This window comes from Micromonospora sp. NPDC047465 (genome assembly GCF_040643125.1).
Classification (GTDB): Bacteria; Actinomycetota; Actinomycetes; order Mycobacteriales; family Micromonosporaceae; genus Micromonospora.
In genome coordinates this window covers 100,894-158,111 of the sequence record NZ_JBEYTP010000003.1, presented here as the reverse complement: position 1 = coordinate 158,111, position 57,218 = coordinate 100,894, and the positions used below count along the sequence as shown (strand labels likewise).

General features: G+C 72.9%; 51 protein-coding genes and 1 riboswitch (2 of these 52 only partly in view). Of the genes, 21 read left to right on the top strand and 30 right to left on the bottom strand.

Annotation, left to right across the window (positions count from 1 at the left end; genetic code table 11):
* The 4 genes from ABZ793_RS04735 to ABZ793_RS04720 all read right to left on the bottom strand — a co-directional run.
* Positions 1-1,188, bottom strand: partial view of an oligosaccharide flippase family protein gene (locus ABZ793_RS04735; RefSeq protein WP_357451907.1) — the 5' portion only. 213 nt of this gene lie to the left of the window's left edge; 1,188 of the gene's 1,401 nt are visible here — the first part of the coding sequence; its start codon is at positions 1,186-1,188; its stop codon lies beyond the left edge, outside the window.
* 8 nt (positions 1,189-1,196) lie between these two features.
* On the bottom strand, positions 1,197-2,129 hold the full coding sequence (locus ABZ793_RS04730; RefSeq protein WP_357451904.1) for an NAD-dependent epimerase/dehydratase family protein: 933 nt from the start codon (positions 2,127-2,129) through the stop codon (positions 1,197-1,199).
* A 134-nt stretch (positions 2,130-2,263) separates the two neighbouring features.
* Complete coding sequence (locus ABZ793_RS04725) at positions 2,264-3,523, bottom strand: glycosyltransferase (protein ID WP_357451901.1); 1,260 nt, start codon at positions 3,521-3,523, stop codon at positions 2,264-2,266.
* Positions 3,520-4,665 (bottom strand): glycosyltransferase, encoded by a 1,146-nt coding sequence (locus ABZ793_RS04720; protein ID WP_357451898.1) that lies wholly within the window; start codon positions 4,663-4,665, stop codon positions 3,520-3,522. The genes ABZ793_RS04725 and ABZ793_RS04720 overlap by 4 nt, the downstream gene beginning before the upstream one ends.
* A 113-nt stretch (positions 4,666-4,778) precedes the next feature.
* On the opposite strand from ABZ793_RS04720, the gene ABZ793_RS04715 reads away from it, so the two are divergent.
* Positions 4,779-6,059 carry a glycosyltransferase gene (locus tag ABZ793_RS04715; RefSeq protein ID WP_357451895.1) on the top strand — a complete coding sequence of 427 codons (1,281 nt, stop codon included), beginning with the start codon at positions 4,779-4,781 and terminating at the stop codon, positions 6,057-6,059.
* Here the strand turns inward: ABZ793_RS04715 and ABZ793_RS04710 are convergent.
* A complete protein-coding gene (locus ABZ793_RS04710) occupies positions 5,951-6,502 on the bottom strand; it encodes an acyltransferase (protein WP_357451892.1) in 552 nt (183 codons plus the stop codon). The genes ABZ793_RS04715 and ABZ793_RS04710 overlap by 109 nt on opposite strands.
* Before the next feature lie 580 nt (positions 6,503-7,082).
* Between ABZ793_RS04710 and ABZ793_RS04705 the strand changes: the two genes are divergently transcribed.
* The gene (locus ABZ793_RS04705) at positions 7,083-8,027 is read left to right on the top strand and encodes a hypothetical protein (RefSeq protein WP_357451889.1); all 945 of its coding nucleotides are present in this window, start codon (positions 7,083-7,085) and stop codon (positions 8,025-8,027) included.
* A gap of 36 nt (positions 8,028-8,063) precedes the next feature.
* On the top strand, positions 8,064-8,993 hold the full coding sequence (locus ABZ793_RS04700; protein WP_357451886.1) for an NAD(+)/NADH kinase: 930 nt from the start codon (positions 8,064-8,066) through the stop codon (positions 8,991-8,993).
* A gap of 142 nt (positions 8,994-9,135) precedes the next feature.
* Here ABZ793_RS04700 and pgm read toward each other — a convergent pair whose 3' ends face one another.
* Both pgm and glgC read right to left on the bottom strand, forming a co-directional pair.
* Positions 9,136-10,782 (bottom strand): phosphoglucomutase (alpha-D-glucose-1,6-bisphosphate-dependent), encoded by a 1,647-nt coding sequence (pgm, locus tag ABZ793_RS04695; RefSeq protein ID WP_357451883.1) that lies wholly within the window; start codon positions 10,780-10,782, stop codon positions 9,136-9,138.
* Positions 10,779-12,011, bottom strand: a complete 1,233-nt coding sequence (gene glgC, locus ABZ793_RS04690) for a glucose-1-phosphate adenylyltransferase (protein WP_350706479.1) — start codon at positions 12,009-12,011, stop codon at positions 10,779-10,781. The genes pgm and glgC overlap by 4 nt, the downstream gene beginning before the upstream one ends.
* Positions 12,012-12,081: 70 nt before the next feature.
* Here glgC and glgA point away from each other — a divergent pair, with 70 nt between their 5' ends.
* From glgA to glgB, 3 genes are read left to right on the top strand one after another with little or no spacing between them, the layout of a single operon-like run.
* Positions 12,082-13,290, top strand: coding sequence for a glycogen synthase (gene glgA, locus ABZ793_RS04685; protein WP_357451879.1), 1,209 nt, complete (start codon positions 12,082-12,084; stop codon positions 13,288-13,290).
* A 38-nt stretch (positions 13,291-13,328) separates the two neighbouring features.
* Positions 13,329-15,425 (top strand): maltotransferase domain-containing protein, encoded by a 2,097-nt coding sequence (locus ABZ793_RS04680; protein ID WP_357451876.1) that lies wholly within the window; start codon positions 13,329-13,331, stop codon positions 15,423-15,425.
* Positions 15,413-17,515 (top strand): 1,4-alpha-glucan branching protein GlgB, encoded by a 2,103-nt coding sequence (gene glgB, locus ABZ793_RS04675; protein ID WP_357451873.1) that lies wholly within the window; start codon positions 15,413-15,415, stop codon positions 17,513-17,515. The genes ABZ793_RS04680 and glgB overlap by 13 nt, the downstream gene beginning before the upstream one ends.
* A gap of 26 nt (positions 17,516-17,541) precedes the next feature.
* On the opposite strand, the gene ABZ793_RS04670 is transcribed toward glgB, so the two are convergent.
* A complete protein-coding gene (locus ABZ793_RS04670) occupies positions 17,542-18,024 on the bottom strand; it encodes a hypothetical protein (RefSeq protein ID WP_357451870.1) in 483 nt (160 codons plus the stop codon).
* A gap of 220 nt (positions 18,025-18,244) precedes the next feature.
* Entirely contained in the window at positions 18,245-18,475 is a 231-nt protein-coding gene (locus ABZ793_RS04665; protein ID WP_357451867.1) for a winged helix-turn-helix domain-containing protein, read from the bottom strand.
* Positions 18,476-18,699: 224 nt separating this feature from the next.
* On the opposite strand from ABZ793_RS04665, the gene ABZ793_RS04660 reads away from it, so the two are divergent.
* The gene (locus tag ABZ793_RS04660; RefSeq protein ID WP_357451864.1) at positions 18,700-18,903 is read left to right on the top strand and encodes a hypothetical protein; all 204 of its coding nucleotides are present in this window, start codon (positions 18,700-18,702) and stop codon (positions 18,901-18,903) included.
* 65 nt (positions 18,904-18,968) lie between these two features.
* Here the strand turns inward: ABZ793_RS04660 and ABZ793_RS04655 are convergent, their stop codons facing one another.
* The 3 genes from ABZ793_RS04655 to ABZ793_RS04645 form a co-directional block, all read right to left on the bottom strand.
* Positions 18,969-20,993, bottom strand: a complete 2,025-nt coding sequence (locus ABZ793_RS04655; protein ID WP_357451861.1) for a family 10 glycosylhydrolase — start codon at positions 20,991-20,993, stop codon at positions 18,969-18,971.
* A 177-nt stretch (positions 20,994-21,170) separates the two neighbouring features.
* On the bottom strand, positions 21,171-21,380 hold the full coding sequence (locus ABZ793_RS04650) for a hypothetical protein (RefSeq protein ID WP_357451858.1): 210 nt from the start codon (positions 21,378-21,380) through the stop codon (positions 21,171-21,173).
* A 2-nt stretch (positions 21,381-21,382) separates the two neighbouring features.
* Positions 21,383-22,423: a phosphatase domain-containing protein gene (locus ABZ793_RS04645; protein ID WP_357451855.1), complete on the bottom strand. Its 1,041-nt coding sequence runs from the start codon at positions 22,421-22,423 to the stop codon at positions 21,383-21,385.
* Positions 22,424-22,559: 136 nt separating this feature from the next.
* Between ABZ793_RS04645 and ABZ793_RS04640 the strand changes: the two genes are divergently transcribed.
* From ABZ793_RS04640 to ABZ793_RS04620, 5 genes are all read left to right on the top strand, one after another.
* Complete coding sequence (locus ABZ793_RS04640; RefSeq protein ID WP_357451852.1) at positions 22,560-24,179, top strand: hypothetical protein; 1,620 nt, start codon at positions 22,560-22,562, stop codon at positions 24,177-24,179.
* A 61-nt stretch (positions 24,180-24,240) separates the two neighbouring features.
* Positions 24,241-25,038: a peroxide stress protein YaaA gene (yaaA, locus tag ABZ793_RS04635; protein WP_357451849.1), complete on the top strand. Its 798-nt coding sequence runs from the start codon at positions 24,241-24,243 to the stop codon at positions 25,036-25,038.
* A gap of 101 nt (positions 25,039-25,139) precedes the next feature.
* Positions 25,140-25,814 (top strand): hypothetical protein, encoded by a 675-nt coding sequence (locus tag ABZ793_RS04630; protein ID WP_357451847.1) that lies wholly within the window; start codon positions 25,140-25,142, stop codon positions 25,812-25,814.
* Positions 25,815-25,821: 7 nt separating this feature from the next.
* Positions 25,822-26,124, top strand: a complete 303-nt coding sequence (locus ABZ793_RS04625; protein WP_357451844.1) for a cold shock domain-containing protein — start codon at positions 25,822-25,824, stop codon at positions 26,122-26,124.
* A gap of 140 nt (positions 26,125-26,264) precedes the next feature.
* A complete protein-coding gene (locus ABZ793_RS04620; RefSeq protein WP_357451841.1) occupies positions 26,265-27,182 on the top strand; it encodes a TAXI family TRAP transporter solute-binding subunit in 918 nt (305 codons plus the stop codon).
* A gap of 96 nt (positions 27,183-27,278) precedes the next feature.
* Here the strand turns inward: ABZ793_RS04620 and ABZ793_RS04615 are convergent, their stop codons facing one another.
* Positions 27,279-28,772, bottom strand: a complete 1,494-nt coding sequence (locus ABZ793_RS04615) for an ATP-binding protein (RefSeq protein WP_357451838.1) — start codon at positions 28,770-28,772, stop codon at positions 27,279-27,281.
* 6 nt (positions 28,773-28,778) lie between these two features.
* Positions 28,779-29,435 carry a response regulator transcription factor gene (locus ABZ793_RS04610; RefSeq protein ID WP_357451835.1) on the bottom strand — a complete coding sequence of 219 codons (657 nt, stop codon included), beginning with the start codon at positions 29,433-29,435 and terminating at the stop codon, positions 28,779-28,781.
* A 228-nt stretch (positions 29,436-29,663) separates the two neighbouring features.
* Here ABZ793_RS04610 and ABZ793_RS04605 point away from each other — a divergent pair, with 228 nt between their 5' ends.
* Both ABZ793_RS04605 and ABZ793_RS04600 read left to right on the top strand, forming a co-directional pair.
* Positions 29,664-30,002 (top strand): DUF952 domain-containing protein, encoded by a 339-nt coding sequence (locus tag ABZ793_RS04605; protein ID WP_357451832.1) that lies wholly within the window; start codon positions 29,664-29,666, stop codon positions 30,000-30,002.
* Positions 30,003-30,167: 165 nt separating this feature from the next.
* Entirely contained in the window at positions 30,168-30,713 is a 546-nt protein-coding gene (locus ABZ793_RS04600) for an acyltransferase (protein WP_357451829.1), read from the top strand.
* Between the two features lie 64 nt (positions 30,714-30,777).
* Here ABZ793_RS04600 and ABZ793_RS04595 read toward each other — a convergent pair whose 3' ends face one another.
* Entirely contained in the window at positions 30,778-32,535 is a 1,758-nt protein-coding gene (locus ABZ793_RS04595; protein ID WP_357451826.1) for a CDP-glycerol glycerophosphotransferase family protein, read from the bottom strand.
* A gap of 440 nt (positions 32,536-32,975) precedes the next feature.
* On the opposite strand from ABZ793_RS04595, the gene ABZ793_RS04590 reads away from it, so the two are divergent.
* A complete protein-coding gene (locus ABZ793_RS04590; RefSeq protein WP_357451823.1) occupies positions 32,976-35,078 on the top strand; it encodes a DUF6541 family protein in 2,103 nt (700 codons plus the stop codon).
* Positions 35,079-35,190: 112 nt separating this feature from the next.
* On the opposite strand, the gene ABZ793_RS04585 is transcribed toward ABZ793_RS04590, so the two are convergent.
* Both ABZ793_RS04585 and ABZ793_RS04580 read right to left on the bottom strand, forming a co-directional pair.
* Positions 35,191-36,156, bottom strand: coding sequence for a Gfo/Idh/MocA family oxidoreductase (locus ABZ793_RS04585; protein ID WP_357451820.1), 966 nt, complete (start codon positions 36,154-36,156; stop codon positions 35,191-35,193).
* A complete protein-coding gene (locus tag ABZ793_RS04580) occupies positions 36,153-37,253 on the bottom strand; it encodes a DegT/DnrJ/EryC1/StrS family aminotransferase (protein ID WP_357451817.1) in 1,101 nt (366 codons plus the stop codon). The genes ABZ793_RS04585 and ABZ793_RS04580 overlap by 4 nt, the downstream gene beginning before the upstream one ends.
* A gap of 281 nt (positions 37,254-37,534) precedes the next feature.
* On the opposite strand from ABZ793_RS04580, the gene ABZ793_RS04575 reads away from it, so the two are divergent.
* Complete coding sequence (locus ABZ793_RS04575; RefSeq protein WP_357451814.1) at positions 37,535-38,536, top strand: lysylphosphatidylglycerol synthase domain-containing protein; 1,002 nt, start codon at positions 37,535-37,537, stop codon at positions 38,534-38,536.
* Between the two features lie 63 nt (positions 38,537-38,599).
* Here the strand turns inward: ABZ793_RS04575 and ABZ793_RS04570 are convergent, their stop codons facing one another.
* From ABZ793_RS04570 to ABZ793_RS04530, 9 genes are all read right to left on the bottom strand, one after another.
* Positions 38,600-39,835: an acyl-CoA reductase gene (locus ABZ793_RS04570; protein ID WP_357451811.1), complete on the bottom strand. Its 1,236-nt coding sequence runs from the start codon at positions 39,833-39,835 to the stop codon at positions 38,600-38,602.
* Entirely contained in the window at positions 39,832-40,878 is a 1,047-nt protein-coding gene (locus ABZ793_RS04565) for an acyl-protein synthetase (RefSeq protein WP_357451808.1), read from the bottom strand. Before ABZ793_RS04565 ends, ABZ793_RS04570 begins: the two co-directional genes overlap by 4 nt.
* Complete coding sequence (locus ABZ793_RS04560) at positions 40,875-42,296, bottom strand: AMP-binding protein (protein ID WP_357451805.1); 1,422 nt, start codon at positions 42,294-42,296, stop codon at positions 40,875-40,877. The genes ABZ793_RS04565 and ABZ793_RS04560 overlap by 4 nt, the downstream gene beginning before the upstream one ends.
* Positions 42,293-43,048 (bottom strand): SDR family oxidoreductase, encoded by a 756-nt coding sequence (locus ABZ793_RS04555; protein ID WP_357451802.1) that lies wholly within the window; start codon positions 43,046-43,048, stop codon positions 42,293-42,295. Before ABZ793_RS04555 ends, ABZ793_RS04560 begins: the two co-directional genes overlap by 4 nt.
* Positions 43,041-43,280: an acyl carrier protein gene (locus tag ABZ793_RS04550; protein ID WP_357451799.1), complete on the bottom strand. Its 240-nt coding sequence runs from the start codon at positions 43,278-43,280 to the stop codon at positions 43,041-43,043. Before ABZ793_RS04550 ends, ABZ793_RS04555 begins: the two co-directional genes overlap by 8 nt.
* A gap of 25 nt (positions 43,281-43,305) precedes the next feature.
* Complete coding sequence (locus ABZ793_RS04545) at positions 43,306-43,941, bottom strand: acyltransferase (RefSeq protein ID WP_357452323.1); 636 nt, start codon at positions 43,939-43,941, stop codon at positions 43,306-43,308.
* A 2-nt stretch (positions 43,942-43,943) separates the two neighbouring features.
* Entirely contained in the window at positions 43,944-45,134 is a 1,191-nt protein-coding gene (locus ABZ793_RS04540; protein ID WP_357451796.1) for a glycosyltransferase family 4 protein, read from the bottom strand.
* Between the two features lie 112 nt (positions 45,135-45,246).
* Positions 45,247-46,179 (bottom strand): NAD-dependent epimerase/dehydratase family protein, encoded by a 933-nt coding sequence (locus ABZ793_RS04535; RefSeq protein WP_357451794.1) that lies wholly within the window; start codon positions 46,177-46,179, stop codon positions 45,247-45,249.
* A gap of 26 nt (positions 46,180-46,205) precedes the next feature.
* The gene (locus tag ABZ793_RS04530; protein WP_357451792.1) at positions 46,206-47,345 is read right to left on the bottom strand and encodes a DegT/DnrJ/EryC1/StrS family aminotransferase; all 1,140 of its coding nucleotides are present in this window, start codon (positions 47,343-47,345) and stop codon (positions 46,206-46,208) included.
* Between the two features lie 117 nt (positions 47,346-47,462).
* Between ABZ793_RS04530 and lhgO the strand changes: the two genes are divergently transcribed.
* Positions 47,463-48,659, top strand: coding sequence for an L-2-hydroxyglutarate oxidase (lhgO, locus tag ABZ793_RS04525; protein WP_350706515.1), 1,197 nt, complete (start codon positions 47,463-47,465; stop codon positions 48,657-48,659).
* 159 nt (positions 48,660-48,818) lie between these two features.
* On the opposite strand, the gene ABZ793_RS04520 is transcribed toward lhgO, so the two are convergent.
* Positions 48,819-49,466, bottom strand: a complete 648-nt coding sequence (locus ABZ793_RS04520) for a TetR/AcrR family transcriptional regulator (protein ID WP_357451789.1) — start codon at positions 49,464-49,466, stop codon at positions 48,819-48,821.
* Positions 49,467-49,632: 166 nt separating this feature from the next.
* Between ABZ793_RS04520 and ABZ793_RS04515 the strand changes: the two genes are divergently transcribed.
* The 4 genes from ABZ793_RS04515 to ABZ793_RS04500 all read left to right on the top strand — a co-directional run bounded on the left by ABZ793_RS04515 (position 49,633) and on the right by ABZ793_RS04500 (position 54,746).
* Positions 49,633-50,529: an ABC transporter permease gene (locus ABZ793_RS04515; protein ID WP_357451786.1), complete on the top strand. Its 897-nt coding sequence runs from the start codon at positions 49,633-49,635 to the stop codon at positions 50,527-50,529.
* Positions 50,522-51,340 carry an ABC transporter ATP-binding protein gene (locus ABZ793_RS04510; RefSeq protein ID WP_350706519.1) on the top strand — a complete coding sequence of 273 codons (819 nt, stop codon included), beginning with the start codon at positions 50,522-50,524 and terminating at the stop codon, positions 51,338-51,340. Before ABZ793_RS04515 ends, ABZ793_RS04510 begins: the two co-directional genes overlap by 8 nt.
* Before the next feature lie 139 nt (positions 51,341-51,479).
* Positions 51,480-52,982: a bifunctional cytidylyltransferase/SDR family oxidoreductase gene (locus tag ABZ793_RS04505; protein WP_357451782.1), complete on the top strand. Its 1,503-nt coding sequence runs from the start codon at positions 51,480-51,482 to the stop codon at positions 52,980-52,982.
* Positions 52,983-53,018: 36 nt separating this feature from the next.
* Positions 53,019-54,746, top strand: coding sequence for a CDP-glycerol glycerophosphotransferase family protein (locus tag ABZ793_RS04500; protein WP_357451779.1), 1,728 nt, complete (start codon positions 53,019-53,021; stop codon positions 54,744-54,746).
* A 19-nt stretch (positions 54,747-54,765) separates the two neighbouring features.
* Here ABZ793_RS04500 and ABZ793_RS04495 read toward each other — a convergent pair whose 3' ends face one another.
* The 3 genes from ABZ793_RS04495 to ABZ793_RS04485 all read right to left on the bottom strand — a co-directional run.
* Positions 54,766-55,509 carry an alpha/beta hydrolase gene (locus tag ABZ793_RS04495; RefSeq protein WP_357451776.1) on the bottom strand — a complete coding sequence of 248 codons (744 nt, stop codon included), beginning with the start codon at positions 55,507-55,509 and terminating at the stop codon, positions 54,766-54,768.
* Positions 55,510-55,617: 108 nt separating this feature from the next.
* On the bottom strand, positions 55,618-56,463 hold the full coding sequence (locus ABZ793_RS04490; RefSeq protein ID WP_350706526.1) for a C39 family peptidase: 846 nt from the start codon (positions 56,461-56,463) through the stop codon (positions 55,618-55,620).
* A gap of 220 nt (positions 56,464-56,683) precedes the next feature.
* Positions 56,684-56,825, bottom strand: a riboswitch (cyclic di-AMP (ydaO/yuaA leader).
* Between the two features lie 345 nt (positions 56,826-57,170).
* A protein-coding gene (locus tag ABZ793_RS04485) for a hypothetical protein (RefSeq protein ID WP_357451772.1) crosses the window boundary here: on the bottom strand, positions 57,171-57,218 show its 3' end. It continues 711 nt past the right edge of the window; 48 of the gene's 759 nt are visible here — the last part of the coding sequence; the start codon falls outside the window, past its right edge; it ends in the stop codon at positions 57,171-57,173.

The following is a 57,218-nucleotide window of genomic DNA, read 5'->3' as shown; positions in this document are numbered from 1 at the left end:
CGGAACGACCACACCAGCCGCGTTCTGCACCATGAAGCGCGGCGAGAGCGCCGCCTGTAGCACCCACCACACCGCCAGTCCGGCCAACAGCCATCGGTCTCCTCCGATTGACACCGGGAGCCACGCGGCGAAGAGCCAGTCCCCGAAAGACACCAGCACTACCGACGGGACCGCGGCGGCGAGCACGGACAGGACGGTCATCCGGCGGGTGGTGTGCCGCACCCAGGAAAGCTGCCCCTGGGCGAGGGCGTCACCGTTGGCCGGCCAGAGCGGCACGTTGACCAGGACGACGAGTTGCCCGAGCTGGGCCAGCAGCTTCGCCGGAATCACGAAGCCGGCGACGGCGGACAGCCCGAGCGCGTGCGCGATGACGAGGGTGTCGGCGTTGGTGGCCAGTGACATGACCACCGTCAACACGAAGAACAGCCCGCTCAACCGGGTCAGTTCCCACGCCGTGCGGGCGTCGACGGCGCCCAGCCGGGGCCGGATCCGGCGATGACCCCGGCGGAAGAACCAGATCGTGTTGACGAGGTTGACCAACGGCGGCACGGCGACCGACGTCGCGATCACGAGCATCGGGGACAGGCCGGCGGCCACGACGGCGAGCACCAGGACCAGCCCGGTGAGACTGGCGGCGGCCTGCCAGATGTTGCTGCGTCCCACCTGCTGATAGGCGTACTGCACCCGAGTGATCAGGGAGAGCGGCACGTTCACCAGGAACGCGGTGAGGCACATGAGCGCGATGAGCCGGGTCTGGCCGGACGTGACTTCGCCACTGACGTTGAAGAGCGACGTCCACGGGATGCCGCCTGCGAACAGCCACAGCAGGGTGATCATGGCAGCGGCCAGTAGTGACAACGTCAGATAGGCGCTGGAGATGTAGCCTCTGGCACGGTCGTCGTCCCCGTGGGCATGGCACGGGGCCAGCTTGGTCATCAGCCCGCTACCCAGTCCGAGATCGGCGAACGACGCCATGCCGACCAGCGCGGCGACCGCCATCCACAGCCCGTACAGATCGGTGCCGAAGTACGGCAGCGTCACCGGGACGAGCACGATCGGCGCGACGAAACCCGCCGCCCGGCTGACCAGCGCGGTGGCCACGCCGGACAGCAGCCGGCGCGTGCGGTCATGCGGGCGGCGGTGGGCCGCCCGCGCGTGCCCGGCCCGCTCGGCGACCCTCCAGGACACGCGTGCCCCTAGTGGCCGGCGAACACGTGACCGGCCATCCAGGACACCGTTTCCCGAAGGCCCTCACGCAACGAAATCGGGCGCACCGCCGGAAAGAGTTCGTGCAGCCGGCTGGAATCAGCTTGGGAGTCCCGGACGTCCCCGGGGCGTGGCGGCTCGTGGAACCGCTCCAAGGGACGGCCGAGCAACTGCTCCAGCTCACCGATCACCTCGAGCAGCGAGATTCGCGCGCCGAAGGCGAGGTTGACCACGTCCGGTGCGGACACCCGGCGGACGACCGCGTCGACGATCACCGAGGTGACGCTGCCGACGTAGGTGAAGTCGCGGGTCTGCCGCCCGTCGCCGTGGACCCGCAGCGGCTGCCCGGCCAGGGCCGCGGTGACGAACCGGGGCACCACTGCCGCGTAGGCGTGGTGGGCCGCCTGCCGGGGGCCGAAGACGTTGAAGAAGCGGAAGGGCAGCACCGGCAAGCCGTAGCAACTCGCGTAGGCGACGGTGTACGCCTCGGCGGCGAGCTTGGAGACGGCGTACGGGCTGACCGGCATCGGGCGCAGTCCTTCCTGCCGGGGCAACACGGGGTTCGCGCCGTAGACGGAGGAGGACGAGGCCATGATCACCTGCCCGACGTCGTGCCGGCGCGCCGCCTCGAGCACCATCAGGGTGCCGGTGGCGTTCGCGTGGTGGCTCGGCAGCGGGCGGTCGATGGACCGGGGCACCGAGCCCAGTGCGCCGAGGTGCACCACGCTGGCGGCGCCGGCGAACGCCTCGTCCAGCAGGTCGGGGTCGAGAACGGTGCCGCGGAGGAGCGGCACCGGCAGGCCGTCCAGGTTTTCCAGGAGACCGGTGGAGAGGTCGTCCACCGCGACGACCGAGGCGACCTCCGGCGTGTCCAGCAGCGCCCGGACCAGGTTGGCCCCGATGAAGCCGGCACCGCCCGTCACCACTACCTTCACGGTCGTCCCCCGTTTCCCGGTGCCCCGCGGCCCGACGCCGACGCGATCACCAACGGGACAACGAGCACGACAGGTGATAAGTCACGCAAACAAGGACGTACGTCCGGCGCTCATCCATGAGGTCAGCGTCCGGACGCGGCGGGCGCCACGGCCGAGCGGCCCGTCGGGGAGGCGTCCGGCGACGCGGCCAGGGAGGCCAGGAAGTCGTGCACCCGCCGCCCCTGAGCCACGGGGCTGCGGGTCAGGCGGAGGAACTCCCGGCCGGCCGCCCCACGCCGGGTCACCTCCCCGGGCGGAAGCGCCAACGCGCGGATCAGCGCCTCACGGAGACCGTCGACCGTGTCCAGCTCGGCGAGAACGAGGTGCGGCAGGTAGTCGGCGGGAATGCCGGGCAGCCGGGTACTGACCACCGGCACCCCGGCCGACAGGTACTCGATGGTCTTGGACGGGAACGAGTAGCTCACGAAACCCTGCGCGACCGGACGGGGGTTGACCAGCACCGCCGCCCGCGCGAGGCGGCCGGCCAGCACGTCCCGGTCGAGCAGGTCCGGAGGCGCGATCCGCGGGTCGGCGGCGGCCTGCTCGCGCAGCCAGGGCGTCAACTCTCCCCGGCCGAACAGCAGCAGCCGCAGGTCCGGGTCGGGCAGCGCGCGGAATGCCGCCACCAGGCGGTCCACACCGTACGCGCGACTGAGCCCTCCCGCGTACACCACCTCACGGACGTCCGGGGCGGCCTCGACACGGGGGCGGACCCCGGCGGGCGGGTGGAAGATCCCCTCCATGACCAGGTGGGGACGCCCGGGCGCGAAGTCCTCGGCGAGTGGCCCGGTCAGCGCGATCACCCCGGCGCAGCGCCGCAACGCGGCCCGGACCAGGGCGACGTCGAGCCGGCGCAGCAGCCGCACCAACCGCCCGTCGGTGGGAAGTGCGACGCCCGGCGGGTCGGTGAGCACGGGTACGACCCGCACCCCGCGCCGCGCGGCCAGCGCACCGGCCCACAGGAACGGGGCGTGCACGCCGTGCACGAGCAACACCTCTCCCGCGCCTGGCGAAGCGGCCAGCCGCCGGCGGGCGGCGAGGAATCGCGTCAGGTGCTTGACGCCGAGCACGTTGACGAAGCCCAGCAGCCGACCCTCGACCCCGTCGTGGTGGAACCGCCCGCCACGGAACACCAGCCGGCGGTTGCGCGGCCAGGTGGAGACGGGCGCGGCGGAGAGGAGGCTCACGTGGCAACCCGCGGCGCGCATCGTGGCCACCAGCCCCCAGGCGAGGGTGTGGGTCTGGGTGGCGTGCACGGCGTCGCGTGCGGTGACGTCCGCGAGCACGTCGTCCGGCACGGTGAACCCGAGCAGCGTCACACGGGTGCCATGCGGGGCCGTCACCGGCCCACCGCCAGGATCCGGCGGTAGACCCCGTCGAGGTTGTCAAGCATGCGGTCGAGGCTGTACCGCTCGCGGACCCGGCCGCGCGCCCGGACACCGAGTTCGACCCGGGCGGTCGGGCTGGCCACCAGGGGCACCAGGGCGTCGGCGAGAGCCCGCGGATCGCCGGTGGGCACGAGCACACCGGCTCCGTCGCGCAGCACCTCCACGTTGCCTCCGACCGCGCTCGCCACCACCGGCAGCCCGTGGGCCATCGCCTCCAGCAGCGCGTTGGACAGGTTCTCGTGCAGCGTCGGGAAGACGAACAGGTCGGCGGCGGCCAGCAGGTCCGGCACGTCGGCTCGGGAGCCGAGCAGGCGCACGTCGAGCGCGTCGGGGCCTGCCGCGGCGGCGGCGCCCAGCGCCTCGGCGATCGCGGGGCGGTCCGGACCGTCGCCGGCCACGAGCAGCACCCGGCGACCGGCGGCGGCCGGCAACCGGCGCAGGGCGTCGGCGAGCACCCCATAGCCCTTCTCCCAGGTCAGCCTGGCGACCGTGATCATCACGACGTCGTCCGGCCGCAGGCCGAGTTCGTCGCGGGCCCGCTCGCGGGGGCCGGGCTCCTCCGGCACCAGCACACCGTTCGGGATCACCCCGACGAACCGGTCCCGGCAACCGCGCAGGAAGTCCCGTCCCGCGGCGTACTCGCAGACGGTCGCGACGTGGGTGGCCGCCCGCAGGGTGAACGGCTCCGCGCCGTGCACCAGCAGCCCACGCCGCAGCGGCCGGCCGCCCTGACGCAGATCGCGGACGGTGCCGTGCACCGTGACCAGGATCCGCGGGCAGCGGGCCAGGCGTGCGGCGAGGACGCCGAGAAAGCCTTCGTTCTGCAGGCCCCGGACGTGCACCAGGTCCGGCCGGAGGCGGCGCAGCAGCGCCACCCACTCGCGGAGCAGCAGCACGTCGAGGCCGCCATTGCCCCGGTCCTGGTGCATCCGCACGAAGTCGTACTCGTCGCCGAGCCGGGAGGCGAGTACCCGCTCGACGACGGTCAGGGGGCCGTTCGCTCCCGGCCGTCCGGCGGAGTGCTGGACCACGACCGGGCGGGCACGAGCGGCGGGTGGCGGATGGTCGAGACCGGCGACGGCGATGCTCGGGCGCACAGGAACTCCAATCCGACGCGTTCCGGCGTGGGGGCCGGCAGCGGGCGACACGGCGATCTAGACTATCGGGTGATATCGGATTAACAGGACCATTTCCTCGAACGGGGTAACTCATGTCCCAGCCACCGGTGGCGGGCCCGCTCGACCCGGCCGGTCCCGGCACCCCCCGCCTCCTCGCGCTGGCGGCGTACCGGTTTCCGCACGGCGATGCCATGTCCAACCGGCTGCTGCACCTGGCCCGTTCGGCGACTCCACCCGGTGCCACCGTCGTGGTGGTCAACGACTGGCCCGCCGACGGGACCCGGCCACCCGTGGATCCGCCGCTGCCAGCGGAGGTCCAGCTCCTGACTCTCCCGCCGAGCACGGGAGGCAAGGTGGCCCGTTGGTGGCACCGCCAGCGCCGCCCGCTTCGAGTACTCGCCGCACTGCGCCGGGCCGGCGTACGACGGGCCGATCTGGACGGTGTCCTCCTGCCGCTGGGGCTGTGGAATCTGACCACCTGGGTAGTTCTTCGACTCGTGGTGCGCCGTCCGATCACCGTCGACGTGATGGAGCGGCACGACGCGCCGCAGTTCAGCCTGGGCCGACTCAGCCCACATTTCGTCCGACACCGTTGGCAGGCGTTGCTCGCGGCCCGGCTGGCCGACCGGATCATCGCGATCTCCACCGCGCTCCACGGCGATTTCGGTCACCGGCGACCGACACTCGTGGTACCGCCGCAGGTCGACTGCGCCAATTACGCGTCCCCCGCGCCGCCCTCGCTGGAGGGCGGCCTGCGCCTGCTCTACGCCGGCACCGCCGGCGCCAAGGACCTGCTGGCCGTCGTGGTGGAGGGGATCCGGCAGTTGCCCGCGGCGGAGCGTGACCGGGTCCGTCTGACGATCGCCGGCATGACTCGCGACCAGGCCGTCGAACTGTCCGACCTGGACGCCCACGGCCTAGTGGACCTCGCCGGGCAGATCACCTTCCTGGGCCGGGTGCCGCGTGAGCGCATCCTGGCCGAGCTGGGCTGCGCACACTTCTCGGTCCTCGTCCGCCCCGACGTCGGATACTCGAGGGCGGGCTTCCCGTCGAAGGTGCCGGAGAGCCTGGCCGCCGGGTGCCCAGTGCTGCTGAACCACACAAGTGACCTCGCTCGGTACGTCACGGAGGGGCGCGAAGGGCTCGTGCTGGCTGGACCGACCCCGGACGACGTCCACGACGGCCTGCTGCGGGCGCTCGCCTTGGACGACGACGAGTGGCGACGGATGAGCCAGGCCGCCCGGGATCGGGCGAGGGACTTCGACTACCGCTCCTGGACGCCGGCCGTGCGCGACTTCATGGCCGGCGCGGGGCGCGGCTCCGGCACGGCGAACTCGGTAAGCGAAGCCAACTCGGCTACTGTCAGCCGCTGATCCGGGGGGTAGAGGGCGCGCTCGTGGGCGGCGATCGTCTCGACCGGCCAGCGTAGCCGGACCACCCGGGCCGGGCTGCCGGCCACGATCGCGTACGGCGGCACCGGCCGGGTGACGACCGCACCGGCTCCGATCACCGCACCGCGCCCGACGGTGACCCCATGCAGGATGACCGCGCGGGTGCCGATCCAGACGTCGTCGCCGATCACCACACCACGATCGTGGTCCTCGTCGCCCGGCCCCTTCGTGACCGCGATCATCGGTACGCCGATCTGGTCCACCCGGTGGTTGCCACCCCGGATGGTGACCTCCGGACCGAACATCACGTTGTCGCCGATCCGTATCCGGGACCGGGCAGCCATGATCACCGGACGGTGTCCGAGGTCCACGTTGCGCCCCACCTCGATCGTCTCGAAGGTGTAGACGCCGTCCGGATCAAACACGAATCCGTCACCCCGCGCGGCGAACCGGTCAGCCACGGCGAGCCCGTGTATCGCCCGGCGGGCCCGCGAGCCAGTGGTGACGACCCGGTCAACCAGCCGCGCCACCGGACCGAGGACGCGACCAGGCCGCCTCGCGTCCACCCGCATCAGGCCGCGCTCCCTGTCGTCGCTCGCCACCGTGCCGGCGTCGAATGCAGCGGCCGGTCCGCCGCAACGTCCCCCGGAGCCGACGCCCACTCGACGCCCGGGCCACGACCAAGATCCCGATACCTGCGCAACACCTGTCGTCCACCTCGGATGTCGTTGTGATCTGAGCGCGGCGGCGCCAGGTCTTCCGTATAACCGGCCCCGGCCTGAGGTCCATCGGATGGCTGGCGCGGCCCTCGAACGGGTGACGCGCGAGCAGACAACCGGCCCCGGTGGCCCCGGTCCAACCCGCCTGACCTCGCGCCACGCCGACGATTATCACGCCCCGCAACGACTCCGTCACCGAAAATACGGTATGGCCAGAGTTTTGATCCTGACCGATTACCGTGGCACCTTCTATTCGACGGCCCGCACACGGCACGGCCTGTGCACGATGGACGTCGATCGGGTGTGCCGGCGCCTCAGTGACGCCGGGCTGCGCCCGGAGGTGATCCCGCTGGCCGAACTGGACCTTGGCGCGGACCTTCAGGGCGTTCCCGTGCTGTACACCTCCTCCGAGGATGCCGGGCTGCTCTACAAGAGCTGGATCGAGGACCTCGTCCTCGCGCTGGAGACGGCCGGGGCGAGGACCATCCCGAGCTACCGCTTCCTGCGCGCGCACCACAACAAGGCGATGATGGAGGCACTGCGCTTCCAACTCTTCCCCAAGGAAGCGGCCGGGCTGCACACTCGCACCTTCGGCACGCTAGAGGAGTTGGCGTCCACCGCCCTCGACGGGCCGTGGCCGAAGGTGGTCAAGGCAGCGTACGGCGCGGGGTCGGCGTTCGTCGCCTTGGCGGCCGACCACGCGGAGCTGATCCGCGTGGCGCGACGTTTCAGCCGGGTCGCCGACCTGCGGGCAGGGGTACGAGAGCACGCCAAGCGCGCGCTGCGGCGTGAGCACCACCCCCACTCGCTGCACCGGCACAAGTTCGTGGTGCAGAACTTCATCCCAGGACTGGCCGGCGACTTCAAGGTGCTCCGGCTCGGCAAGCGTTACTACACGCTCTACCGGCGCAACCGTGCCGGCGACTTCCGAGCGAGCGGAAGCGGCGACTTCGACTTCCACAGCGACGGGGGCGTGGACCGCGGAGCCCTGCTCGACTACGCCGAGCAGGTGGCGGACACGCTCGGCACCCCGTTGGTCTCGCTGGACATCGGCTTCGACGGCACCCAGTTCCACCTCATCGAGTTCCAGTGCCTGCACTTCGGGACCGTGACCGCCGAGGAGTCGACCCACTACCACGTGCGCGACGGCGGCGACTGGCGGCAGGTCCAGGAGCGGTGCGACATCGAGGCGGTCTTCAGCGAGGCGATCGTGCGGCATCTGGCCCGGTGACCGACAGCGCCCGGCCGGATGTGGTGAGGTGGAGGCATGGACCGCACCCTGCTCGGGCTGGTGCTTCACCCGACGCGGGACGCCACCGGGATCGTCTCGATCATTGCCGACTGGGCGGCCCGGCACCACACGGGCCTCGTCGTGCGCACCGAGGACCGGCACCGGGTGCCGGCGACGGTGGAGGCGATGCCCGCCGAAGAGCTGGCCGAGGGTGTGAGCGCACTGATCAGCATCGGCGGGGACGGCACGATGCTCGGGGCGCTCCGGTCCGTGGTGCGCAACCCGAAGCCGGTGCTCGGGGTACACCTGGGCAAGCTCGGCTTCCTGGTGGAGGTGAAGCCGCCGGAGCTGCCGGAGGCGCTGGACCGGCTCGCCAACAAGAACTTCACGGTGGAGGCGCACAGCTGTCTGGCCTGCGACGTCTGCGGGGACGACATCGTCGCGTTCAACGACGTCGCGCTGGTCCGCCAGCCCGGCTGCGGGTTCGTGACGGCGACCCTCGCCGTGGACGGCCAGCGCTACGGCTACTACCGCTGCGACGCGTTGGTGGTGAGTACCCCGACCGGCTCGACCGCGTACAGCTACGCGGCGGGTGGCCCGCTGGTCTCCCCGGCCACGCAGGCGGTGGTGGTCACCCCGTCGGCGCCGATGGCCGGCATCTCCCGCTCGGTGGTCCTGTCCCCGGAGGAGAAGATCCGGTTGGAGCTGACGCCGGGCTCCGCGCCGGTGGCGGTGGAGATGGACGGGCTGGTGATCCGGGAGGCGGCCACCGAGGGGGCGATCGACATCAGCTACCGCCGGGAGGCGGGGCTGGTGGTACGGCTGGACCCCCGCCGCTACCAGGAGCGCAACCAGCTGAAGCTCAGCCTGCTGGACCTGCCGCTGCTGCCCGAGCAGCTGCGCGAGCTGCTGCCGGAGGGGCTGCGCGAGCAGCTCAACCGCCGCGAACTCCCCCCACCGCGCTGAACCGGCGCCGGGTGCCGGAGGAACCGGGTACGGATGTGCCTCGCGGGGCGGCTCCCCGCCAGGATCCTTCGTCTCCGTCACCGGGCGGTAACGCCGTAGATCTCTTTGATCTCCCGCGACCCGGCCGCGGATTGCCCCGCGCTCAGGACTGCTTGAGCACCTCTGTCACCAGGTCCTTCGCCTCCTGCTGGATGCGTTCCAGGTGCTTCGGCCCCTGGAACGACTCGGCGTAGATCTTGTAGACGTCCTCCGTGCCGGACGGCCGGGCGGCGAACCAGCCGGAGTCGGTGGTGACCTTGAGCCCGCCGATCGGCGCGCCGTTGCCCGGCGCGGCGGTGAGGGTCGCGGTGATCGGCTCGCCGGCCAGCTCGGTGGCGGTCACCTGCTCGGGCGAGAGCTTACCGAGCACGGCCTTCTGCTCCCGGGTCGCCGGCGCGTCGATCCGGGCGTACGCGGGCGCGCCGAAGCGCTCGGCCAGCTCCGCCCAGTGCTGGCTCGGCGTACGGCCGGTGGTGGCGATGATCTCGGCGGCGAGGAGGCAGAGCAGGATGCCGTCCTTGTCGGTGGTCCAGGTGCCCCCGTCGCGGCGCAGGAACGACGCGCCGGCGCTCTCCTCGCCGCCGAAGCCGACCGCGCCGTCGAGCAGCCCGGGGACGAACCACTTGAAGCCGACCGGCACCTCCAGCAGCGGGCGACCCAGGTCGGCGGCGACCCGGTCGATCATCGAGGAGGAGACCAGGGTCTTGCCGACCGCGGCGGCCGGGCCCCAGTTCGTCCGGGCGCGGAACAGGTGGGCGATCGCCACCGCGAGGTAGTGGTTGGGGTTCATCAGGCCGCCGTCGGGGGTGACGATGCCGTGCCGGTCGGCGTCGGCGTCGTTGCCGGTGGAGACCTGGTAGTCGGCGCGGGCCGCGATCAGCGAGGCCATCGCGTTCGGCGACGAGCAGTCCATCCGGATCTTGCCGTCGCCGTCGAGGGTCATGAACCGCCAGGTGGGGTCGACGGTCGGGTTGACCACGGTCAGGTCCAGCCGGTGCCGCTCGGCGATCTCGCCCCAGTAGGCGACGCTCGCCCCGCCGAGCGGGTCCGCGCCGATGCGCACCCCGGCGTCGCGGATCGCGTCGACGTCGATCGCCGCCGGCAGGTCGTCGACGTAGCCGGCGAGGAAGTCGTACGACCCGGTGGTGTCGGCGGCGCGGGCCCGCGCGTAGGGGATCCGGCGGACCTCCTTCAGCCCGTCGGCCAGGATGGCGTTGGCCCGGTCCTGGATCCACTTCGTGACGTCGGTGTCCGCCGGCCCGCCGTGGGTGGGGTTGTACTTGAAGCCGCCGTCGTCGGGCGGGTTGTGCGACGGGGTGATCACGATGCCGTCGGCCAGCCCGCTGGTGCGCCCCCGGTTGTGGGTGAGGATGGCGTGCGACACCGCCGGGGTGGGCGTGTAGCCGTCCCGGCTGTCCAGCAGCACGGTGACCTCGTTGGCGGCGAGCACCTCCAGCGCGTCCACCGCGGCCGGGGCGGAGAGGGCGTGGGTGTCGCGGCCGACGAACAGCGGGCCGTCCAGGCCCCGCTCCCGGCGGTAGTCGCAGAGCGCCTGGGTGACCGCGAGGATGTGGTCGGAGTTGAACGCGTTGCGCAGGCTCGACCCGCGGTGCCCGGACGTGCCGAAGGAGACCTGCTGCGCCGGGTCCTGCGGGTCGGGGTGCTCGGCGTAGTAGGCGGTGACCAGCCGCGGCACGTCGACCAGGTCGGCGGGCTGGGCGGGCTGGCCGGCCCGGGGATGACTGCTCACGGTTCCACCTTCTGTCCCTTGCCGATCACCACGATGCCGTTGTCCGAGACGGTGTAGCGCTGCCGGTCCTTCTCCAGGTCGACGCCGATCTCGGCTCCCTCGGGCACGACCACGTTCTTGTCGAGGATGGCCCGGCGGACCACCGCGTGCCGGCCGATGTCCACCCCCTCCATCAGCACCGCGCCGTCCACGTGGGCCCAGGAGTGCACCTTCACCTTCGGCGACACGACCGAGTTCTCCACGAGCGAGCCGGAGATCACCGCGCCGGGCGAGACCATCGAGCCCACCGCCCGGCCGACCCGCTCGCCCCACTGGTGCACGAACTTCGCCGGCGGGTACGGCGGCTGCTCGGTGTAGATCGGCCACTCGAAGTTGTAGAGGTTGAACACGGGGTGCACGTTGATCAGATCCATGTGGGCGTCGTAGAAGGAGTCGAGCGTCCCCACGTCGCGCCAGTAGCCGCGGTCCCGGTCGGTGCTGCCCGGCACCTCGTTGTCGCGGAAGTCGTAGACGTTGGCCTCGCCCCGCTCGACCAGCATCGGGATGATGCTGCCGCCCATGTCGTGCTTGCTGGTCTTGTCCTCCGCGTCGCGCTCGACCGCCTCGCAGAGCGCCTTCGTGCTGAAGACGTAGTTGCCCATCGAGGCGTAGATCTGGTCGGGGGCGTCGGGCAGGCCGACCGCGTCGGTGGGCTTCTCGCGGAACGCCCGGATCCGCCGGCCGTCCTCGCCGACCTCGATCACGCCGAACTGGTCGGCCGTCGACAGCGGCTGCCGGATGCCGGCCACCGTGACCCCGGCGCCGGAGGCGATGTGGTCCTCCACCATCTGCCGCGGGTCCATCCGGTAGATGTGGTCGGCGCCGAAGACGATCACGTGGTCCGGCTGCTCGTCGTTGATCAGGTTGAAGCTCTGGTAGATCGCGTCGGCGGAGCCGGCGAACCACCACGGGCCGCGCCGCTGCTGCGCCGGCACGGGGGTGACGTAGTTGCCGAGCAGCGTCGACATCCGCCACGTCTTGGTGATGTGCCGGTCCAGCGAGTGCGACTTGTACTGGGTCAGCACGACGATCTTCAGATAGCCGGCGTTCGCCAGGTTGGAGAGGACGAAGTCGACCATGCGGTACATCCCGCCGAACGGGACGGCCGGCTTGGCCCGGTCCGTGGTGAGCGGCATCAGGCGCTTGCCTTCTCCGCCGGCGAGGACGATCGCGAGCACCTTGGCAGCCATGTTCCGACGCTAACCATCCGCCGGGGACTTCACCACTCGTACGGGCACACTTCTGCACTAGGGTGCGGGGATGACGGACTCCGCGCACCTTCGCGTCGACCTGTTGACCCGGGAGTACCCGCCCGAGGTGTACGGCGGCGCCGGGGTGCACGTGGAGTACCTGGCCCGCGAGCTGCGCCGGCTCGCCGACGTGCGGGTGCACTGCTTCGGCGCGCCGCGCACCGAGCCGGGCGTCACCGCGTACGCCGAACCGGCGGGCCTGGGCGGCGCGAACGCCGCGCTGCGGACGATGGGCGTGGATCTGGAGATGGCGGCGGCGTGCGCCGGCACCGACGTGGTGCACAGCCACACCTGGTACGCCAACCTGGCCGGGCACACCGCGAAGCTGCTGCACGGCGTGCCGCACGTGGTGACCGCGCACAGCCTGGAGCCGCTGCGGCCATGGAAGGCCGAGCAGCTCGGCGGCGGCTACGCGCTCTCGTCCTGGTGCGAACGCACGGCCTTCGAGGCCGCCGACGCGGTCATCGCCGTCAGCGAGGGGATGCGGCGCGACGTGCTGACCGCCTACCCGGCGGTGGACCCGGACCGGGTCCGGGTGGTCTACAACGGCATCGACACCGACGAGTACTCCCCGGACCACGGCACCGACGTGGTGGAGCGGCTCGGCATCGATCCGGCCCGCCCGAGCGTGGTGTACGTCGGGCGGATCACCCGGCAGAAGGGACTGCCCTACCTGCTGCGCGCGGCGCGCGACCTGCCCGCCGACGCCCAGCTGGTGCTGCTCGCCGGCGCGCCGGACACCCCGGAGATCGCCGCCGAGGTGGAGGCCCTGGTGGCCGAGCTGCGGGCGGGCCGCTCGGGCGTCGTCTGGGTGGCCGAGATGCTGCCCAAGCACGAGGTGATCCAGGTGCTCACGCACGCCACGGTCTTCGTCTGCCCGTCGGTCTACGAGCCGATGGGCATCGTGAACCTGGAGGCGATGGCCTGCGAGACGGCGGTGGTGGCCACCGCGACCGGCGGCATCCCGGAGGTGGTCGCCGACGGCGGGACCGGGCTGCTGGTGCCGATCGAGCAGGCCGCCGACGGCTCCGGCCGGCCGCTGGACCCGGGCCGGTTCGTCGCCGACCTCGCGGCCCGGATCACCGAGCTGCTGGCCGACCCGGGGCGCTCCACGGAGTTCGGGCTCGCCGGCCGGCGACGGGCCGTCGAGCAGTTCTCCTGGGACGCCGTGGCGCGGCGGACGCTGGAGGTGTACCGGTCGGTGGGCGCCGCCGGCTGAGCCGCGCGGGAATCGATCTCGCGCAGTAGGTTGGCGGGGTGACTGGACGGTTTCCGATCGAAGACGTCTCCCCCGTCGTCTCCTGCGGTCGCTACCCGGCCAAGGCGGTGGTGGGCGAGCCCGTGCCGGTGTCGGCCCGCGCCTACCGAGAGGGGCACGACGCGCTCGGCTGCAACGTGGTGTGGCTGGGCCCCGACGGGCGGGCCCGGCCGTTCACCCGGATGCGCCCCGGCGAGCCCGGCCAGGACCGCTGGCACGCGGTCATCCGACCGGACGCGGTCGGCGAGTGGGTGTTCGCCGTCGAGGCGTTCCAGGATCCCTACCTGACCTGGCAGAACGCGGTCACCAAGAAGCTGGCCGCCGGCCAGGGGCCGGCGGAGCTGGCCAACGACCTCGCCGAGGGCGCCCGGGTGCTGACGGCCGCCGCCGCGCTGGTGCCGGCGGGCGACGTCGACCGGGTGTCGGCGGCGGTGGCGGCGCTGCGCGACGACCGGCTGCCGTTGCCCCGGCGGGTCGCTCCGGCGCTGGAACTGGCCGGCCTGCTCTGGGAGCACCCGGTCCGGGAGCTGGTCACCACCGGCGCGGAGCACCGGCTCTGGGTGGACCGCCCCCGCGCGCTCTTCTCCGCCTGGTACGAGTTCTTCCCCCGCTCCGAGGGGGCCGTCCCGGCCACCGTCGACGCGCCGGCCCGCTCCGGCACGTTCGCCACCGCCACCGAGCGCCTGCCGGGCGTCGCCGCGATGGGCTTCGACGTGCTCTACCTGCCGCCGATCCACCCGATCGGCCGGGTCAACCGCAAGGGCCGCAACAACTCGCTGACCGCGGGGCCGGACGACGTCGGCTCGCCGTGGGCGATCGGCGCCGCCGAGGGCGGGCACGACGCCATCCACCCCGACCTGGGTACGCCGGAGGACTTCCGGGACTTCGTCGCCGCCGCCGCCGAGCAGGGCCTGGAGGTGGCGATGGACCTGGCGTTGCAGTGCGCGCCGGACCACCCGTGGGTGACGGAGCACCCGGAGTGGTTCACCACGCGGGCCGACGGCAGCATCGCGTACGCGGAGAACCCGCCGAAGAAGTACCAGGACATCTACCCGCTGAACTTCGACAACGACCCGGAGGGCATCCGGGCGGAGATCCTGCGGGTGGTGCTGCACTGGGTGGGCGAGGGCATCCGGATCTTCCGGGTGGACAACCCGCACACGAAGCCGTTCGACTTCTGGCACTGGCTCATCGGCGAGGTGAAGAAGGTCGAGCCGGACGTGCTCTTCCTCGCCGAGGCGTTCACCCGGCCGGCGATCATGCACGGCCTGGGCAAGATCGGCTTCACCCAGTCGTACACGTACTTCACATGGCGCACCTCGGCGGCCGAGATGCGGGCGTACTGCGAGGAGCTGGTCGCGGCGGCCGACCACATGCGACCCAACTTCTGGCCGAACACGCCGGACATCCTGCACTCCTCGTTGCAGCACGGCGGCCCGCCCATGTTCAAGATCCGGGCCGTGCTGGCCGCGCTGCTCTCCCCCTCCTGGGGCATGTACGCCGGATACGAGCTGTTCGAGCACGTGGCCCGCCCCGGCGTCGAGGAATACCTCGACAGCGAGAAGTACGAGCTGCGCCCGAGGGACTGGGCGGGCGCGCAGGCGCAGGGCCGCTCCCTGGCGCCGTTCATCGCCACCCTCAACCGGGTACGCCGGGAGAACCCGGCCCTGCACCAGCTCCGCAACCTGCGCTTCCACGAGATCGACAACCCGGCGCTGCTCTGCTGGTCCAAACACGACCCGGACACCGGCAACACCGTCGTCGTGGTCTGCTCGTTCGACGCGCAGGGCGTGCAGTGGGGCAACACCACGCTGGACATGCCGGCGCTCGGCTTCGACTGGCACGATCGGTTCACGGTGCACGACGAGCTGACCGGCGCCAGTTACGACTGGGGGCAGCACAACGCGGTGCGTCTCGACCCGTACCTGCAACCCGCGCACGTGCTGACCGTGCGGCGGCCCGCTCCGCCGGCCGGCCCGGCGGCACAGGCGCCGGCGGCACCTGACCTGGCCGTCGAGAACGTTCCCGACGACCTCTCGGGCGGCACCGCCCCCACCGTTGGAACGCAGGAGGACGACCCCCGATGGACGAGTTGATCGCCGGCGCGACGCACGACCCGCACGCCGTCCTCGGCGCGCACCCGGCCGACGGGCGGACGGTCGTCCGCACGCTGCGCCGCGGCGCCGCCGACGTCGCCGTCCTCGTCGACGGCCGGCGGCACCCGATGCGCCGCGTGCACGACGCCGGCGTGTTCGAGACCACGGTGCCGGGCGAGGTGCTCGACTACCGGATCGAGGTCGACGGCCGGGTGCACGACGACCCGTACCGCTACCCGCCCACGGTGGGCGAGCTGGACCTGCACCTGATCGGCGAGGGCCGGCACGAGCGGCTCTGGGAGGCGCTCGGCGCCCGGGTCTTCGACGAGGGCGTCGCGTTCGCCGTCTGGGCGCCGAACGCGCGCGGCGTCCGGGTCGTCGGCGACTTCACCGGCTGGGCCCCGGACGACGGCTGGCCGATGCGCTCGCTCGGCGCCAGCGGGGTGTGGGAGGTCTTCGTCCCGGGCGCCTCGGCCGGCGCCCGCTACAAGTACCGGATCCTCGGCGCCGACGGGCACTGGCGGGACAAGGCCGACCCCCTGGCGGCGTACGCCGAGGTGCCGCCGGCCACCGCGTCGGTGGTGCACCGGTCCACGTACGAGTGGGGCGACGCCGCCTGGCTGGAGCGGCGGGCCCGGCGGCAGCCGCACCAGGAGCCGATGAGCGTCTACGAGGTGCACCTGGGCTCCTGGCGGCCCGGGCTGGGCTACCGGGAGCTGGCCGAGGAGCTGACCGCGTACGTCACCGGGCTGGGCTTCACACACGTGGAGTTCCTGCCCGTGATGGAGCACCCGTTCGGCGGCTCCTGGGGCTACCAGGTCACCGGCTACTTCGCGCCGACGTCCCGGTTCGGCGACCCGGACGACTTCCGTTATCTGGTGGACCGGCTGCACGCCGCCGGCGTCGGCGTGATCCTGGACTGGGTGCCGGCGCACTTCCCCAAGGACGAATGGGCCCTCGCCCGCTTCGACGGCACCCCCCTCTACGAGCACCCCGACCCGCGCCGGGGCGAGCACCCCGACTGGGGCACGTACGTCTTCGACTTCGGCCGCCGCGAGGTGCGCAACTTCCTGGTCGCCAACGCGCTCTACTGGTGCGACCAGTTCCACGTCGACGGGCTGCGGGTCGACGCGGTGGCCTCGATGCTCTACCTGGACTACTCCCGCCCCGAGGGGCAGTGGCTGCCGAACCGGTACGGCGGCCGGGAGAACCTGGAGGCGATCGCGTTCATGCAGGAGGTGAACGCGACGGTCTACAAGCACCACGCCGGGGTGGTGCTGATCGCCGAGGAGTCCACCGCCTGGCCGGGGGTCACCCGCTCCACCGACGCCGGCGGGCTCGGCTTCGGTTTCAAGTGGAACATGGGCTGGATGCACGACACCCTGCTCTACACCTCGAAGGACCCGATCTACCGGCAGCATCACCACCACCAGCTCACGTTCTCCCTGGCATACGCCTGGAGCGAGAACTACGTGCTGCCGATCAGCCACGACGAGGTGGTGCACGGCAAGGGTTCCCTCGCGGGCAAGATGCCCGGCGACACCTGGCAGCGGCTGGCCACCGTGCGCGCCCTGCTGGCGTACATGTGGGCGCACCCGGGCAAGCAACTGCTCTTCATGGGCTGCGAGCTGGCCGACGATCGGGAGTGGAGCGAGGAGCGGGGGCTCGACTGGCACCTGCTGCACGACCCGGCCCGCGCCGGCGTGCAGCGCCTCGTCGGCGACCTGAACGCGGTCTACCGGGACAGCCCGGCGCTGTGGGCGCAGGACACGGACCCGGCCGGGTTCCGGTGGATCGCCGCGGACGACGTCGCCAACAACACCGTCTCGTTCGTGCGGATCGCCCCCGACGGCGCGACCCTGGTCTGCGTGGCGAACTTCTCCGCCCGTCCGCTGTCGGACTACCGCATCGGGCTGCCCGCCGGCGGCACCTGGGCGGAGGTGCTCAACACCGACTCCCAGCACTACGGCGGGTCGGGGGTGGGCAACCTGGGCGAGGTGCACGCCGAGGACGTGCCGTGGCACGGCCTGCCGGCGTCCGCCGCGCTCCAGGTGCCGCCGCTCGGCGTGCTCTGGCTCCGCCGCGACTGACGTCGGGTGTCTCCCCCGGGACGCCGTCAGTGAACCTGCGATTCGTCGTACGGCATACCGTCCCACAAGGTGTTCGCATGCTCGCGGATGACCGCGAACACCGGCCGGGACAGCACGACGTCACCCGCCCGCTGCACACGCATGATGATTCCTAGCTCGTCGGCTCCCGGATCGCCTTCCGGCGCGTATTGCGGCGCAATACCGCGCGACAGCATGTGGTCGAGGAACTGCTGCTCCAACTGGGACGGTACGCGTCCCACCAGCCTCACCTCGTCCAGGGTGACCTGTGGGCCGTACCGCGCATCGACCACGACGCAGAACAGACCCTCGGACTTGCCGTAATAGGCCGTCACGGCCGTTGCGTATGCAGGCACGCACGTATTGCGGAACTCGGCCTTCTGCGCCTGGTCTATGTCGTGGTGGGCGGTGGAGACGGTTGCTGCGAACCCGCTCAACGCCGCAGCGGCCTCGTCATGGCGCATACCGAACCGCAACGGTCCCACGCTCACCGATGGCGTGTACGTCCACTGCTCTCGCTGAGACTCGGTCAGAACATCCCAAGGGCCTGCCATAAGCCAGGTAGCTTTCCTCTCATTGCCGACAAAGTCACGCACGACCCATGGAGCCTCTACCAGGGCTACCGCGCCAACCTATAGTGGCCCGCTACTCCCGGTCCTTCCGCCCTGGGGGAGCCCGTCGCTTGGCCGCATCACCCGCTGCACCGACGGTTCAGGGCGCGACTTCCTCCGCGACCCAAAGACCGCGACCTTGTAGCCCAACGACCAGACCGCGAGTCTGAAGAACAATGATTGCTCTCTGGACTGTGGTCACGCTGACCTTGTAAAGATCCGCGAGCTCTTTGTAGGTCGGCAGACGCTCGCCCGGCGCATACTCGCCGGTCTTGATGCGGGCCGCGAGATCTTCGGCTACCTCGCGGTATCCGCCGGTGGGTATGGGCATGTGAAGGTTCCTTCGTTCGGCACCTCCATCGGATCACGCGGGTTACCCGCCTTCAAGACCAACATTGCCTTAGGTACTAAAGGTCTCTAAGGTTGCGTGTGTGACGAGGTTCCTTCGTTCGGCAAGCGGCGGGCCGCGTCACGAAGCCGTCCAGGGGGAGCACGACGCAGGGACTCTGCCCCCTTGGGCGGGCCTACTCACGAGCGCGGCGGAAGGTGCCGACTGTGCCGATCGATGAGCCGGCGTCCAAGGCGACCAGGTTGTTCATGGCGAAGCGGATCCTTGAGACTCACTGGACCCGGGCACTCGACCGCCCCTGGCGGGTGGGTGGCTGCCTGGAGTGCCAGGGTCCCGTCACCTGCCCGCAGCTCGACTGGGCGTTGGAACTCGTGGCGGATGTCGCCTCAGTGATCTTTCAGAAGCGATGACCCGTGCGCCGCGACTAAGCGGACCGTTCCCAGGGGACGTCAGGACGCCCCGGGGAACGGCGCGCTCAGAGCCGGGTGATCCGCACCGCGTCGGCAACGACGTAGCCCTGCGCGCTCGTCCACCGGCTCACCCCGATCACGGGGCGCTCCCCCGCGGCGAGCTGGTAGGTGCCCAGCACCCGCCACTGCCCGCCGGACCGCTGGTCGACGGTGACCGTCACGGTCCCGTTCGCCGTCGCCACCAGGTAGGGCGTGGCGCTGTTGTAGCCGGGGTCGGCCGGGTACCAGACCTCGACCCGGTAGCTGTCGGTGGCGGGCAGCGCCGCGCTGAACCAGGCCGGGTCGCTGACCGCCTGCGGGTTGGCGTACCGGTAGTTCGCGCCGTAGCGCGCCGAGGAGTACGACGACGTGCCCCAGGTGGTGGCGGCGGCGAAGCCCCCGGCGGTGGCGTTGTCCACGACCACGCTGAACGTCCCGCCGGCCGCCGTCACCAGCCGCACATTGCTGGCCGCGCTCTCGTGGTGCAGCCGGTCCAGCGCGGTCACCAGGTACCGGTACGTGCCGCCGGCGGCGGCGGTGGCGTCGGTGAACATCCCGGTGCTGCCCGAGGCGCGGACGGTGCCGAGCAGGTGCCGGCCATCGGCGAGGTCGCAGGGGTCGACCGCGCCGTCGCCGGGCAGCCGGTACACGGCGTACGCCGTGGTGCTGCCCGTGGCGCCGCGCTGCCAGCTCAGGGCCACCCCGCCGGTGCCGCGCACCGCCGAGGTCAGGTTCGGCGCGGCGGGCGCGGCGCCGCCCAGCCCGGCGGCGAGGGGCACCAGCGCGGGCCGGCGGTAGTGGTCGGCCACGAGCCGGCTGACCGCGCCGATCCGGTCGGCGCGCACGTCCTTGGCGCTGAACTGGATGTCGCCGACGACGCGGGGGTACGCGCGGTTGAGCGTCAGGTGGTCGGTCAGCTCGGCCGGATCCTGCCAGGCCGCGTCCTGCCCCGCCGCGCCCGCGCGGTAGGTGCCCTGCCCGACGAGCAGTTGGACGTCGGTGCCGCTCACCGTCTCGGACCACCAGCGCACCAGCTCCGCGTAGTCGGCCGCCGGGTGACCGATGTGCCAGTAGAGCTGCGGGGCGATGTAGTCGACCCAGCCCTGGCGCACCCAGCGTCGGGTGTCGGCGTAGATCGCGTCGTACGACTGGAGGCCGGTGGTGCGCGAGCCGAGGGGGTCGGTGCCCGCGTTGCGCCAGATGCCGAACGGGCTGACCCCGAACTTCACCCACGGCTTCGCCGCGTGGATCTTCGCGCCCATCTCCTGCACCAGCAGGTTGACGTTGTTGCGCCGCCAGTCGGCGATGTTGCCGAAGCCCGCGCCGTACTGGGCGTAGGTGGCCTGGTCGGGAAAGGCGACCCCGCTGACCGGGTACGGGTAGAAGTAGTCGTCCCAGTGCACAGCGTCGATGTCGTAGCGGCGGACGGCGTCCATCATCGCGTCCTGTACGAAGGCGCGGACGGCGGGGATGCCAGGGTTGTAGTAGAGCTGGCCGCCGTAGGCGACGGTCCAGCCCGGGTTCTTGCGGGCCGGGTGGTTGGCCGCCAGCCTGGTGAGGTCGGTGTGGTTGGCCACCCGGTACGGGTTGAACCAGGCGTGGAACTCCAGGTTGCGGGCATGCGCCTCGGCCACCATGAAGGCCAGCGGGTCGTAGCCGGGGTGGGTGCCCTGGGTGCCGGTGAGCCACTGCGACCAGGGCTCGTACGGTGACGGCCAGAACGCGTCGGCGGCGGGGCGGATCTGCACGACGACGGCGTTCATCCGCTGCTGGCGCGCCAGGTCGAGCCAGGACCGGTACTCCGCCTGCTGGGCGGCCGGGGTCAGCCCGGTGCGGCTGGGCCAGTCGATGTTCGCCACGCTGGCCATCCACATGGCCCGGGACTGCCGCTTCGGGGTGGCCGGATCGGTCGCGCAGGCCGCCTGGGCGGCGACCGGCACCGTGTCCGGCCCTGGCCGGGAGACGGGGGCGCCCGTGGGGGCGGCCGCGCCGAGCGTCAGCGCCGCGACCAGCGCCGCGCCGGGGAGGAATCGACCAAGATCTCTGCGCACGAAAATATATTCAGCCCTGTCGGGCAGCTACGCAAGTATCCTTCACGGCTTTCACCGTTCGGGGGTCGCCCCGCGGCCCACGGCGAGGATCGCCCGGCACACCCGGTGGGCGCACGACATGGGCGCCGCCTCGGCCGCGCCGCGGTCCCGCCAACCGACGCCAGAGCCAGCCTTACGCTAAGCCTTCCCGCCAGATCCGGCGACCGCGATACCGATCATCACCAGCCCGAACAGGATTCCTGTTATCGGGACATACAGACGGCCACCCCACACAATCCTGCGGTTGAAGACGCCGACCAGGGACACGACGACGACTATCACGCCGAAAACGAGGGCACCCTCTGGCTGAGGATTCTCGCTGATTCCCGCGACCAGAATGTCTCTCATCGTCAGACCAGGCCGGCGTCGCGCAGCAGCTTCCACAGGCCGGCGCCGTCGGGCGCGGAGAGCCACTTCTGCCCCACCGGCCCGGCCGAGGAGCTGCCGGCCGGGCCGGGCAGGCTACCGGCCAGCACCGCCTGGGTGGGCGAGAGCCGGCGGATCGCCACCCCCGCCACGTTCTGCGGATGGGCGGCCGCGAACTCGCGGTAGATCTCCGGGTCGTGCTGCCCGTCGTCGCCGACCAGCAGCCACTTCACGTCCGGGAACTCCTTCGCCAGCCGGGCCAGGGTGACCCGCTTGTGCTCCCGGCCGCTGCGGAACCAGCGGTCCGCGGTCGGCCCCCAGTCGGTCAGCAGCAGCGGCCCGGCCGGGTAGAGGTGCCGGGACAGGAACCGGGTCAGCGTCGGCGCGACGTTCCAGGCGCCGGTCGACAGGTAGAAGACCGGCGCGCCGGGGTGCGCGGTGGCCAGCCGCTCGTAGAGCACCGCCATGCCGGGCACCGCCGTCCGGGCGTGCTCGTCGAGGACGAAGGTGTTCCAGGCCGCGAGCAGCGGGCGGGGCAGCGCGGTCACCATGACCGTGTCGTCGATGTCGGAGAGGATGCCGAAACGCACCTCCGGGTCGAGGATGCGCACCGGCGCCTCGACCGGCTCTGCGTCCGGCAGGCTGATCCGCACCGCGCCCCACCCCGGCGGCAGGTCCGCCTCGACCACGGTGTCGACGAAGCCGCTGCGGTCGGCCTGCGCCTCGTGGCGCACCCCGCCGGCCTCGACGGTCACCGTCACGTGCTTGGCCGGCAGAGTGGTGAAGCTGCGCCAGCCGCGGACCTTCTCCAGTCGGCCCCGCTGGCGGGTGTCCGGCCGCCCCAGCAGCACCCGGCACATCACCCGCACCCAACCGGGCGCGCCGTAACCGGCGTACGCGATGATGTTGGTCCGCCAGCCGGTGCGCCGCAGCCGACGCTCGACCAGCGCGTGCACGGCGTCCTCGATCCGCGCGGCCCGGTGCAGGTTCGGTACGGCCAACTGGCCGGCGGGAGTGGGTGGCACGTCAGCAACCCTGCCACAACCCGGCGGCCTCGGCCACGCGAGGCGATCTTCGCCGGCCGCCGGCTGCGCCGATCCGCCCCGCCCGGCCCCGGCGGCGTGTAACACTCCGGTCGGGACGACGACGGGGGCGTTGGTCGTGTCGCAACCAGTACGCAAGCGTGGGCGGTGGCGCCCGCAGCTCGACCGGCCGGCGCTCGTCGCGCTGCTGTTCGGGCTCGCCGGGGTCGGCTACCGGCTGGTGCTGACCCTGCACACGGTGCCGGTCTCCAACAGCGACGAGGCCACCTTCGGTCTGGCCGCGCTGCACATCGCGCAGGGCCGCGAGCTGCCCGTCTTCCTCTACGGCCAGCGCTACATGGGCGTGCTGGAGTCCTACCTGGCCGCGCCGCTGATCGCGGTCGCCGGGCCGAGCTGGCCGCTGCTGCGCCTGCCGCTGCTGGTGCTCTACGCCGTCTTCCTCTGGCTGATCCACCGGCTGACCCGGCGGATCTGCTCGCCCTGGTTCGCCGCCGTCGTCGTCGGACTGCTCGCCCTCGGCGGGGAGCGGGTGGTCCGGGACCAGTTGACCGTGGTCGGCGGCCGGCCGGAGGTCAAGGTCGCCGTGCTGCTGATGCTGCTGGTCGTGGTGGGACTCGCCCGGGGCACCGTGCGGCACCGCCGGCTGGCCGTCGGGCTCTTCGGCCTGCTCGCCGGGGTGGCCGCCTGGTCGGACTGGCTGATCCTGCCCTACCTGGGGGCGGCCGCGCTGGCACTGCTCTGGGTGGCCCGCCGGGAGCTGCTCGGCTGGGCCGGGGCGCTGCTGCTGGCCGGGTTCGCCGTCGGGATCGCGCCGATGATCCGGGACAACCTGGTCGCCCCGCCCGGCGAGGACTCGCTGTCGGTGTTGCGCGAGGTCAGCACCCGGGCCGGGCCGACGCCGCCGTGGAGCCGGCGGCTCGACGGCGGGCTGCTGGAGGGGGTGCCGCTCGCCACCGGACTCTGCCCGGTGGACGGCTGCTCCCGCTGGCAGGGGTGGTTCGGCCTGCTCTACCCGCTGCTGCTGGTGGTCGCCGCCGCGCTCGCCGTGGTCGCGTACCGCCGGGCCGCGGGCACCCCACCCGGCCGCCGGGTCGGCCCGGTGGTGCACCTCGCGCTGGTCGTGGGCGCGGCGCTGACCCTGCTGTCGTACGTGCGCAGCCCGCTGGCCGCCACCAGCCCGCTGGACAACGCCCGGTACCTGTCGGTCCTCCAGCTCTCCCTGCCGGCGGTGCTGTGGCCGCTCTGGCTGGCGGCGGTCGCCTGCTGGCGGGGCACGGTCGGGGCACTCGGCCGGTTGGGCGGGGCGCTCGCCACCGCCGTGCTCGCCGCGCTGACCGCGACCATGCTGGTGGTCACCGTGCAGTTCGCCGCCACCGGCACCGAGGCGTCCCGGGTCGAGGAGCGGCAGGCCCGCGAGCTGGCCGACCGGCTCCGCGCGGGCGGCCCCCACGAGGTGTACGGGGACTACTGGACCTGCAACCGGCTGATCTTCAACACCGACGAGTCGGTGGTGTGCGCGGTGCTCGACGGCGAGCTCACCCCGGGGCAGAACCGCTATTCCGCGTACTGGCGGCAGGTGGGGCGGGCCGACCGGCCCGGGTACGTGCTGGCGGCCGACTCGGCGGCGGAGCGGCGGCTGCGCCGGCTGCTCGGCGACCGGGCCGACGCGGCGCTGCTCGCCGAGGTGGGCGGGTATCGCGTGTACCACCCGGAGACGCCGGTGCGGCCGTGGCGGTAGGGACGGGCCGTACGCTGGCCGGGCCGGCGCGCGGGCGCCGCGCCGAGGCGAGGAGTCCCCGATGCTCATCCTGCTGCCGCCCTCCGAGGGGAAGGCCGACGCCGGCACCGGCCGGCGGCTGGACCTCGCCCGGCTCTCCCTGCCGGAGCTGACCGGCGCCCGGGAGGAGGTGCTGGCCGCGCTGGTGGCGCTCAGTGACGGCGGCGACGAGGAGGCGGCCCGGGCGGCGCTGGGGCTCAGCGAGGGCCAGCGCGGCGAGCTGCGGCGCAACGCCCGGCTGCGGGTGGCGGCCACCGCCCCCGCCGACCGGCTCTACACCGGCGTGCTCTACGAGGCGCTCGACCTCGCCTCGCTCCCGCCGGCCGCGCAGCGGGCGGCCCGCCGGTCGGTGCTGATCAGCTCGGGCCTCTGGGGCGCGGTACGCCTCACCGACCGGATCCCGCCCTACCGCTGCCCGGTCGGGGCGCGGCTGCCGGGGGTGGGCGCGCTGTCGGCGTACTGGCGGCGGGCCCTCGCGCCGGCGATGGACGCCGCGGCCGGCGCCGGGCCGGTGCTCGACCTGCGCTCCGGCGCGTACGCGGCCACCTGGACGCCCCGTGGCGAGGTGGCCGCCCGCACCGTGACGGTCCGGGTGCTGCACGAGCGGGAGGTCGACGGCGTGCCCGTCCGGTCGGTGGTGAGCCACTTCAACAAGGCGACCAAGGGTCGGCTGGTGCGGGACCTGCTGACCGCGGGCGTCCGGCCGCGCTCGGCCACCGGGCTCGTGTCGGCGCTGCGCGACCTGAAGTACACGGTGCTGGAGCAGCCTGGGCCGTCCCACCGGCCACGCCAGGTCGACCTGGTCGTCACCGAGCTGTAGGGCTGCCGCAAGATTTCCTCAAGGCTGGGGCGGATCGGTTTCCCCGTCGGCGTCTTCGGGCCACGGTAGGGGGACCCCGACGCCGACAAGGAGTGCCTGAGTTGGCTCCCGAACCGATCCTGCTCGACCGGCCGCGCCTCCCGTCGACCCCGCCGCCGCTGGACTGGCTGACCCTGGCCGACGCGTTCGAGGCCGCCTGCCTGCTGCGCTGCATGCCCCCGCCGGCCGTCGCCGGCGCCCGCCGCCCGGTGCCGCACCACCGTCCGGCGACCGTCGAGTTCAACCGGGAGGAGGCCGCCCTGCGGTTCCGGCAACTGCTCGGCCGGTTGGACGTCCCGATCGAGCACGAGGTGACCGTCGGCGGGCTGCGCCGCCGGTACGAGCTGCACCGGCTCTCGGTGCCCCCGGCGGACCGGCCGGCGTACGCGCGGACGCTGGAGGCCGGCTGGCGGCAGGGCCGGCGCGAGCTGCTGGGCGGCCCGGTCCCCGGCGCGTCGACGGCGCGGCGGGTGTGGCGGCCCCGGCTGGCCGCGGCGGCCTGGCGGGCCGCCCTGCTCGCCGGGGGGCGGCACGTGCGCCGGCACATCCTCGGCGTCCGGCTCACCGACCGGGAACTGGCCGCCGTCCTGGTGCGCGGGGCCGCTCTGCTGGACGTGCCGGCGCTGCTGCGCCCCGGCACCGGGTGCTTCCTGGTCTGCGTCGCCGACGGCCCGGACCGCGAGCGGATCTTGCACAGCGCCGCGCTGGAGCCCGCGCGGGCGGCCGAGCCGGCATGATGGCCGGATGACCACGATCGGCATCGTCCGTGAATTCCACTCCGAGGAGGGGTGGGGGGTGATCGACGGCGACGACGTGCCCGGCGGCTGCTGGGTGCACTTCTCCGTCATCGAGACGCCCGGGCACCGCGCGCTGACCGCCGGGGAGGTGGTGTCGTTCAAGGCGGAGCCGGTCCGGCAGGGCGGCCACCCCCACCGCGCGGTCCGCGTCTGGCGGGGCACCGGCGGACCACCCGGGACCGCCGTTCCGACCTCGGTCGCGTACCGCAGCGAACTGATCCTCACCGTCGACCCGACGCCGGGGCCGTAGTCCGACCGGTGGGCCTCGGGTTGCGGTGACGGCCCGCGCGGCGCAGAGTGCAGCCCGTGAGTCGAACCCGGTCCTGCCGCGCCCGCGCCGTGCGCCCGTCGTCCTGGTTCCGACCTGGCCGCCCGCGCCCCGGTCGTCCGGTGGCGCTGCTGTCGCTGCTGCTGGTGGTGACGCTGCCCGGCCTCGCCGGCTGCCAGGACTCCCCCGAGCCGCCGGTGCGGATCCGGATCGCGACCGGCAGCCCGACGGCGGTCTACCACGCCTTCGGCCGGTCGCTGGCCGACATCCTCAACCGGGAGATGCCGAACGTCGAGGCCAGCGTGGTGGTCACGGCCGCCTCGGCGGAGAACGTCCGGCTGGTCGGCTCGGGCGAGGCCGAGCTGGGTTTCACCCAGGCCGACGTGCTGCCGGCCGCGCCGGCGACGCACCCGTCGGTCGTCGCGGTCGCCCGGGTCTACGACGACCTGCTGCACCTGGTCACCACCGCCGGCGGGCCGGTCCGCACGCTGGCCGACCTGCGTGGGCGGCGGGTCTCCGTGGGCGCCCCCGGGTCCGGCACCGAGATCACCGCCTCCCGGCTGCTGGAGGTGGCGCGCCTGGGCGGCGACCGGGTGCGCCGGGAGCGGCTCGGCCTCGACGACTCGGTGGCGGCGCTGCGGGCCGGCACGATCGACGCGTTCTTCTTCTCCGGCGGGCTGCCGGTCAGCGCGGTGAAACAGCTCGCCGACGACAGCGCGACCCGGATCGTCGACCTCGGCGAGTGGACCGAGCTGCTGCGCGGCAGCAATCCCCAGGTCTACGTCTCCCGGGACGTCCCCCGCTCGGTGTACGGCACCGACCCGGTCACCACCGTGGCCAACCCGAATTTCCTGATCGTCCGGGCCGACCTGCCGGAGGCGCTGGTCCGGGAGGTGACCCGGCTGCTGATGGAACGCCGGCAGGAGCTGGCCGCGGCGCATCCGGCCGCCGGACGGATGAGCCCGCGCTCGGCCATCGCCACCTCCCCGCTGCCGCTGCACCCCGGCGCCGCCGGCTGGTACCGCGCCGCCAAGCCCTGACCCTGGCGTCGGCGGTCACGGGACGCCCGGCCGGCCGGCGATCAGGAGGACGGCGGTCGGACGGCGGCGACGTCGCCCGGGCGGGGCGTCACCCGGTCACGGCGTGCCCGGCCCGGCGGCCACCGGTGCGGCGGGCGCGCCGACGGGCGGTGCGGGAGCACCGGCGGGGACCGGCTCCGCCTGGTCCGCCGGGTCCCTCGGGTCCGCCGGGTCCGCCGGCCGGGTCGGGGCCGGGAACCAGAGGCCGGCGACCAGGCCGCGCGGCTCGCCCCGGCGCATGGTGAGCCGCCCGTCCGAGGCGTCGACCAGCACGGCGACGATGGTGAGGCCCAGCCCGGCGCCGTCGACGTTCTGCACCTCCGGCGCCCGCCAGAACCGCTCGGTCGCCTGGCCGAGCTGGCTCTCCGTCATGCCCGGGCCGGTGTCCCGGACCTCCAGCGCCGTCCCGCCCTCGTGGTGCCGCACGGTCACCGTCACCGCCCCGCCGGCGCCGCTGAACTTCACGGCGTTGTCGATCAGCGCGTCCAGGGCCTGGTCGATGGCGGTCGGCACGGTCCGCGCGTACGCCGGGGCGTCCTGCGCCGCGAGCCGGAGGGTGACCGACCGGTGCCGGGCGAGCGGCTCCCACGCGGCGACCCGGGACGCGGCCACGGCCGCCGCGTCGACGGTGACCCGCTGGTTCTCCCGCCGCTCGGCGCGGGCCAGGGTGAGCAGCGCGTCCAGCACCAGGGCGAGCCGGTCGGTCTCCTCCAGGGCCAGCCGGTGCTCGGCCTGGCCGTCCGGGTCGGTCAGGCCCAGCCCCAGCTCCTCCACCCGCAGGCGCAGCGCGGTCAGCGGGTTGCGCAGCTGGTGGCTGGCGTGCGCCACGAAGGCGCGCTGCCGGTCCATCACGTCGGAGACGACGTCGGCCATGTGGTTGAAGCTGGTCGCCAGCCGGCGCAGCTCCGGCGGGCCGAGCCGGTGCTGCACGCGGGCGCCGCGGTCCCCCTCGGCGATCTCGTGGGTGACCGCATCCAGCTCGGTGACCGGGCGCAGCACCCAGCCGGCCAGCCCGAACGCGGTGAGCACGCAGGCCAGGACGGCGAGCAGCCCCGTCCCGGCCAGCACCAGCCACCAGACGGTGACCGCGTGCCGGACCGAGTCGGTCGGGGTGGCGGTGACCACCGCCCCGAGCACCTCACCGCCGTCGTTGATCGGCACCGCCACCACGATCGGCCGGTCGACCCACGGCCAGACCGACTCCGGCCCACTGGTCTGCTGGCCCGAGAGCGCGGTGTCCAGCGCCTCGCGGGTCCCCGCGGCCGGCCGCCAACTCTCGGAGGCCGCCACCGTCCGGCGGTCCCGGTCGACCACCGCCGCGCCGATCCCGTACAGGTCGTCGTAGCTGCGCAGCTCGTTGTCGAGCGGGCCGGGGGTCCCGCCGCGCAGCGCCGGGCCGGCCAGCGAGGCGAACCGGGTGGCGTCGGCGAGCCGGTCGGCGCGCACCCGGTCGGTCTCCCGGGTGGCCAGGGTGGCCGCCAACGGGGTCTCCAGCGCGATCAGCACCAGCACCATCAGCAGCAGGTAGCTGATCACCAGCCGACGTCGCACGGCGCCTCACTCGCCGCGCAGCCGGTAGCCGACCCCACGGACGGTCTCCACCAGGCGGGGGTCGCCCAGCTTGCCCCGCAGCGAGCCGACGTGCACCTCGACCGTGTGCCCGTCGCCCCAGGTGGTGCCCCAGGCGTCGAGCAGGATCCGCTCGCGGGGCACCGCCACCCCGGGCTGCCGGGCCAGGGAGAGCAGGACGTCGAACTCCTTGCGGGTCAGCGCCACCGGCCGGCCGGCCACGGCGACCGTCCGCGCGGCCACGTCGATGCGGACGGACCCGGCCTCGATCAGGTTGCGCTCGGGCACCGTGTGCGCCGCCCGGCGCAGGACCGCCTCGATGCGCGCCTGGAGCTCGGTCATGGAGAAGGGCTTGACCACGTAGTCGTCCGCGCCCAGCCGCAGGCCGAGCACCCGGTCCCGCTCCTCGCCCCGGGCGGTCACCGCGATGATGCCGAGCTGGCTGCTGCGCCGGCGCAGCTCACGGCACAGGTCGGTGCCGTCCCCGTCCGGCAGGGTCAGGTCGAGCAGCACCAGGTCGCAGGGGGCGGCGGAGAGGGCGGCGGCGACGGTCGCCGCGTGCTCGACCTCGTACCCCCGGCGGGTGAGGGCGGAGGAGAGCGCCGCGGCCACCCGACGGTCGTCCTCGACCAGCAGGATGCGCACCCGGGGCCCCCATTCGTCGGCGTGTCGACCCCGAATGGTGGCAGAAGCCGGCCAGGAGCGGGAGGGTAGGCCCCGCGTCGGCCGCCGTGCGGACGGCGGCCCGGACCCCTCCGGCCCCGTTGGGAGCGGGCGGCGGGCCGGGTCGGAGCCCCGGAGACCCCACCGAGAGCGGCGGCGGCGCGGGCGGTACCGCGGAGAAACCGGGCCGGTTCTGCGTAGGCTGCCGGGGTGATCTACAAGCTGCTGACCACCGTCGAGTGGGACGACGCCCTGGCCGCGGGCCACTTCGCCGGCACCGCCACGGACGCGCAGTCCGGGTTCATCCACCTCTCCGGGCCCGACCAGGTGGTCGAGACGGCCCGCCGGCACTTCGCCGGCGCCACCGGGCTGACCCTGCTCGCCGTGGACCCGGCCCGGCTGGGCGACGCGCTGCGCTGGGAACCGTCGCGCGGCGGGGCGCTCTTCCCCCACCTCTACGGGCCGCTGCCGGTGCCGGCGGTGGTGGCCGCCGACGCCCTGCCGGCGGACGTGCCGGTCGCCGACGCCGTGGCGGCGCTGCTGGGCTGAGGGGGTCGATATGCTACGCCGAGTCCGCGCGCCCCGGCCTCACTCTCCGTGCCCGGGGCCGGCGCGGCAGCCCGGACCCGCGCGGGCGGCCGCCCCTCCCGGCGTACGCCGCACGCGGGTCACCGACGGCGCCCGGCGCGCCCTGCGACCCATGCGAGTTGAAGGATGACTGACAGCAGTTCCCCGTCCCCCTCGGTCTTCGTCCACCCGACGGCCGACGTCGAGGAGGGTGCCCGGGTCGGCGACGGCACCAAGGTCTGGCACCTGGCCCACATCCGGTCCTCCGCCCAGGTGGGCGCCGGCTGCGTCATCGGCCGCAACGTGTACGTCGACGCCGGCGTCACGGTCGGCGACCTGGTCAAGATCCAGAACAACGTCTCCGTCTACCAGGGTGTGACCCTGGAGGACGAGGTGTTCGTCGGGCCGTGCGCCGTCTTCACCAACGACTTCCGGCCCCGCGCGCAGAACCCGGACTGGAAGATCACCCCGACGGTGGTCCGCCGGGGCGCCTCGATCGGCGCGAACGCGACCCTCGTCTGCGGCATCGAGGTCGGCGAGTACGCGATGATCGCGGCGGGTTCCGTGGTGACCAGGGACGTGGCGCCGTACCAACTCGTGGCGGGCAACCCGGCGCGGCCGAAGGGCTGGGTCGACGAGCGGGGCGAGGTCGTCTCCCGGGACGTGGACACCCCGCCGCAGCGGCAGGGCTGACCCTCCGACGAGAAACGGCGGTGGACGGGCGCTCCCGTCCACCGCCGTCGCGCGTACGCGGTGCTCAGCGGCAGAGCCGCGAGATCTCCTCCCGGAACCGCTCCATGGGGTTCGCCTCGGCCGGGCCGAGCAGGTAGGTCTTCAGCTCCCGCCGGGCGTCCGTCATCGGGTCGTCGCCGGCCCGGGTGACGGACACGATCTTCTCCAGCTCGCCGCAGTCCCGGGAGAGCAGGTACGCCGCCCGCGACGTCGGGTACTCCCGGCGGAACTCGTCCTCCGGCAGGCCACCCGGGTTCGCCACCACGTACGGCCGCTGGCTCTGGACGAAGTCCGAGACCACACTGGACACGTCGCTGATCAGCAGGTCGGTCTGGTTGAAGCAGTCGAACAGCGCCGGCGTCCGGCCGGTGACCACGAGGTGCCGCGTGCCGTCCAGGGAGGTCGCGTCCGGGTCACCGCCCGCCGCGCGGATCCGCTCCACGATCCGCTCGTGCACCGTCTTCGCCTCCTTGGCCCGGGAGCCGGTCAGCGGGTGCGGCTTGTAGATGAGCCGGACCGCCGGCGCGGTGGCCAGCAGCCCCTTGACGATCCGCTCCCCCATCAGCACCAGCGAGGTGTGGTACGGGTCGTCGTCCAGCCACCCCTCCCAGGTCGGGGCGTAGAGCACCGTGAACGGCCGGTCGACCGACTCCGCGCCGAACGTGTGCACCCCGGCGAGCTGCGGCCGTCCGATCTCGACGATGTCGGAGTCGAGCACGCCCACCCCGGCCCGGGCGTACCGCTCACGCCCGGCGAGGCCGGCGACCCACACCTCGTCGTACACCTTGCTGTACGGGTTGACGCTGGCCTGCTTGTCGCTGTCGCCGTGCCCGACGAAGACGTGCTTCATGCCGGGCTCGCGGAGCATGTGGATGTTCGCGCCGACGTTCGCGGCGTAGAGCGCGGCCCGCACGCTGCCCAGTTCGAGGTTCATGAAGTCCACGCCGGCCGGCACGCAGATCACCGGCAGCCGGGTGTCGGCCAGCTCGAGGAACGCCTCCTTGCTGCGCAGCAGTACCACGCCGCGCTGGTCGAGCGCCTCGGTCGGGGCCAGCCACATGTTCGCCTGGTAGACGTCCTTCGCCGGCCCCGCGAAGTAGAGGGCCACCTCTGGCCGGTAGCTGTCCAGCCAGCGCTGGACCGCGGGCAGCAGCGGGCTCTGGCCCATCCCGCGCCCGCGCAGCCAGGTCAGTGCGACGATCCCGCCCACCAGCGCGGCCGCCGCCACGGTGAACGCCCCGACGGCGAACACCGGCACGACGTCCTCGGCGACGACGGCGGCCACGGCCGCCGGCACGAGCGCCACGTTCACCAGAGCAAGCTGGTCACCGGTGACGCGCCCCACCCACTCCGGCGGCCGGGGCGCCGACCGCAGCGGGCCGAGTTCGATGTTGCGGACCAGGGCGGAGGCCGGATTACGTCGGTCGATCATCTCGGTCAGGGCGCCGGCGAAGATCGCGATCACCCAGACCGCCGCGGGCAGCAGGAGCAACACGGTGAGCTGCCCCGACGACAGGTTCACGTTGGCGACCACGAGCAGGGCCACGGAAAGATCCCGGGCCAGCTGCCGGTAGGGCCGGTTGAGGCCGACCTTGACCAGCAGGTTCTCGGTGGGGGCGGACCAACGGCCCAGTGCGAGATCGCCAAGCACGGCGGCCAGTCCGGCCACGGCGAAAAGGCCCACCCAGCCGAGAGCGCCTGCCGCGAGCATCACCAGGTAGCACAGCAGCAGCAGCGCTCCGCGGGCTGCGACGCCGACACGTGCCAACAACGTGGCGAACAACAAACACGCTCCCTCTGAGATCGACGACCGGCGGGGCCGGCCGGCGGTGTCGTCCCGGGCGCGGAACGGTGCCGCACGCCGTCCCACCTTGGCGAATCATGGCGTTCCCCTGGACCAGTCTGTCATCGCGGCAGGCGAGGGGTAGCTGCGACCTTAACGCGAGGCGACGAAGGCCATCTCCTCGGGTATCACGCCACAATACGGTCACCTGGCCGCCACTCGCCATCAATGACCACGGGCCGAAACCCCATCTCGCCGCGCACCCCGGTACGCAGGTCGCACATCGGACGCGGCACCCGCGTCAACGCAGGCCCACCGGCGGCGAGCCCGCCGGACGGGCCCGGCCAGCGGGGGCCCGGAGGAGGGCGACCGTTGACGCCCACGGGTTCCGATATTGTTGCCGCCGTCGCGGCGTCGACGGACCGCCGGAAGGGAATCGCGTGCTGACCACTCTCATCGCCTTCGCCGTGGCCATCGTGCCCGGGGCGCTTCTCGGATTCGTCGTCCCGCCGGGACGCTACCGCTGGGTGGTGTGGGCGACCGCCCCGGCGCTCACCCTGGGCCTGACCACCGTGTCCATGGGCTGGCTGCCGGTGCTCGGCCTGCCGCACAGCGCGTCCGCCGTGCTCGTCGGCGAGATCGTGCTGGCCGCCCTGGTGGTCCTCGTCGCGCGGTTGATCCCCCGCGGCCTCCCGGTCGGCCGCCCGGCCCAGCCCGCCGACCCCGTCGGCGACAGCCCCCGGGAACAGGCCGACGGCGACCGCGACCGGACCAGCGGGCGGTGGCGGGCGGTGGCGGCCCAGTTCCGGCTCCAGCCGGTCCGCCCCGGCTGGGCAGACGTGATCGGCCTGGCGGTGCCGGCGGTGGTGACCGTGGGCTACGGCTGGCTGCTCCTCGGCCGGCTCATCGCGCCTCCCGGCTGGGACGCGATGAACCACGGCTACTTCACCCGCCGGATTCTCGACACCGGCAGCGCGACCATCGCCACGGCGTGCAGCAGCGGGTCCACCGAGCCCGTGCAGGGCTGCTCCTTCTACCCGCTGAACACCAATGTCGCCTGGGCCCAGGCCGCCGAACTCTCGGGCGGCCAGATCAGCACGGCGATGAGCGCCTGGTCCATCCTCGTCGGGCCACTCGCCCTGGTCGCCGGCATCTACGCCGCCGTACGCCTGCTCGGCGGCCGTCCCGTGGTCGCAGCCTGCGCGGCCGTCGCGCCGACCTTCCTCGGGCCGCTCTGGCTCTCCGTCTCCACCGGCCGCATCACCCAGCAGACCGGGCCGTGCATCGCGGTGGCGATCGCGCTGCTGTCCGCGCTCGCCCTGCGGGGCCCGCACCCGGTGCGGCTGGGCCTGTTGGCCGGGCTCGCCGGTGCCGGCCTGGTCATGTCGCACACCTACGACATCCTGGTCGTCGTCGTCTTCGCGCTGGGCGTGCTGGTGCTGATCCGGCACCGGATGACGCTTTCCAGCGCGGCCGCCGGCGCCGTCGCCGCGCTGATCGGCGGCGTCGTCGCCCTCGCGCCCTTCCTGAGCGCGCTGACCAGCGCCAACGGCGAGCGCGCGCAGAACGAGCCGGCGCTGCTCGGCAAGTGGGCCGAGTCCTTCGAATACTGGGTCACCGACCCGCAGCGGTACGTGCTCTTCGGCTTCCCGCCGCCGGGCGGGGCCGATTACCAGCTCAGCGTCACCTCGATCCAGATCGCTCTCGCCGTCACCATCACCTGCCTGCTCGCGTCTCCGCTCAGCCTGCTCTTCCGCCAGCTGCGCTGGGCCTGGCCGTGGCTGCTCACCGGAGTCGTGTTCACCGCCATCGGAGTGTGGACGACGAGCTCGGACTCCGGCGGGGCGATGCTGCTCTCCGGTCTCTGGTACGGCGTGCGGGAGCGACTGCGCTCGATGATCCTGCCGGTCTACGGCGTCATCGCCGTGGTCGGCGCGGTGGCGATAGGTCTCGCCCTGCAGTGGCTCGCCGCCAGGCTGGTCGCCCGCGCCCGAGGCTTGCGCGACTCGGCCCTGCCGGGCGCGGTCGCCGCGTCGGTGGTGGTCGTCGCCCTGGCCGCCCTCGCCGCCCTGCCGTCGAGCTGGCAGCCGATCCGGGGCGAGTTCAAGAAGCGGGCGCCCGTGGGAGATGCCTACACCGACGCCTACCGTTGGCTGGCGGTGAACACCCCACCGGACAAGGTGGTCGCCTACGACCGGCACCGCCAGTTCATGACCTGGTCGTACGTGGACCACGGCGTGCCGGTGCTCTTCGGCCTGCCGCCGTTGCCCGGCTTCGACGTCGGCAACTACGACCGGCGCTGGGACGCCTGGAACTGGCTCGTCGACAACGAGGACTCGAGGCCGGCCGGCTGCGAGGTCGAACGCTTCGGTGTCGAGTACCTGGTGGTCGGCGGCGGACGGGCCATGCCGGGCGGGTGGACGCGGCACTACACGCCGGCCCGGCTCGACGCGAGCGACCGGGTGCGCCTCGTCCAGCAGTTCGGCTCGATCAAGATCTACCAGGTCACCGACAAGGGCCGGGTCTGCGCCCAGGGCGGCTGACCGCGCCGGGTCGACCGCCGACGGGTGGAGACCGTCCTGGGTGGAGGGAAACACGAGGGGCGCCGCCGGTCTCGGCGGCGCCCCTCGGCGCGTCAGGCGGGCGGTGCCGGACTCAGCGGGAGCTGTCCCCGATGACGCCGGCGACCGCACGGTGCGCCGGCAGGATCCGCTGCCGCTCCTCGTCCAGGTCGATCCGCCCGGCGAGGATGTCGAGGAAGTGGTCCAGTTGGGCGGCCAGCGGCTCGCGGTTGGAGACCAGTTCCGGGACCTCCATGATGCTCTGCTGCCGGTAGCCGCGGCCGTCGGGCGTGGCAGCGTCCAGCGAGACGTGTCGGTAGATCGTCACGTCCTTGCGGATCAGGTCCGCCTCGATCAGCCGGTCCACCTCGCTGATCACGAGCGTACGGACCTTGCGCTGCCCGATCCGGCTCGCCGACACGTTGGCCAGCGCGCCGTCGCCGAAGGTCAGGACCGCCTCGGCGACGTCCTCGGCGCCCGGCAGCGAATCCGGGTGGAAGTGCCCCAGCGAGCCGCGCACCGCGGCCGGCTCACGACCGCCGAACACCTGAATCGCCAGGTCGACGTCGTGCACGAGCAGATCCCAGGCGACACCGGTCTTGATCCGTGGCGCGTACGGCGAGTGCCGGGTGACGGTCAGATGCACGGGCTTGTGCACCAGCGCCAGGGCGGTGAGCACGGCCGGGTTGAAGCGCTCCAGCAGGCCGCAGAGCAGCGGCAGCCGCCGCTTCTCGGCGTTGGCCACGATGTCCTCGGTCTCGCTGAGGCTGCCGCAGACCGGCTTCTCGATCAGCAGCGGTTTCTCCGCGGCGAGGACCTGCTCGGCGAGCCCGTGGTGGAACTCCGTGGGCGCCGCGATGACGACCGCGTCCACGCTGGAGAGGTCGGTCAGGTCCGGCGCCCAGGCGGCGCCGTACCGGTCGGCGATCTCCCGTCCCACGGTCTCCCGCGGCTCGACCACCAACGCCAGCCGGGCGCGGGGCGACTGGGAGATCACCCTGGCGTGCAGCGACCCCATGGCGCCGGTGCCGACCAGCGCGAAGCGCACCGCGGCGGTCACGCGCCGACCGCCTTCCGGACGGCCTCGACCACGCGCTCCACGTCGCCGTCGGTCAGGTGGTGGTGCACCGGCAGCGAGACGCACTGGCGTACCACGCGGTCGGTGACCGGCGCCGGGTCGGCCACGACGCGCGGGTGCTGCCGGTAGCAGTCGTAGTCGTAGACCGTCTTCGGGTAGTAGATGCCGCAGCCGACGCCCTGCTCGGTGAGGCGGGCGATCACCTCGTCCCGGGAGACCGGAGCCTCGTCGGTAACGAGCACCGTGTACTGGTGCCAGACGTGCGACCGGCCCGGCAGTTCGGTGGGGAGCCGCAGGCCGGGCACGTCGGCCAGGCCGGCGGAGAGCCGGGCGGCGTTGTCCTTGCGCCGCTTGACGTTCTCGCCGTAGTTCGCCAGCTGCGGAATGCCGAGCGCGGCCTGAAGGTCGGTCAGCCGGTAGTTGTGCCCGGCGACCTCGTACTGGTAGCGCTGGCGCATGCCCTGGTTGCGCAGCACCCGCAGCCGGTCGGCGAGCGCGGCGTCGTTGGTCGTGATCATGCCGCCCTCACCGGTGGTGAGGTTCTTGGTGGCGTAGAGGGAGAAGGTGCCGAGGCCGAAGCTGCCGGCGCCACGCCCGTCGATGGTGGCCCCCAGCGACTGGGCGGTGTCCTCCACCAGGCCCAGGCCGTGCCGCTGCGCCAGCGGGACGATGGCCCCCATGTCGGCCGGCTGACCGTACAGGTGCACCGGCATGAGGACCTTGGTGCGCGGGCCGACGGCGGCGGCGAGCGCCTCCGGGTCGAGGCAGAAGTCGTCCTCGCGGATGTCGGCGAACCGGGCGGTGGCACCGGCCTCCAGGATCGCGTTGAGCGTGGCGACGAAGGTGAAGGGGCTGGTGATGACCTCGTCGCCGGGCTGCAGGTCGAGCACCTCAAGCGCCGCGACCAGGGCAGTCGTGCCGTTGTTGACGGCCACCGCGTGGTCCACCCCGACCACGTCGGCGAACTCGCGCTCCAGCCGCGCGACCATGGGGCCCTGCGCCAGCATGCCGGAGCGGATCACCTCGACCGCCAGTTGCTCGGCCGCCTCGTCCAGCTTGACGACGGAAATGGGGATCACAGGGGTCTCTCCTCGGGGGTCGGTGGCAGCGGGGCAGACGTTAACAGCGGCGGACGCGCGGGTGAAAAGTGGCCGCCGCCAGGGCCATCCAGCTCGGGCGCGCCAGGGTACGTGCGGGCGCGGAGCCTCGGCTAGTGTAGTGCCTTGCTCTGTCAACCCCATCCCCTGCATAAGGTGAAATCCGACGCGGAGGCAGATAACCCGTGGTAGAGACGGCGACCCGCGAAGGCGTCAGCAGCACCCCCGGTTCGGATCCGGCACCCCCCACACCGGCCGCAGGGATGCGCCGTTGGCTGTCGCTGGGTGTACGGGTGGTGGTCATCGCGGCCATCGTGGCCGGAATGACCTGGAGCGTCGTCGACCAGTGGCCACAGGTCCGCTCGACGTGGCTCGGGCTGGCCTGGCAGTCCGTCGTGCTCTCGGTACTCGCCGCGCTGCTGGGCATGGTCGCCAACACGATGGCCTGGCGGGCTGCGGTGGACGACCTGGAACACCGGGTGTCCGTCGCCGCCGCGCTGCGGATCTGTCTGGTCGGTCAGCTCGGCAAGTACATCCCGGGCAGCGTCTGGGCGTACGTCCTCCAGATCGAGCTGGGCAAGCGCGCGGGCCTGCCGCGGGCCCGGGCCTTCCTCGCCTCGCTGGTCACCGTCGGGCTGGGGGTCACGGCCGCGCTCGGCCTGGGCCTGCTGAGCCTGCCCGCGCTGAGCGGCGCCGCCGGCGGCGCCGACTCGACGTACGCGGATTCGGTCCGGGTGGCGCTGTGGATCGTGGCGATCCTCTTCCCCATCGCGCTCATCTGCGCGATCCCCCGGGTGCTGACCGCCCTCGTCCAGATCGCCCTGCGGCTGCTCCGCCGGCCGCCGCTCGAGCACCGGCTGACCTGGCCGGGCGTGCTGCGGGTGATCGGCTGGAGCGCCCTGGGCTACAGCCTGTTCGGGGTGCACCTCTGGCTGCTGGCGAACGCCCAGGCCGCGCCGGGCGTCGAGGGGCTGCTGCGCTCGGTCGGCTCGTTCGCCATCGCGATGACGGTCGGCATGTTCGCCTTCCTCTCCCCCTCCGGGCTCGGGGTGCGCGAGGCCGTGCTGGTGGCCGCGCTGGCCCCGTTCCTGCTCGACAGCGGCGGCGTGGGCGCGGCGATGGGCATCGCCCTGGCGTCCCGGCTGATCTTCACGATCGCGGACGTCCTCGCCGCCGGACTCGCGGCCCTCTCCGGTCTACGGCAGCTGCGCGGCAGCGGGCCGGAGGTCGCCCGGGTCGGGGCGGACGGGTCCGCCGCGGGCTGAGCGCGACACCACGCGCACAGGGCCGGTCACGCCACCGCGTGACCGGCCCTGTGCGCGTCCGGATCAGCGGGTGACGACGCTGGTGATCCGGGTGAACTCCCGCATCAGGTCGTAGCCGTCCCAGGTTGCGGCGAAGTTCAGCGCATCACCGATCGGGACGATCCGGTCCACGCCACGGCCGCCGAGTGCCCGGGCGAAGGAGGTCAACTCCTGCGCGGTGAAGCCGAAGTGGGTGACCGTCTGATCGCGCCGCACCACCACCGGGGCGAGGTCGGCCAGCGCGTCCACCCGCGACTGCGGGAAGGTGCCCACGCCGAGCCAACGCCGGGGGATGTCGGCGGGGGCGGCCAGCTCCACGGTGGCGAGCGCGTTGCCTTCGAACCGGATGCCCGTCGCCGCTCCCTCGATCGCCAGTCCGTAGGTGGCGACCCGCTTCTCCACCGCCATCGCGGCGTCGACCTCCGGGCGCTTGCCCTCCAGGACGGTACGCAGCCGGCCGAGCAGGTCGGCGCGGGCCTGCTCGGTTCCGGCCGGTTCGCCGACCCAGTAGACGGCCCGGGGGGAGGCGCACGCGGCCTGGTCGAACCAGTAGGCGTCGTTGTAGAGACCCAGTGCTGCGGCGTCCCGCTCGGCCGCGGAGGCGCCCAGCCAGCCGGCCGTGCTGATGACGGTGAACGACGAGCGGTCCGGGAAGGTCACGTCCCGGGCGTGCGGCGCCAGCGCGTGCCTGCGGATCTCCGTCACCGACCGGTCGCCGCCCCAGATGACGCGCAGGTCCGCAGCGGCGGAGAGGGCGGCGGTGACGGCGTCGTCCCGGCCGTACGTGACCATCCGCTGGGTCTGCCGGACCGCCGGGTGGGCGTCGGCGAGCGTGTCGTTCAGCGCGTCGAGCACCGCGTCCGCCGCCCCGGCGGAGCGGGACGAGATGCGCACGACGTTGGCGTTACCGGCGAGCGCCGCGAGCGCCCACGAGTAGACGAAGATGGTGTCGACGTTGGCCGGCGGCACGTGGAACACCAGACCGCGTGGGAAGCGCAGCTGGGCCGGCTCGTCCGCGACCCGGGCGAGCGCCTTGGTGATCTCGCCTCGCCGCAGGAAGAAGCCGAGCGAGGCGAGTTCCGGGTGCCGGCGGGCCACGGCGGGCCGCAGCAGCCGGCGGGCGAACGCCACCAGGAACTCGACCACCCGCTCGTCGCCGACCGTGAGGTGCCCGTCGACCGGGTCGGCCCGCAGCGCGGCGACCAGGTCGTCGACGGCGATGGCGCCGCCGGCCGGGAAACGCTCGATGAGCTTGCTCATGCCGCCTCCGCGAAGGTGTCGCTGCAGCCGCGCGCCTCGGCCCGGGGCAGCCGGCCGAGGATCGAAAACCGCTTACCCGGCCAGACGCCATCGTCGACGCCGTGCACGACGCCGCGGTCCTCGGTGAGTAGCAGGTGCCCGGGGTACGACCGGGGCAGAGTGCTGATCACCTGGACCACGCCCGGAGTACCGACCGGCACCTCCTCCCAGGTGTGCGGGTCGCGGATGATGATGTCGGAGAAGTCGGGGCAGTAGAGACCGCCGCCGTCCGGGCCCTCCAGGAAGGTCAGCCCGATCTGCTCCACCATGCCGTAGAAGTTGTGGATCCGGGTGAGCCCGGTGTCCTCCGTGAAGCGGCGGCGGAACTCGGCGTTGTCGACCGCCCGGTCGACCAGCTTCTTCCAGCCGCCGCTGTGGATGAGGATGCCGTTGCTCAGGTCGAGCCCGTGGTCCCGGGCCAGCTCGTAGAGGTAGAGCCAGGTCATGAACGTGAAGCCGAAGATCAGGAAGGGCTGCCCGCCGTGCTTGTCGAGGAACGCGCGCACGGCCGCCAGGTCGGGCTGGTCCTCTTCGTCGAGCACGAAGGTGTGGTCCCGGCCGAAGTTCATCAGGCCCAGCACACCGGCGCCACGCGCGGAGAACGACTTCCGGTTCTTGAACAGGGCCCGGGTGTCGACCAGCAGCATCGGCAGCCGCTGCGGGCCGATCACGGTACTCAGCGTCGCGGAGAGCATCTTCTGCTGCACCGAGGCGGCGTCCTTGTCGAGGTAGATGCGGCTGACGTCGCCGGTCGTACCGGACGAGGTGAGCACCTTGAACACCTCGTCGTCGGGGATGCTCTTGAGTACGTGGTGCTTGAAGAGCCGCACCGGCAGCCACGGCAGGTCGGCGACCCGCTCGTACCGGCGGCCGGGCAGGTGCCCGAGCGAGGCGAGCAGTCGGGCGTACTCCGGGCTGTTGGCGCGGTGGTGCTCGGTCAGCTCCACCAGCTCGTGCAGCAGGCGGGATTCCCGTTCGGCCTGGTCGAGGGTGAAGAGGGTCATACCTGCGCCTCCAGGGAGCGGTAATCGATCTTGCCGTTGGGCAACTGCGGCAACCGCTCGATGGTACGGACGTCGAAGCCGGACCGGTGCAGCCTGAGCCGCTCCGACAGCCGGCCGGCCAGCGCTCGTGCGCCGTCGTCGTCGATCCCCTCGACGAAGAGCACGACCTTGTCCGGACCGGAGACCGCGACGACAGGCCCCTGGTCACGGGCCATCTCCTCGATGTCGTGCAGGTTGACCCGGATGCCGAAGACCTTGCCGAACCGCTTGAGTCGGCCACGCAGCCAGACGAACCCGTCCTCGTCGAGGTGACCGAGGTCACCGGTGCGCAGCACGCCGCCCTGGTCGTCCCCGCGGCTGAGGTCCGCCGCGCTCTCGGCGTAGCCCATCATCACGTTCGGTCCGCGGTAGACCAGCTCACCGACCACGCCGGACCGGCTGGTCTCGGCGCCCTCGGCGTCGAGCACGCGGAACGAGCCGCCGGCCAACGCGGGGCCGACGGAGCCGACCCGCTCCGGCAGCGCGTCGGCCGGCAGGGTGCTCATCCTCGGCCCGGCCTCCGTGCACCCCCACATCACGTGGAACCGGCCGCCCACCGCGCTGATCTTCTCGTGGAAGGCGACGATCATCTCGTCGCGCAGCTTGCCGCCGGCCTGGGTGAGCGTGCGCAGCGACGGATACTTCGCCGGGCTCCACCGGATGCGGTGCAGCATCTCGTAGTTGTAGGGCACGCCGGCCAGCGAGGTGGCGCCGTACTCCTGTACGGCCTGCCAGAACTCCCGGGCCAGCACGCCACCGTCGACCACGAGCACGGTGGCGCCGGCGACCAGGTGGCTGGTCAGCACCGACATGCCGAAGCTGTAGAACAGTGGCAGGCTGGTCGGGGCGACCTCGGTCGGGCCGATCGCCAGCGCGGAGCCGATCGCCGTCGCGTTGGCCAGCAACGCCGCGCGGGAGAGTCGGACGAACTTCGGATCCCCGGTGGAGCCGGAGGTGGCGAGCAGCACGGCCAGGTCGGGGTGGGGCCGGTCGGCCGGGGGCCTCTCGCGCACCCAGGCCGGCCCGAGCACCGGGTGGTCGACCTGCCGGTAGTCCTTGGGCAGTTCCCCGGGGGCCGTGCCGGTGCCGCCCTCGGCGAGGCCGACCACCGCGACGGGCTCGAACCGGCGGACGAAGTCCGCCAGCACCGCCGGGTCCAGCGCCGGGTCGAGCAGCGCCACCGGGCGTCCGCCGTCGACCGCGCCGGCGAAGCGCAGCACCGCGGCCGTCGAGAGGCCACTGCGGGCGAAGACGACGCCGGGCGGCAGTTCGGCGTACGCTGCCGCGACCTCATCCACCCGGGCGGTCAACGCGGTGCCGGTGAGGATGGCGCCGGTGGCGGCGTCGACCAGTCGGGCCGACGGGGCGACGAGCCTCATACGACGAGCCCTCCGTCGACGCCGAGCACCTGACCGGTGACGTAGCGGGCGGAGTCGCTGAGCAGGAACCGGATCACATCGGCCACCTCGGCGGGCTCGCCGAGCCGACCGAGCGGCGCCGCGGCGGCCTGCGCCTGAAGCACGTCGGCCGGAAGGGCGGCGGTCAGGTCGGTGCGGATGACGCCCGGAGCGACCGCGTTGACCCGGATGTGTCGGCTGCCAAGTTCCCGGGCGGCCGACCGGGCCAGCGCGGCGACGGCGGCCTTCGACGCGGCGTACACCGACTGGCCGGCGGCGCCGCTGGTGCCCACGACGCTGGCCAGCAGCACGATGGCGCCACCACGCCGCTCGGTGCCGTCGCCGGCCTTGCGGCGGCGGGCCATCGCCCGTGACGCGGCCTGGACCGCCGCGACCGCACCGGCCACGTTGACGTCGAGGGTGCGCCGGACGTCGTCGGCGCGGACCATGCCGAGCAGGCCGCTCTCCATGATGCCGGCGTTGGCGACGAGCATGTCGAGACCGCCGTGCTCGGCGGCGACCTGCTTGATCACGGCGCCGACGGCGTCGAAGTCGGCCACGTCCAGCCCGACCCCGTGGGCCCCGAACTCCTTGGCGACCTCTTCGGCGCGGGCCGCGTCCCGTCCGGTCAGCACGACGGTCGCGCCGGCGTCGGCCAGCGCCCTGGCCGTGGCCAGACCGATTCCCCGGGTGCCGCCGGTCACCAGCGCGACCCGGCCGGCGAGCTCACTCATCGACGCCGAGACCCCGCAGCATGTCCAGCGCCACCTTGAAGCTGCTCATGTCGATGACCTGGTCGGTCTCCAACTGCACGTCGAACTCGTCCTCGATCGCGGCGACGAGCGTCATGTGGCCGAGGGAGTCCCACTGCTCGATGTCACGGTACTTGAGGTTCTCGACGTCGGTGCCCTCCGGGAGCTCGAGGGCGTCGACGAAGACCGTACGCAGCCGGTCGTTGAGAGTCATGATCGTGATTCTCCGTTGTTCGTTGTCACTGGGGGACGTCGTCGGCGCGACGCCCGGGCGGCGAACCCCACTGCGGAGTCTCCCCCCGCGCCTGTGCCTCGGCCCGGCGGGCGGCGTTCTGTGCCCGCACCCGTTCGGCCTCGGCCTTGATGTGGTCCTGGTCGTAGCGCTGGAAGACCCGTGCCGGGTTGCCGGACACCAGACTGTACGGCGGAACGTCCTTGCTGACCACCGAGAGCGGGCTGACAGTGGCGAAGTCGCCGATGGTGACGCCCATCATGATCACGCTGTTGCCGCCGATGAAGCAGCCCTTGCCGATCCGGACCGGCTTGCGCTCGATCAGGTCGCTGCCGGAGTGGTTCTCCAGCATCATGTTCGCCAGCCAGCTCGAGTGGGTGAACACCAGGCAGTTCAGGCCGATGCTGGTGTGTTCGCCGATCTCCAGGCCACCGCTGGCGTCCAGCACGGTGTTCTCGCCGATCCAGCAGTGCTCGCCGAGGACCAGGTTCTCCGGACTGATGATCTTCGTGCGCTCGCGGATCCGGGTGCTCTCGGGCAGCCCGAGATGGCGGGCCCGCTCGACGTCGTTGAGGAAGCCGCCCAGGAAGTCGTTGAGGATGCCCGTGCGCAGCCGGTTGCTGCGCTCGTCGTCGGAGAACATGCTCACCGGTTCACCCGCACCATCCGCTCGAACGCCGAGAGGTGCTGGCGGGTCACCACGTCCATCGTGAAATGCGAGTAGACGAGGTCGCGCTGCTGCTTGGCGATCCACTCCCGCTCCTGCGGGTCGTCGAGCAGGCGGACGATCGCCGCGGCCAGGTCGGCCGGGTCGTTCGGGCGGGCCAGCACGAAGTTCTCCCAGTTGTGCAGCCGCACGGCGGGGAAGTTGGTCTCCGTGACCGTGCCGATGGTGGCCCGGCCGGCGGCCATCGCCTCCAGGCTGGCCGTGCCGAAGCCGCCACCCTGGAGGTCGTGCGCCACCACGTCCGCGGCGGCGAAGTACGAGGGCACCTCGGCCGGGGGGACCGCGCCGGTGGTGATGATGGCGTCGCTGACACCCAGCTCGGCGGCGCGCTTGGCGAAGGCGTCGTAGTAGACCCGGCCGATGATCATCACCTTGGTGTCCGGGTGCTTCGCCAGCACGGTTGGCAGAGCCTCCACCAGGGCCATCCGGTCCCGCAGCGGGATGACGTGCCCCAGCGAGACGATCACCGGCTGATCACCGACGCCATGCCTGGCCCGCACGTCGATGGTCGCCGGCTGCTCGAACCGGCCCGGTTCCACCGCGACGGGGATGTACTCGAAGTCGACGTCGGTGGCCCCGTAGCGTTGCTCGCAGTACGTGGCAGCCAGCTCATCCATGATCACGTAGCGCGGCCGGAACCGCCGGATGATCGGCTTGACCAGGAAGCGGTCCAGCATGCGGAAGAGCGCCGCGTACTTCGGGTCCGGGCTCTCCAGCCGGGTGTGGATGGACAGCAGCACCGGGATCCGCCGGCGCCGGGCGTACCAGCCGGAGAGCCAGCTGAGGTCGAAGAACTGGCCGTGCTGGTGGATCACGTCCGGCGCGAACTCGTCGAGCAGCCGCGACACCCGGCGCAGGTTGCCGGGACGGGCCAGTGTGAAGGCCATGTCGAAGTCGATCGCCAGCCCGAGCTGCGGCATCGGCATGGCGGGCAACCGCACCACGCGGTAACCGTCGCGCTCCTCCTCGGCCGGTGTGTCCTTGTAGGCGGCGGTCAGCACGAGAACCTCGTGCCCGGCGGCCGCGTACCGGGCCGCGAGGGCCGCGGCCAGGTGCGAACTCCCGCCCGGTCGCGGCGGGAAGAAGTTGTTCACGACGGCGATCCGCACGGCTCACTCCTGTCCGGGGGGACGGTCGGGACGGTGGTGGGTTGAAAGGGGTCGCGGACCGCCGGGACACCAGGTACGTGTCCGGGGCGGCCCGCGGCTAAACGTCGTGCGACTAGACGATCTCGGTCTTGATGAGGTCGGTCATCCCGTCCTCGACGGCGATGGTGGGCTCCCAGCCGAGCACCTCGCGGGCCCGGGTGATGTCGGCGGCGCGCCGGCTGACCAGCACCTCGCGCGGGTTGAACTGCGGCTGCACGTCGACGCCGACAGCCTTGATCAGGATCTCGGCGAGGCTCGCGATCGAGGTGTCGAGGCCGGTGCCGATGTTGACCGGCACGTTGCCCTGCTCGGCCTCCATCGCGGCGACCACCGAGCGGGCGATGTCGTGGACGTGGATGAAGTCCATCGACTGCTCGCCCTTGCCGTCGATGACCGGCGGCTCGCCGTTCTTGAGCCGCTTCACGAAGTGGTTGATCACCGAGGTGTAGTAGGCGGTCGGCTTCTGGCCCGGGCCGTAGACGTTGAAGAACCGCAGGGCGATCCAGTTCAGGCCCTTGCTGCGCTGGTAGAAGCCGAGCAGGTCCTCGCCGGCCCGCTTGGAGATGCAGTACGGGGTGAGCGGGTCGAGCCGGTCGTCCTCGTGCATCGGCAGCTTCTTCGGGTCACCGTAGACCGAGGCCGACGACGCGAAGACCAGCCGCTTGACGCCGTGGTCGGCGGCGGCGGCGAACACGTTGTGGTTGCCGACCATGTTGATGTCGATCGACTCGTACGGGTCGGCCTGGCTCTTGTTGATCGAGACCGCGGCCAGGTGGATCACGTAGTCGCAGCCCTTCATGGCCGCGTGCACGGCGCCGCCGTAGCGGACGTCCTGGTCGATCAGCTCGACGTCGCCGGTGGCCACCAGCTCCGCGACGCGGTCCCGGTCACCGCGGAACATGTTGTCGAAGATGCGGACCTTGTAGCCCTTCTCCAACAGCATCGGCACCACGTGCAGGCCGATGAAACCCGCGCCTCCGGTGATGAAGACGGTCTGCTTCGACATGGCGGAGCGTGTCCTTCCTTGGGGAGTCAGCGGCTGGTGGCCGCGGTGTTGACGACGTCCACCAGCGTGGCCGCGACGGTCTCGACCTGGGCGTCGGTGAGGTTGGCGTGCATCGGGATGGCCAGGTGCCGGGCGAACAGGTCCGCCGAGACCGGGCAGGGCGTGGTCTGGCCGTAGAGCGGCTGGACGTGCGAAGCGTACGTGCCGAAGGTGCACTGCACGCCGCGCTGCCGCAGCGCCAGCGCCACCGTGCCCCGGTCGACGGAGGGCGCCAGCGTGACGACGTACGACTGCCAGGGGTGCTCGCGGTCGGGTGCCTCGTACGGGGTGGTGATCAGCTCGTGGTCCTTGAGCAGCTCGCCGTAGCGGGCCGCGATGCGGCGCTTCGCGGCCAGCAGGTCCGGCAGCCGGTCGAGCTGGGCGAGCATGATCGCCGCGGAGATGTCCGAGAGCCGGTAGTTGTAGCCCAGCTCGGTGAAGGTCGGGATCGGCAGGTGCGACAGCTCGGCGCGGGTGAGCGCCCCCTCCACCCCGTACGTGTGCAGCTTGCGGGCGTGGGCGGCGAGGTCCTCCCGGTCGGTGACGTAGGCCCCGCCCTCGCCGGCGGTGATGCCCTTGCGGCCGTGGAAGCTGAAGGTGGCGACGTCGGCCAGGCTGCCGGCCGGCCGGCCCTTGTAGGTGGCGCCGGCGGAGCAGGCGGCGTCCTCGACCAGGAACAGGCCGTGCTTGTCGGCGATGGCGCGCAGCTCGTCGTAGTCGGCCGGCTGCCCGAACGCGTCGACGGCGATGATGCCGACGGTGCGCGGGGTGATCGCGGCCTCAACGGCGGCCGGGTCGACCGTCCAGGTGTCGGGCCGCACGTCGGCGAAGACCGGCGTGGCGCCGGTCCACATCACCGAGTGCCCGGTGGCCGGGAAGGTGTAGTCGCCGACGATCACCTCGTCGCCCGGCTTGACACCGAGCGTGAGCAGCGCCAGGTGCAGCGCCGAGCCGCAGTTGCTGGTGGCGAGGGCGTGCCGGGTGCCGACGGTGGCGGCGAAGCGCTCCTCGAAGCGGCGGCAGGTGGGCCCGGAGCCGGCGAGCCAGCCGGAGGCGAAGACCTCGGCGATGGCCGCGAGCTCCGCCTCGCCGACCGTGGGCTGGCCGAGCGCGATGACCTCAGACATGTGACCCCCAGAGTGATGGACCCGGAGCAGTCTAGGCCAACCGGGCGGGTCGTCCGCGAGTCGGGCACGCGGGACGGCTTGGTTACCATCGGTCGCGGCGCCGGCAGGGGAGATGAGATGACCAGGTTCGTGGTGGTGGGTGGCGGCATCGTCGGGCTCGCCGTGGCACACCGGCTGATGACCGACCGGCCCGGGGACCAGGTCACCGTGCTGGAGAAGGAGGCCGGCTGGGCGGCCCACCAGACGGGGCACAACTCGGGCGTCATCCACGCCGGCGTCTACTACAAGCCGGGCAGCCTGAAGGCCACCATGTGCAAGGCCGGCAGCGCGTCGATGGTCGAGTTCTGCGAGCGGCACGGGCTCGCGTACGACATCTGCGGCAAGCTGATCGTCGCCACCGACCCGGAGGAACTGCCCCGGCTGCACGCCCTGCACGAGCGGGCCACGGCCAACGGCCTGCCGGTGCGGCTGATCGAGGCCGCCGAGGCGGCCGAGTACGAGCCGCACGTCGCGGCCGTCGCCGCGCTGCACGTCGCCTCGACCGGCATCGTCGACTTCGGGGCGGTCTGCCGCAAGCTCGCCGAGCTGCTCGCGGCGGGCGGGGCGGAGCTGCGCACCGAGACCGAGGTCACCGGCGTGGCCACCCGACCCGAGGGCGTGGTGGTCAGCACCACCAGGGGCGAGGTCGTCGCGGACGTCCTGGTCAACTGCGCCGGTCTGCACGCCGACCGCATCTCCCGGCTGGCCGGGGTGCCCACGCCGGTACGGATCGTGCCGTTCCGGGGCGAGTACTACGAGTTGGTGCCGCAGCGGCAGGGCCTGGTGCGGGGGCTGATCTACCCGGTGCCGGACCCGCAGTTCCCGTTCCTCGGGGTGCACCTGACCAAGATGATCGACGGCAGCGTGCACGCCGGCCCGAACGCCGTGCTGGCGACCGCCCGCGAGGGCTACTCCTGGGGCCGGATCAGCCCGCGCGACATCTGGGACGAGCTGACCTATCGGGGCCTGTGGGCGCTGGGCCGCCGGCACTACCGCTACGGGCTGACCGAGGTGGCCCGGTCGCTGTCGAAGAAGCGGTTCGCGGCGAGCCTGGCCCGGCTGGTGCCGGAGCTGACCCCGGCGGACATCGTCCGGGCCGGCGCCGGCGTCCGCGCCCAGGCGATCCTGCCCGACGGCGGGCTGGTGGACGACTTCCTCATCGTCGAGGCGGACCGGCAGGTGCACGTGCTCAACGCGCCCTCCCCCGCCGCGACCAGCTCGCTGGAGATCGCCCGGCACATCGTCTCCCGGCTGCCGGTCGACGCGCCGCGCTGACCCGACGGGCCCGGGGCGGGCGGCGCCGGCCCAGGACACCCGCCGGGCCGGACGGCGACCTCCGGGCCCGCAGGGTTCGGGGCGGCGAGTTCCCGGGGCCCGCACGCGGCGGGCGGCACCGGTCCAGGACCCGCGCCGGGGCGGGCGCGGGGCGGCCGGTCAGGCGGGCGTGGCGTCGGTGGCCGCCGCGCGGGGCCGGGGCACGCCGCCGCCGGCGCCGAGCCCGGTGGCCACCGCCTCGACCAGCGTGTCCAGGTACGCGTCGGTGAGCGGGGTCCGCGCGATCGCCAGCCGCCAGTAGAGCGGGCCGACGATCAGGTCGACGGCCGCCTCGGGGTCGGTGTCGGGCGGCAGCTCGCCGCGCTGCACGGCGCGGCCGATCAGCCGGCCGCCGATCTCCTGCTGCCGCGCCCGCAGCAGCTGCTGGAGGGTCTGGTCGATGGTCGGGTTGCGGGCCGCCTCGGCGAGCAGGTCGGGGATGATCTGCGAGGCCAGCGGGTGCCGCAGCGCGTGCGCCACGACCTGGAAGAGCAGTTGGAGGTCGCCGCGCAGGGTGCCGGTGTCCAGCGCGGGCAGCTTGCCGGCGGCCGCCGCGGCGACGATCTCCAGCACCAGTTCGAGCTTCGAGCTCCAGCGCCGGTAGATCGCGGTCTTGCTCACCCCGGCCCGCCGGGCCACCGCCTCGATGGAGAGCCGGCCGTAGCCGACCGCGGCGAGCTCCTGCATCAGCGCGCGGCGGATCGCCGTGGTGATGTCGTCCCGCAGCACCGCCGCGCCGGCCGGCGCCCGCCTCTTCCCGGTCGTCACCTGGAGCTCGTCTCGGCTGTCACGAGGAACAATGTAGCGCAACGACGGTACGGTTGCGTCCCGACGTGTTTCGGACTACTGTCCACGCAGCGGCGAGGCGGCGCTCCCCGCTTGGTTCCATCGTCGCGCCTCATCCGTCGTCACGAAAGATCGGAGCGCCCAACCCATGGCCAACACCGCGCTGGCCGACCCCGACTCCGGCCTCACCCAGGCGCAGCTGGCCGCCCGCCACGGGCTCCGGGTCGCCGGCGAGCGGCCGCCCCTGGGCGACTACGCCCGGCGGCTCTGGCGCTACCGGCACTTCATCGCCGCGTACGCCAACGCGAAGCTCGTCGCGTCGTTCAGCAACGCCCGGCTCGGGCAGCTGTGGCAGGTGCTCACCCCGCTGACCAACGCGGCGGTCTACTACCTGATCTTCGGCGTGGTGCTGAAGCAGGACAGCATCCCGAACTTCATCGCCTACCTCTGCACCGGTCTGTTCATCTTCAACTTCACCCAGACCGCCGTGCAGAACGGCACCCAGTCGATCACCGGCAACCTGGGCCTGATCCGGGCGCTGCACTTCCCCCGGGCCTGCCTGCCGCTGGCCGTCACGGTCACCCAGTTCCAGCAGCTCCTCGGTTCGATGGTGGTGCTCGTCGCCATCGTGCTGGTGACCGGCGAGCCGATCACCTTCGCCTGGCTGCTGCTGGTCCCGGCGATCATCCTCCAGGCGGTCTTCAACGCCGGGCTCACCATGACCGTGGCCCGGATGGGCGCGAAGCTGGCCGACCTCAAGCAGGTCATGCCCTTCGTCCTGCGCACCTGGATGTACGGCTCCGGCGTGCTCTACAGCGTGACGCTCTTCGAGAACGAGCTGCCCGGCTGGGCCTCCCGGCTGGTCGAGTTCAACCCGGCGCTGGTCTACATCGAGCTGGCCCGCGTCGCGCTGCTGGAGCAGGCGCCGCTGCTCAGCTCCTCCGTGCTCCAGCTCTGGCTGGCCGCCGCGGGCTGGGCGATCGTGATGGGCGTCGGGGGTTTCATCTACTTCTGGCGCGGCGAACAGGAGTACGGCCGTGGTTGAGCAGTTCGAGTCGTCCAACGACGTGACGGTGACGCTGCCCCGGGTCCAGGACCGGGTGCCGACCGTGGTGGTCGACGACGCGCACGTGATCTACCGGGTGCACAAGGGCGGCGGCGGAGGCGGCGGCCCGGTCGGCGCGCTCAAGCGGATGGTCAGCCGCACCTCGGCGCCGAACATCCGGGAGGTGCACGCGGTCAAGGGGGTCAGCTTCACCGCGTACCGGGGCGAGGCGATCGGGCTGATCGGCAGCAACGGCTCGGGCAAGTCGACCATGCTGCGGGCGATCGCCGGCCTGCTGCCGGTCAACCGCGGCGCGGTCTACACCCAGGGGCAGCCCTCGCTGCTCGGCGTGAACGCGGCCCTGCTCAACGACCTCTCCGGCGAGCGCAACGTGGTGCTGGGCTGCCTGGCCATGGGGATGCCGCCGGCGGAGGTGCAGCGGCAGACCCCGGAGATCATCGAGTTCTCCGGGATCAACCAGCGGGGCGACTTCGCCTCGCTGCCGATGCGCACCTACTCCTCCGGCATGGCGGCCCGGCTGCGCTTCTCCATCGCCGCGGCCAAGAAGCACGACGTGCTGCTCATCGACGAGGCGCTCGCCACCGGCGACAAGGGCTTCCGCAAGCGCAGCGAGCAGCGGGTGCGGGAGCTGCGGGAGAGCGCCGGCACGGTGTTCCTCGTCAGCCACCAGCTCTCCTCGATCAGGGACACCTGCGAGCGGACGATCTGGCTGGAATCGGGCGTCCTGCGCATGGACGGCCCGACCGACGAGGTCCTGCGGGCGTACGAGGCGTTCGCCAACGGCAAGTAGCGCGCCGGACGGCATCGACGGAGATGCCGTCGGACCGCGTCGTCCCGTTGGGGCGGCGCGGTCGGCGCGTTAAGGTTCATCCGGTCGCCGCGCGGGCGGAACCGTCTGTTCACGCACCCCTGAGAGTGAGGATTCGGCAATGACGCAGGACCACACCACTGGCCCGGACGCCGCACCGGAGACCCCGGCGCCATGGCGGCCCTCGCGGACGGTGGCGGTGGTGCTGGCCGGCGGCACCGGGACCCGGCTGGGTCTCGGCATCCCGAAGCAGCTGCTGAAGATCGCCGGCAAGCCGATCATCGAGCACACCCTGGCGGTCTTCGAGGCCGCCCCCGAGATCGACGAGATCATCGTGCTGATGGCCACCGGCCACGTCGCCGAGGCCCAGCAGATCGTCGACAAGGCCGGCTTCCGCAAGGTCACCAAGGTCATCGAGGGCGGCGAGACCCGTAACGCCACCACCCGGATCGCGCTGGACGCGGTCGGCGAGGGCGACTGCAACATCCTCTTCCACGACGCGGTACGGCCCCTGGTCAGCGGCCGGATCGTCCGGGAGTGCGTGAACGCGCTCTGGACGTACTCCGCGGTCGACGTGGCCATCCCGTCGGCCGACACGATCATCCAGGTCGACGAGGACGACTGCATCACCGACATCCCGGTGCGCTCGTCGCTGCGCCGCGGCCAGACCCCGCAGGCGTTCCGCTCGGGCACGATCCGCGAGGCGTACCGGATCGCCGAGGGCGACCCCCACTTCGCCGCCACCGACGACTGCGGCGTGGTGCTGCGCTACCTGCCGGGCACGCCGATCAAGGTCATCGACGGCTCCGACGAGAACATCAAGGTCACCCACCCGGTCGACGTGCACCTCGCGGACAAGCTGTTCCAGCTCGCCGCCGCGCAGGCCCCCCGGGTCACCGACCACCGCAGCTACACCGAGGAGCTGACCGGCCGGACCATCGTCATCTTCGGCGGCAGCTACGGCATCGGCCACGACCTGGCCGAGCTGGCCCGCCGCTACGGCGCGCAGGTCTTCCCGTTCAGCCGCTCCAGCACCGGCACCCACGTGGAGCGCGCCGCGGACGTCGAGGCGGCGCTGAAGACCGCCTTCGAGGCCACCGGCCGGATCGACCACGTGGTGGTCACCGCCGGCATCCTGGAGAAGGGCGCCCTCGTCGAGATGGACGAGGAGACCATGGACCGGGTGCTCCAGGTCAACTTCGTCGGGCCGGTCATCGCCGCCCGCCAGTCGCTGCCCTACCTCCAGCAGACCAAGGGCCAGCTGCTGCTCTACACGTCCAGCTCCTACACCCGGGGTCGCGCCCAGTACGCCCTCTACTCCTCCACCAAGGCGGCCCTGGTCAACCTCACCCAGGCGCTCTCCGACGAGTGGGCCGAGTTCGGCGTACGGGTCAACTGCATCAACCCCGAGCGCACCGCGACCCCCATGCGCACGAAGGCGTTCGGCGAGGAGCCGGAGCACACCCTGCTCGCCGCCGAGACCGTCGCCCAGGCCTCGCTGGACGTGCTGATCTCGGAGCTGACCGGTCAGGTCATCGACGTGCGCCGCGCGCCGGGCGAGGTGCCGGCCCAGCCGGTGCCGGGGCAGGCCGAGCGGGCCGCCAGCCCGGCCAGCGCCGGCTGACGCGGGTCTCGGGCCACGGCGGGGAACGGAGCCGACATGCGTGGTGACCTGGTCCGGAAGCTGATCGCCCGCGCCCTGGCCACCGGCCTGGCGGTGCTGGCGTTCCTCGTCGTCGCGCTGACCGGCGCGACCGGCTGGGGGCTGGGGCTGGCGGTGGCCGCCCTCGCGGCGGCCGCCTGGGAACGGCGGGTCCGCCCGGGCGCCGACAGCGTCGCCGAGACCGCGCTGGTCGCGGCGGCGGTCCTGGTCGGGTACGCCCGGCGCCTCGACGCCGGTTTCGACCCCGCGCTGGCCGCGACGGCGCTGGTCCTGCTGGGCTTGGTGCTGCTCGTCGGGCCGCTGCGGGACGCCGGCGGCCTGGAGGTGCGCGCCGCGAACCTGCCGGTGCGCACCTGGACGCCCCTGGTCGCCGCGCGCCTCGGCGACGCCCTGCTGGGGCTGCTCGCCGTGGTGGCGGCCGCCGCCGCGGCGACCCTGCCGGCCGGTGTGGCGCTGGGCGCCGTCGCGCTGGTCGCCGCCGGCGCCGGTGCCGTCGGGCTGGACCTGGCCCGGCGGCGGTTCCGGCCGGGGGCCGGCGGGTCGGCGGTCTCCCGCGCGCTGCGCCGGCACCAGCCCGAGTTCCTGCTCCACTTCTCCGCCCCGCCCGGCTCGGAATACCAGGTCACCATGTGGCTGCCGTACCTGGAGCGGATCGGCCGGCCGTTCCTGGTCATGGTGCGGGAGCCGGAGTTCCTGCCCACCGTCGCCGCGGCCACCACGGCGCCGGTGGTCTACTGCCCGACGACGAAGGCGATGGACGAGGCGCTGGTGCCGAGCCTGCGGGTGGCGTTCTACGTCAACCACGGCGCGAAGAACAGCCACTGCATCCGCTTTACCCAGCTCACCCACGTCCAGCTGCACCACGGCGACAGCGACAAGGCGCCCAGCGCCAACCCGGTCTCCGCCATCTTCGACCGGATCTTCGTCGCCGGTCAGGCCGCCGTCGACCGGTACGCCCGCGCGGGCGTGGACATCCCGGCGGAGAAGTTCGTGGTGGTCGGCCGGCCGCAGGTCGAGTCGATCGAGGTCCGCCCGGAGCCGGTGCGCGGCCTGCCGAACCCCACGGTGCTCTACACGCCGACCTGGACGGGCCACCACGCGGACGCCAACTACTGCTCCCTGCCGGTGGCCGAGGCGCTGCTGCGCGGGCTGTTGGCGCGGGGCGCGACGGTGATCCTGCGGGCCCACCCGTACACCTCGCAGAACCCGGCCTCGGCGCGGCAGCTGGGCCGGCTCACGGAGCTGCTGGCCGCCGACCGGGCCCGTACCGGCCGGCAGCACGTCTTCGGCGCCGCCGCCACCCGCGAGCTGACCCTGACGGAGTGCGTGAACCGCTCGGACGCGCTGGTCTCCGACGTGTCCGGGGTGATCTCCGACTACCTCTACTCCGGCAAGCCGTACGCGGTCACCGACATGGGCGACGAGGGCGACCGGTTCGCCGAGCGGTTCCCGCTGGCCGGCTCGGGGTACGTACTGCGCCGCGACATGTCCAACGTGGACGAGGTGCTGGCCGCGCTGCTCGACACCGACCCGCTCGCCGCCGCCCGCTGGGCCACCCGGAGCCGCTACCTGGGCGACTTCCCGGCCGAGTCGTACGCCGAGGCGTTCCTGGACGCCGCGCGGCGGCAGCTCGACGCGGACTGGAACCCGCCGACGCCGCGCGCCGTCGGCGGGACCGGCCTGCCGGTCGAGCCGGACGAGGCGACCCTCTCCGCCACCACCTGACCGGCCGGCACCCGGCGGGTCAGCGGTACGGGTCGACCAGCTCCAGGACGGCCTCGGGGGCCTCGACGTGGGCGTTGTGGCCCAGGCCGGGCAGGGTGGCGACCGGCACGCCCAGCTCCTTGAGCTGGGCGTCGGTGACCATGGGGTCGTGCTCGCCGCGGGCCAGCAGCACCGGCACGTCCGTCGCCGCCAGCAGGGTCGGCAGGTCCGGCTCCCCCACCCCGAACGCGGCGGGGTCCATCGCCAGCCGCCAGCGGCCGTCGACCTGCCGCAGCCCGGCCTCGACCACGGGGTGGTCCGGCGCGAAGAGCCCGGTCAGGCCGGCCACCCGCAGGTACCGGCGGGCCGCCTCGTCCCGGCTGGCGAACCAGGTCACCGGTCGGGCGGCCAACTCCCTGGCCTTCGCCAGCTCGGCCGGGGACCAGACTGCCTTGATGCCGAGCCCGACCACGGCGTCGACCGGCAGCCCGGCGCGGCGGGCGGCCAGCGCCAGCCCGACCACGCCGCCGAGGGAGTGCCCCAGCACGACGAGCCGGTCCCCCGCCGCGAGCCCCGCGGCGATCCGGTCGGCCAGCCCGGCGAACGAGTACGCCGGCAGCGGCGGCGACCAGCCGTGGCCGGCGAGGTCCGGCGCCAGCCACCGCCCCGCCCACCGGCGCTCCAGCAGCGGCGCCCAGGGCAGCCACACGTCCCCGGTCGCGCCCATGCCGTGCAGCAGCAGCAGGACGCGCCGGCCGTCCCGGTCACCCGATTCATCGACCATAGGCCGCAGTGTGCCACCCGCCGTACGCCCCGGCGAGGGCCGTGACCCGGAGACGACATCGGGCGCCGGCTCCCGGGGTGGGGAGCCGACGCCCGACGGGTGTCTTTCTCAGGCGGAGTAGCCGCGGGTGGCGGCCCAGTTCGCCAGGGCGATGGTGGACATCCAGTACGAGGCGGTCGCCGGGTTCGCCGAGTCGGCGATCTTCACCAGCCGGCCCTCGTCCTGGTAGCCCACGACGGCGATGTAGTGGCCGCCGGGGAACGAGTGCCAGCCGCCGTCGGTGTCCGTGGCGCTGCCGGCGACGTTCACCACGACGCCCCGCCCGTCCGTGATGGCGGCGACCACGTCGGCCTGGAGCTGGTCCATCTGCGCCGGGGTCGCGGCACCGCCCGGGATCATCCGGGTCCGGTACGGGTCACCCTTCACCGTCGCGTTCAGCACCCGGGTGGTGTCCTCGGCCGAGTCGGTGCCCATCTCGTCGGTGCCCAGCTGGGCACCGAGGGCGTCCTGGCTGCGCGCGATGCCGGCGGCGCTGAGGGCGTGCCGGACGGCGGCCGGACCGCAGTTGTAGAAGGTGGTCTGGGCCTGGTAGTCGTAGTCCAGGGACTTCGCCTTCGGCGGCTTCGGCGGCTCCGGCTTGCGGGTCAGGTCCGGGTTCGGGGCGGCGCTGGTGGCGCTGGCCGACGGAGCGGCGCTGGACGCGGCCGGGGCGCCGGTCGACGGGGCCGCCGCGACGCGGGCGTCGCCACGCGAGGCGACGGTGCCGTCCCGCAGCTCGCTCACGGCCACCGGGGCCTGTGCGGCGGCGGGCGCCTCGTCGGTGCCGGCCAGCAGCGCGCCGGTGCCCGACGCGAGCACGAGCGCCGCGGCCGACGCGGCGGCCACCTGGTACGGACGCTCGGACGTGAGGCGACGGAGCTGTCGCTTGAGGTGGTGCTTCACGGTTTCCTCCACGGGCTCGGGGGGTGAGCGGCCGCCGGTCCGCGCAGGGGGGACCGACCGCGCGGACGGCGTCCGGCGGTGGTGGACCACTCAGGGGATGCGCCCGGGATGCCGGGCGACGGGCGGTGACCGGTGGGTCAGCTCGCGGCGTGCGGCCGGGCGAGCGCGGGCACCGCGGCGCCGTGGAGGCGCCGGAACGACCGGGGGGCGGGTGGGTGCTGCACGGGGATGGAACTCCTTCCGACGCCGCCGACCGGGTTAGCTGACGGACTCGGGCGGGAAGAACGCCCTACCGCGGGCCGTGGCCCGCGGATTCACCCCGATGTTGCACTGGGTCCCCGGCTCGCCTGTTCACGATTAGGCGGGTCGGCGCGGCGTCGCCTCTTGCGATCGGGTACCGCACCGGACGGGCCGACACTACTGGCCGGCCCGCGCCCTGCCAACCCGCTCCCACCTGCTTAAACCTTGATCGAGAGACTTTTTTTGCGGTCAGTTCGGCACTGACGTGACTCAATGGGACGACCGTTTCCTGACGCACCTTGCGTCGACAACCGGACGAGCGGCGGACATCGGCGCGGAATCGTCGGCGGGAATCGGCCGGGCCGTGCCGGATGACCGGTTCGGCACCGCTATGACCGGCGTCACGAAATTGCCCCGGCGGTTCAGCCCACCCGCGCGGGCCGCCACCGCACGGCGAGCGCGGGCCGACGCCCGGCGGTTCAGCCCACCCGCGCGGGCCGCCACCGCGCGGCGAGCGCGGGCCGACG

Coding starts and splice junctions, on each gene's coding strand:
- ABZ793_RS04715 (WP_357451895.1), top strand. CDS start 4,779: ATGTCCCAGCCACCGGTGGCGGGCCCGCTCGACCCGGCCGGTCCCGGC.
- ABZ793_RS04705 (WP_357451889.1), top strand. CDS start 7,083: ATGGACGTCGATCGGGTGTGCCGGCGCCTCAGTGACGCCGGGCTGCGC.
- ABZ793_RS04700 (WP_357451886.1), top strand. CDS start 8,064: ATGGACCGCACCCTGCTCGGGCTGGTGCTTCACCCGACGCGGGACGCC.
- glgC (WP_350706479.1), bottom strand. CDS start 12,011: ATGGCTGCCAAGGTGCTCGCGATCGTCCTCGCCGGCGGAGAAGGCAAG.
- glgA (WP_357451879.1), top strand. CDS start 12,082: ATGACGGACTCCGCGCACCTTCGCGTCGACCTGTTGACCCGGGAGTAC.
- glgB (WP_357451873.1), top strand. CDS start 15,413: ATGGACGAGTTGATCGCCGGCGCGACGCACGACCCGCACGCCGTCCTC.
- ABZ793_RS04665 (WP_357451867.1), bottom strand. CDS start 18,475: ATGCCCATACCCACCGGCGGATACCGCGAGGTAGCCGAAGATCTCGCG.
- ABZ793_RS04650 (WP_357451858.1), bottom strand. CDS start 21,380: ATGAGAGACATTCTGGTCGCGGGAATCAGCGAGAATCCTCAGCCAGAG.
- yaaA (WP_357451849.1), top strand. CDS start 24,241: ATGCTCATCCTGCTGCCGCCCTCCGAGGGGAAGGCCGACGCCGGCACC.
- ABZ793_RS04625 (WP_357451844.1), top strand. CDS start 25,822: ATGACCACGATCGGCATCGTCCGTGAATTCCACTCCGAGGAGGGGTGG.
- ABZ793_RS04600 (WP_357451829.1), top strand. CDS start 30,168: ATGACTGACAGCAGTTCCCCGTCCCCCTCGGTCTTCGTCCACCCGACG.
- ABZ793_RS04575 (WP_357451814.1), top strand. CDS start 37,535: ATGCGCCGTTGGCTGTCGCTGGGTGTACGGGTGGTGGTCATCGCGGCC.
- ABZ793_RS04570 (WP_357451811.1), bottom strand. CDS start 39,835: ATGAGCAAGCTCATCGAGCGTTTCCCGGCCGGCGGCGCCATCGCCGTC.
- ABZ793_RS04565 (WP_357451808.1), bottom strand. CDS start 40,878: ATGACCCTCTTCACCCTCGACCAGGCCGAACGGGAATCCCGCCTGCTG.
- ABZ793_RS04560 (WP_357451805.1), bottom strand. CDS start 42,296: ATGAGGCTCGTCGCCCCGTCGGCCCGACTGGTCGACGCCGCCACCGGC.
- ABZ793_RS04555 (WP_357451802.1), bottom strand. CDS start 43,048: ATGAGTGAGCTCGCCGGCCGGGTCGCGCTGGTGACCGGCGGCACCCGG.
- ABZ793_RS04550 (WP_357451799.1), bottom strand. CDS start 43,280: ATGACTCTCAACGACCGGCTGCGTACGGTCTTCGTCGACGCCCTCGAG.
- ABZ793_RS04545 (WP_357452323.1), bottom strand. CDS start 43,941: ATGTTCTCCGACGACGAGCGCAGCAACCGGCTGCGCACGGGCATCCTC.
- ABZ793_RS04535 (WP_357451794.1), bottom strand. CDS start 46,179: ATGTCGAAGCAGACCGTCTTCATCACCGGAGGCGCGGGTTTCATCGGC.
- ABZ793_RS04530 (WP_357451792.1), bottom strand. CDS start 47,345: ATGTCTGAGGTCATCGCGCTCGGCCAGCCCACGGTCGGCGAGGCGGAG.
- lhgO (WP_350706515.1), top strand. CDS start 47,463: ATGACCAGGTTCGTGGTGGTGGGTGGCGGCATCGTCGGGCTCGCCGTG.
- ABZ793_RS04515 (WP_357451786.1), top strand. CDS start 49,633: ATGGCCAACACCGCGCTGGCCGACCCCGACTCCGGCCTCACCCAGGCG.
- ABZ793_RS04505 (WP_357451782.1), top strand. CDS start 51,480: ATGACGCAGGACCACACCACTGGCCCGGACGCCGCACCGGAGACCCCG.
- ABZ793_RS04500 (WP_357451779.1), top strand. CDS start 53,019: ATGCGTGGTGACCTGGTCCGGAAGCTGATCGCCCGCGCCCTGGCCACC.
- ABZ793_RS04495 (WP_357451776.1), bottom strand. CDS start 55,509: ATGGTCGATGAATCGGGTGACCGGGACGGCCGGCGCGTCCTGCTGCTG.